The organism is Hydrogeniiclostridium mannosilyticum (assembly GCF_003268275.1).
GTDB lineage: Bacteria > Bacillota > Clostridia > Oscillospirales > Acutalibacteraceae > Hydrogeniiclostridium > Hydrogeniiclostridium mannosilyticum.
Genome location: NZ_QLYR01000006.1, coordinates 57,672 through 114,041, shown reverse-complemented (window position 1 = coordinate 114,041; position 56,370 = coordinate 57,672). Strand labels below are relative to the sequence as shown.

General features: G+C 57.7%; 54 protein-coding genes (1 of these 54 cut by a window edge). 26 read left to right on the top strand and 28 right to left on the bottom strand.

The window, feature by feature from the left end:
* The first annotated feature begins 39 nt into the window (after positions 1–39).
* On the top strand, positions 40–837 hold the full coding sequence (locus DPQ25_RS09990) for a nucleotidyltransferase domain-containing protein (RefSeq protein WP_112333035.1): 798 nt from the start codon (positions 40–42) through the stop codon (positions 835–837).
* Positions 838–931: 94 nt separating this feature from the next.
* Here DPQ25_RS09990 and rsmI read toward each other — a convergent pair whose 3' ends face one another.
* The 9 genes from rsmI to yfbR all read right to left on the bottom strand — a co-directional run bounded on the left by rsmI (position 932) and on the right by yfbR (position 9,371).
* Positions 932–1,807, bottom strand: a complete 876-nt coding sequence (rsmI, locus tag DPQ25_RS09985; RefSeq protein WP_112333034.1) for a 16S rRNA (cytidine(1402)-2'-O)-methyltransferase — start codon at positions 1,805–1,807, stop codon at positions 932–934.
* A complete protein-coding gene (locus DPQ25_RS09980) occupies positions 1,804–2,580 on the bottom strand; it encodes a tRNA1(Val) (adenine(37)-N6)-methyltransferase (RefSeq protein WP_112333033.1) in 777 nt (258 codons plus the stop codon). Before DPQ25_RS09980 ends, rsmI begins: the two co-directional genes overlap by 4 nt.
* 230 nt (positions 2,581–2,810) lie before the next feature.
* Positions 2,811–2,981: a DUF362 domain-containing protein gene (locus DPQ25_RS09975; RefSeq protein WP_112333032.1), complete on the bottom strand. Its 171-nt coding sequence runs from the start codon at positions 2,979–2,981 to the stop codon at positions 2,811–2,813.
* 136 nt (positions 2,982–3,117) lie between these two features.
* On the bottom strand, positions 3,118–3,984 hold the full coding sequence (locus DPQ25_RS09970; protein WP_112333063.1) for a PSP1 domain-containing protein: 867 nt from the start codon (positions 3,982–3,984) through the stop codon (positions 3,118–3,120).
* Between the two features lie 95 nt (positions 3,985–4,079).
* Complete coding sequence (locus DPQ25_RS09965; protein ID WP_112333031.1) at positions 4,080–4,943, bottom strand: ATP-binding protein; 864 nt, start codon at positions 4,941–4,943, stop codon at positions 4,080–4,082.
* A gap of 42 nt (positions 4,944–4,985) precedes the next feature.
* Positions 4,986–5,309: a cyclic-di-AMP receptor gene (locus DPQ25_RS09960; protein ID WP_112333030.1), complete on the bottom strand. Its 324-nt coding sequence runs from the start codon at positions 5,307–5,309 to the stop codon at positions 4,986–4,988.
* Positions 5,310–5,380: 71 nt separating this feature from the next.
* Positions 5,381–6,718 carry an aminotransferase class I/II-fold pyridoxal phosphate-dependent enzyme gene (locus tag DPQ25_RS09955; RefSeq protein WP_242978292.1) on the bottom strand — a complete coding sequence of 446 codons (1,338 nt, stop codon included), beginning with the start codon at positions 6,716–6,718 and terminating at the stop codon, positions 5,381–5,383.
* 724 nt (positions 6,719–7,442) lie between these two features.
* The gene (locus DPQ25_RS09950) at positions 7,443–8,498 is read right to left on the bottom strand and encodes an LCP family protein (protein ID WP_177576989.1); all 1,056 of its coding nucleotides are present in this window, start codon (positions 8,496–8,498) and stop codon (positions 7,443–7,445) included.
* Between the two features lie 270 nt (positions 8,499–8,768).
* Complete coding sequence (gene yfbR / locus DPQ25_RS09945) at positions 8,769–9,371, bottom strand: 5'-deoxynucleotidase (protein WP_242978291.1); 603 nt, start codon at positions 9,369–9,371, stop codon at positions 8,769–8,771.
* Between the two features lie 294 nt (positions 9,372–9,665).
* Between yfbR and DPQ25_RS09935 the strand changes: the two genes are divergently transcribed.
* The 3 genes from DPQ25_RS09935 (at position 9,666) to DPQ25_RS09925 (ending at position 14,587) form a co-directional block, all read left to right on the top strand.
* On the top strand, positions 9,666–12,293 hold the full coding sequence (locus tag DPQ25_RS09935) for a YfhO family protein (protein WP_242978290.1): 2,628 nt from the start codon (positions 9,666–9,668) through the stop codon (positions 12,291–12,293).
* A complete protein-coding gene (locus DPQ25_RS09930; protein ID WP_112333025.1) occupies positions 12,294–13,292 on the top strand; it encodes a glycosyltransferase family 2 protein in 999 nt (332 codons plus the stop codon).
* 89 nt (positions 13,293–13,381) lie between these two features.
* Positions 13,382–14,587, top strand: a complete 1,206-nt coding sequence (locus DPQ25_RS09925; protein ID WP_112333024.1) for a hypothetical protein — start codon at positions 13,382–13,384, stop codon at positions 14,585–14,587.
* Between the two features lie 214 nt (positions 14,588–14,801).
* Here the strand turns inward: DPQ25_RS09925 and eno are convergent, their stop codons facing one another.
* The 5 genes from eno to DPQ25_RS09900 all read right to left on the bottom strand — a co-directional run bounded on the left by eno (position 14,802) and on the right by DPQ25_RS09900 (position 19,535).
* On the bottom strand, positions 14,802–16,106 hold the full coding sequence (gene eno / locus DPQ25_RS09920; RefSeq protein ID WP_112333023.1) for a phosphopyruvate hydratase: 1,305 nt from the start codon (positions 16,104–16,106) through the stop codon (positions 14,802–14,804).
* Between the two features lie 194 nt (positions 16,107–16,300).
* The gene (locus DPQ25_RS09915; RefSeq protein WP_112333022.1) at positions 16,301–17,338 is read right to left on the bottom strand and encodes an NAD(P)H-dependent amine dehydrogenase family protein; all 1,038 of its coding nucleotides are present in this window, start codon (positions 17,336–17,338) and stop codon (positions 16,301–16,303) included.
* 261 nt (positions 17,339–17,599) lie between these two features.
* Positions 17,600–18,379 (bottom strand): YdcF family protein, encoded by a 780-nt coding sequence (locus DPQ25_RS09910; RefSeq protein WP_177576987.1) that lies wholly within the window; start codon positions 18,377–18,379, stop codon positions 17,600–17,602.
* Positions 18,380–18,536: 157 nt separating this feature from the next.
* A complete protein-coding gene (locus DPQ25_RS09905; protein WP_146740546.1) occupies positions 18,537–18,998 on the bottom strand; it encodes a hypothetical protein in 462 nt (153 codons plus the stop codon).
* A gap of 219 nt (positions 18,999–19,217) precedes the next feature.
* Positions 19,218–19,535 carry an L-rhamnose mutarotase gene (locus DPQ25_RS09900; RefSeq protein ID WP_112333019.1) on the bottom strand — a complete coding sequence of 106 codons (318 nt, stop codon included), beginning with the start codon at positions 19,533–19,535 and terminating at the stop codon, positions 19,218–19,220.
* Positions 19,536–19,744: 209 nt separating this feature from the next.
* Between DPQ25_RS09900 and DPQ25_RS09895 the strand changes: the two genes are divergently transcribed.
* Together DPQ25_RS09895 and DPQ25_RS09890 are read left to right on the top strand one after the other, a co-directional pair.
* A complete protein-coding gene (locus DPQ25_RS09895) occupies positions 19,745–20,485 on the top strand; it encodes an SGNH/GDSL hydrolase family protein (protein WP_177576985.1) in 741 nt (246 codons plus the stop codon).
* Positions 20,486–20,512: 27 nt separating this feature from the next.
* Positions 20,513–22,180 (top strand): DUF4091 domain-containing protein, encoded by a 1,668-nt coding sequence (locus DPQ25_RS09890; protein ID WP_112333017.1) that lies wholly within the window; start codon positions 20,513–20,515, stop codon positions 22,178–22,180.
* Positions 22,181–22,301: 121 nt separating this feature from the next.
* Here DPQ25_RS09890 and DPQ25_RS09885 read toward each other — a convergent pair whose 3' ends face one another.
* The 3 genes from DPQ25_RS09885 to serC form a co-directional block, all read right to left on the bottom strand.
* A complete protein-coding gene (locus tag DPQ25_RS09885) occupies positions 22,302–23,708 on the bottom strand; it encodes an amidophosphoribosyltransferase (RefSeq protein WP_112333016.1) in 1,407 nt (468 codons plus the stop codon).
* A gap of 127 nt (positions 23,709–23,835) precedes the next feature.
* Positions 23,836–24,996, bottom strand: coding sequence for a 3-phosphoglycerate dehydrogenase family protein (locus tag DPQ25_RS09880; RefSeq protein ID WP_112333015.1), 1,161 nt, complete (start codon positions 24,994–24,996; stop codon positions 23,836–23,838).
* A 56-nt stretch (positions 24,997–25,052) separates the two neighbouring features.
* Entirely contained in the window at positions 25,053–26,138 is a 1,086-nt protein-coding gene (gene serC, locus DPQ25_RS09875; RefSeq protein ID WP_112333014.1) for a 3-phosphoserine/phosphohydroxythreonine transaminase, read from the bottom strand.
* A 463-nt stretch (positions 26,139–26,601) separates the two neighbouring features.
* Between serC and DPQ25_RS09870 the strand changes: the two genes are divergently transcribed.
* The 11 genes from DPQ25_RS09870 to rbr all read left to right on the top strand — a co-directional run bounded on the left by DPQ25_RS09870 (position 26,602) and on the right by rbr (position 35,358).
* A complete protein-coding gene (locus DPQ25_RS09870) occupies positions 26,602–27,099 on the top strand; it encodes an NADH-quinone oxidoreductase subunit NuoE family protein (protein WP_112333013.1) in 498 nt (165 codons plus the stop codon).
* Positions 27,100–27,126: 27 nt separating this feature from the next.
* On the top strand, positions 27,127–27,492 hold the full coding sequence (locus tag DPQ25_RS09865) for a (2Fe-2S) ferredoxin domain-containing protein (protein WP_112333012.1): 366 nt from the start codon (positions 27,127–27,129) through the stop codon (positions 27,490–27,492).
* Between the two features lie 20 nt (positions 27,493–27,512).
* Entirely contained in the window at positions 27,513–29,303 is a 1,791-nt protein-coding gene (gene nuoF, locus DPQ25_RS09860) for an NADH-quinone oxidoreductase subunit NuoF (RefSeq protein ID WP_112333011.1), read from the top strand.
* A gap of 18 nt (positions 29,304–29,321) precedes the next feature.
* On the top strand, positions 29,322–31,067 hold the full coding sequence (locus DPQ25_RS09855; protein ID WP_112333010.1) for an NADH-dependent [FeFe] hydrogenase, group A6: 1,746 nt from the start codon (positions 29,322–29,324) through the stop codon (positions 31,065–31,067).
* A gap of 263 nt (positions 31,068–31,330) precedes the next feature.
* Positions 31,331–31,480 (top strand): hypothetical protein, encoded by a 150-nt coding sequence (locus tag DPQ25_RS14685; RefSeq protein ID WP_177576983.1) that lies wholly within the window; start codon positions 31,331–31,333, stop codon positions 31,478–31,480.
* 34 nt (positions 31,481–31,514) lie between these two features.
* Positions 31,515–31,670: a hypothetical protein gene (locus DPQ25_RS14680; protein ID WP_177576982.1), complete on the top strand. Its 156-nt coding sequence runs from the start codon at positions 31,515–31,517 to the stop codon at positions 31,668–31,670.
* Between the two features lie 172 nt (positions 31,671–31,842).
* Positions 31,843–31,995 (top strand): hypothetical protein, encoded by a 153-nt coding sequence (locus DPQ25_RS14675; RefSeq protein ID WP_177576980.1) that lies wholly within the window; start codon positions 31,843–31,845, stop codon positions 31,993–31,995.
* A gap of 90 nt (positions 31,996–32,085) precedes the next feature.
* Entirely contained in the window at positions 32,086–32,310 is a 225-nt protein-coding gene (locus tag DPQ25_RS09850) for a hypothetical protein (RefSeq protein ID WP_112333009.1), read from the top strand.
* A complete protein-coding gene (locus DPQ25_RS14670; protein WP_177576978.1) occupies positions 32,307–32,456 on the top strand; it encodes a hypothetical protein in 150 nt (49 codons plus the stop codon). The genes DPQ25_RS09850 and DPQ25_RS14670 overlap by 4 nt, the downstream gene beginning before the upstream one ends.
* 284 nt (positions 32,457–32,740) lie before the next feature.
* Positions 32,741–34,681 (top strand): fructose-1,6-bisphosphatase, encoded by a 1,941-nt coding sequence (locus tag DPQ25_RS09845; protein WP_112333008.1) that lies wholly within the window; start codon positions 32,741–32,743, stop codon positions 34,679–34,681.
* 137 nt (positions 34,682–34,818) lie between these two features.
* Positions 34,819–35,358, top strand: a complete 540-nt coding sequence (rbr, locus tag DPQ25_RS09840; RefSeq protein ID WP_112333007.1) for a rubrerythrin — start codon at positions 34,819–34,821, stop codon at positions 35,356–35,358.
* A 71-nt stretch (positions 35,359–35,429) separates the two neighbouring features.
* On the opposite strand, the gene DPQ25_RS09835 is transcribed toward rbr, so the two are convergent.
* Positions 35,430–35,831 (bottom strand): ACT domain-containing protein, encoded by a 402-nt coding sequence (locus tag DPQ25_RS09835; RefSeq protein WP_112333006.1) that lies wholly within the window; start codon positions 35,829–35,831, stop codon positions 35,430–35,432.
* A 249-nt stretch (positions 35,832–36,080) separates the two neighbouring features.
* Between DPQ25_RS09835 and DPQ25_RS09825 the strand changes: the two genes are divergently transcribed.
* Entirely contained in the window at positions 36,081–38,393 is a 2,313-nt protein-coding gene (locus tag DPQ25_RS09825) for a hypothetical protein (protein WP_112333004.1), read from the top strand.
* A gap of 258 nt (positions 38,394–38,651) precedes the next feature.
* On the opposite strand, the gene DPQ25_RS09820 is transcribed toward DPQ25_RS09825, so the two are convergent.
* The 5 genes from DPQ25_RS09820 to pyrB form a co-directional block, all read right to left on the bottom strand.
* Complete coding sequence (locus DPQ25_RS09820; RefSeq protein WP_112333003.1) at positions 38,652–38,828, bottom strand: Arc family DNA-binding protein; 177 nt, start codon at positions 38,826–38,828, stop codon at positions 38,652–38,654.
* Positions 38,829–39,033: 205 nt separating this feature from the next.
* Complete coding sequence (locus tag DPQ25_RS09815) at positions 39,034–39,336, bottom strand: DUF6171 family protein (protein WP_112333002.1); 303 nt, start codon at positions 39,334–39,336, stop codon at positions 39,034–39,036.
* Positions 39,337–39,437: 101 nt separating this feature from the next.
* A complete protein-coding gene (locus DPQ25_RS09810) occupies positions 39,438–40,523 on the bottom strand; it encodes an LCP family protein (protein WP_112333001.1) in 1,086 nt (361 codons plus the stop codon).
* Positions 40,524–40,962: 439 nt separating this feature from the next.
* Positions 40,963–41,391, bottom strand: coding sequence for an aspartate carbamoyltransferase regulatory subunit (locus tag DPQ25_RS09805; protein ID WP_112333000.1), 429 nt, complete (start codon positions 41,389–41,391; stop codon positions 40,963–40,965).
* Entirely contained in the window at positions 41,384–42,322 is a 939-nt protein-coding gene (pyrB, locus tag DPQ25_RS09800; protein WP_112332999.1) for an aspartate carbamoyltransferase, read from the bottom strand. The genes DPQ25_RS09805 and pyrB overlap by 8 nt, the downstream gene beginning before the upstream one ends.
* Before the next feature lie 450 nt (positions 42,323–42,772).
* On the opposite strand from pyrB, the gene DPQ25_RS09795 reads away from it, so the two are divergent.
* From DPQ25_RS09795 to DPQ25_RS09780, 4 genes are all read left to right on the top strand, one after another.
* Positions 42,773–43,021, top strand: a complete 249-nt coding sequence (locus DPQ25_RS09795; protein WP_112332998.1) for a Smr/MutS family protein — start codon at positions 42,773–42,775, stop codon at positions 43,019–43,021.
* An 87-nt stretch (positions 43,022–43,108) separates the two neighbouring features.
* On the top strand, positions 43,109–43,768 hold the full coding sequence (locus DPQ25_RS09790; RefSeq protein WP_216084014.1) for an ABC transporter ATP-binding protein: 660 nt from the start codon (positions 43,109–43,111) through the stop codon (positions 43,766–43,768).
* A 60-nt stretch (positions 43,769–43,828) separates the two neighbouring features.
* Positions 43,829–47,203, top strand: a complete 3,375-nt coding sequence (locus DPQ25_RS09785) for an FtsX-like permease family protein (protein WP_177576976.1) — start codon at positions 43,829–43,831, stop codon at positions 47,201–47,203.
* Between the two features lie 59 nt (positions 47,204–47,262).
* Positions 47,263–48,408 carry a hypothetical protein gene (locus tag DPQ25_RS09780; protein WP_112332995.1) on the top strand — a complete coding sequence of 382 codons (1,146 nt, stop codon included), beginning with the start codon at positions 47,263–47,265 and terminating at the stop codon, positions 48,406–48,408.
* Between the two features lie 96 nt (positions 48,409–48,504).
* Here DPQ25_RS09780 and DPQ25_RS09775 read toward each other — a convergent pair whose 3' ends face one another.
* Together DPQ25_RS09775 and DPQ25_RS09770 are read right to left on the bottom strand one after the other, a co-directional pair.
* A complete protein-coding gene (locus DPQ25_RS09775; RefSeq protein WP_112332994.1) occupies positions 48,505–48,756 on the bottom strand; it encodes a helix-turn-helix domain-containing protein in 252 nt (83 codons plus the stop codon).
* A 140-nt stretch (positions 48,757–48,896) separates the two neighbouring features.
* Positions 48,897–49,136, bottom strand: a complete 240-nt coding sequence (locus DPQ25_RS09770; RefSeq protein ID WP_112332993.1) for a helix-turn-helix domain-containing protein — start codon at positions 49,134–49,136, stop codon at positions 48,897–48,899.
* A 361-nt stretch (positions 49,137–49,497) separates the two neighbouring features.
* Here DPQ25_RS09770 and DPQ25_RS09760 point away from each other — a divergent pair, with 361 nt between their 5' ends.
* Positions 49,498–49,926, top strand: coding sequence for a Fur family transcriptional regulator (locus tag DPQ25_RS09760; RefSeq protein WP_112332991.1), 429 nt, complete (start codon positions 49,498–49,500; stop codon positions 49,924–49,926).
* A 123-nt stretch (positions 49,927–50,049) separates the two neighbouring features.
* A complete protein-coding gene (locus DPQ25_RS09755; protein WP_112332990.1) occupies positions 50,050–50,370 on the top strand; it encodes a hypothetical protein in 321 nt (106 codons plus the stop codon).
* A 230-nt stretch (positions 50,371–50,600) separates the two neighbouring features.
* Here DPQ25_RS09755 and DPQ25_RS09750 read toward each other — a convergent pair whose 3' ends face one another.
* Positions 50,601–52,277, bottom strand: a complete 1,677-nt coding sequence (locus DPQ25_RS09750) for a S1C family serine protease (protein WP_242978289.1) — start codon at positions 52,275–52,277, stop codon at positions 50,601–50,603.
* Positions 52,278–52,607: 330 nt separating this feature from the next.
* Here DPQ25_RS09750 and DPQ25_RS09745 point away from each other — a divergent pair, with 330 nt between their 5' ends.
* On the top strand, positions 52,608–53,342 hold the full coding sequence (locus DPQ25_RS09745; RefSeq protein ID WP_112332989.1) for a 16S rRNA (uracil(1498)-N(3))-methyltransferase: 735 nt from the start codon (positions 52,608–52,610) through the stop codon (positions 53,340–53,342).
* A gap of 111 nt (positions 53,343–53,453) precedes the next feature.
* Complete coding sequence (locus DPQ25_RS09740; RefSeq protein WP_112332988.1) at positions 53,454–53,780, top strand: hypothetical protein; 327 nt, start codon at positions 53,454–53,456, stop codon at positions 53,778–53,780.
* A 343-nt stretch (positions 53,781–54,123) separates the two neighbouring features.
* Here the strand turns inward: DPQ25_RS09740 and DPQ25_RS09735 are convergent, their stop codons facing one another.
* Positions 54,124–55,365 (bottom strand): L-rhamnose isomerase, encoded by a 1,242-nt coding sequence (locus DPQ25_RS09735; protein WP_112332987.1) that lies wholly within the window; start codon positions 55,363–55,365, stop codon positions 54,124–54,126.
* A gap of 301 nt (positions 55,366–55,666) precedes the next feature.
* Positions 55,667–56,370, bottom strand: partial view of a helix-turn-helix domain-containing protein gene (locus tag DPQ25_RS09730; protein WP_112332986.1) — the 3' portion only. Its footprint extends 280 nt past the window's final position; the window shows 704 of its 984 coding nt (coding positions 281–984); the start codon falls outside the window, past its right edge; the stop codon is at positions 55,667–55,669.

Here is a 56,370-nt window from a genome sequence, read left to right as displayed (position 1 = left end):
GGGGCCACGGGGAAAATAAGGAAAGAGGAGGACGCTGTTATGTACCCACAGCATGAGCGGGCTACGCAAAATCTGGTCGCCCTGTTCAAAGAAGACCCGGAGGTTTTGGCGGTGATTCTTGCCGGTTCCCTGGCTAAGGGGCTGGAACGGCCGGATTCGGACGTCGATGCAATTATCGCTGTTACAGAGGAAAAATACCGCCGCCTGCAAATGGAGGGGCGGACCTCGGAATGTATTGAGGAAGGCTGCGGTTACGAGGGCGGCTATTTTGACCTGAAATATTATACAAAGGATTACCTGCTAGCCGCCGCAGCGCACGGCAGCGAGCCTACCCGCTACGCGTTTACCGGCTCGTACTGCCTGTTTTCCCGAGACGCGGAGCTGCCGGAGATTGTCGCGCGTATCCCGGTTTTTCAGAAAGCGGAGAAGGAGGAGAAGATGCTGTCGTTTTACGCGGCGCTCCTCCTCTACAGCGGTTATTTCTGGGATTGCTCCAAGCGGGAAAACCGCTATCTGCAAGTGAAATCGGCGGCTATGACCGTATTGTACGGGCTGCGCCTGGTGCTGGAGGATGCCGGCGCGCTGTTTCCGTGCCAGAAAAACCTGATGAAGGCTGTCGATGCCCTGCCGGCGGAAAAGAAGCCGGCGGGAATTGTAGAAAAGGCGAACCGTTTTCTGGAGCTGATGACCGACGAGGCCAAGGAGGATTTCGTCCGGAGCGTGCTGGGCTTTATTGCCTACAAGCCGCCCCAAAACCTGAATACCCCGCTTTCGCGCTTTATCCGCGACCATGAGGAGTGGTGGTATGACCCGCGCCCGTTTATTGAGGAATGGTAAGAGGAACGCGCATTCCGCACGGGGCCGGGCAGGCCCTCGGTGCAGTGCGGCGGCGCTTTCTTGTTTTTTTATCCGCCCCGTGGGGCGGGGAACATCATTTTGCGGTGAGGACGCGGTAAATATCGCCCTTTTTCAGCCCGGTCAGGGCCGCCGCCTGCTTGGCGGCCTCGCTGGCGGATAAGCCCTCGGCCAAAAATCCGCGCGCAAGCTCCTGGGCCTGATCCGGCGTATATTCCGACTGCCTACCCTCGGCGCCTGCAAGAACAAGGACGAACTCTCCGCGCGGCGGCGTCTCGGAAAAATGCCGGACCGCGCCGGAAAGCGTGGTGCGCAGTGCCTCCTCGTGAACTTTGGTCAGCTCGCGCACAATGGCGATGCGGCGGTCGCCGAAGACCTCCAGCATATCCGCGAGCGTCGCCAGCAGCTTATGCGGCGCCTCATAAAACACCATGGTCCGCGGTTCCTCCCGGAGCCCGGACAGGTGTTCCCGCCGGTTTTTCTTGTTTACGCTTAAAAAACCCTCAAAGCTAAAGCGGCCCGTCGGCAGCCCGGACACCGCCAGCGCCGAGACAGCCGCGCTGGGGCCCGGCACCACGAAGATGGGCAGGCCCCGCTCGGCCGCCTGCGCCACCAGCAGCTCGCCCGGGTCGGAGATGGCGGGCATGCCCGCGTCCGTTACCAGGGCGCAGGTTTCTCCGGCCTCGATGCGGCTGCAAATCAGGCCGCCCCGTTCCAGCTTGTTATGTTCAAAATAGCTCACCATAGGCTTGTGAATGCCAAAGTGGTTTAAAAGCTTGAGCGTTACCCGGGTATCCTCCGCGGCGATAAAATCGCATTGCTGCAGCGCCTCCAGCGCGCGGGGGGAAAAATCGCCCAGGTTCCCAATCGGCGTGCCGACTACCAGCAGGCAGCCGGTGCGCTTTGCCGGATGTGCATCGGGAGCGCGGCCCCCGTTTTCGAGATTGCTCATGCTTCATGCCCCTCCTTATAATCTCCGTAAATGGCCCGCATCTCTGCGGAAAGCCGCCCCGTTTTTTCACCCGGCTCCTCGACAAAGAGCACGGGCTCCACCGTCAGGCCCGGCCTGCCGCCGCGAACCGCCTGCAGCAGAAAGAGAAAGGGGGGCTTTCCCGGGCGCTGCTGTACCAGCCGCAGGCGTTTGGGCTCCATGCCGTGGCGCTGTACGGTTGCACAGGCCTCTGCCAGGCGTTCCGGGCGCAGGCAAAAGCAGAAACGCCCGCCCCAGCGCAGCAGGCGTTCAGCCGCAGCGGCTACATCGTCAAAGGCACACAGGCATTCATGGCGGGCGGCGGCCTGGGCTTGCGCGCTGCTGGTTGAGCCGTTTCCCAGCACGGAATAGGGCGGGTTGCACGACACCAGGTGGAAGGCGCCGGCCTCATCAGGCCGCAGCTTTTCACGCAGGCCGGGCCAATCCGTCAGGTCCTGCTGCAGGATGGTTACCAGCCCGTCAAGCCGGTTGTGCAGCACGCTTGCCCTCGCCAGCTCCACGGCCTCCGGCTGAACCTCCACACCGTAAATGCGGCCCGGCTTGCCCCGTGTGGCCCACAGCAGGGGGATGGCGCCGCAGCCGGTGCCGAGGTCGGCGCAGAGCGCGCCCGGCCCAGGCAGGGAAAAATGCGCCAGCAGCACCGTGTCGGTGCAGAAGCGATGCGCTGCCGAGACCTGGATCTCCACCCCGCCGCCCAGGGGCTCCCAGGCCTGTTTTTTTTCGCTGTTCTGCATGGCGTCCGCCGCCTCCTTTTCCGCTCTTGCCGCCGGAGCGGCCGGCGGCCCAATGATACTTTTATTAATATATCAGGTTCCGCTGTTTCTGTAAAGCGCCAATCCGCCCAGCATATGGGCTTGATTCGCGGGCCTGGCCGCATGTGGAAAATAAGCCCGCGGCCTCTGGCTGCCGCCGGAAAGAAAAAGAGCGGAGCGTCCAGCGACGCCCCGCTCTTTCTGGTTATGAATTAGTCCTGCTGAGGAGCGCCTACCGGGCAGGTAGCCGCGCAAGAGCCGCACTCCGTGCAGAGGCCCTCGTCGATTACGTACTTGCCGTCGCCCTCAGAGATTGCGTTGACCGGGCACTCTGCCGCGCATGCGCCGCAGGAAATGCAGTCGTCAGAAATTACATATGCCATGAGAAAACACCTCCAAATAAAATCTCTAAAAGAACTGTACATATTTATTCTACCATAAAACGCGTAAAATGCAAGGTGTAAGAGGCGGATTCCCATTATTTTTTCATTAAAAATAGGAATTTCCGGCAGTGGACAATCAATTTTTTTCCAGTTCCTTGAGCTGCTCCAGCTCGTTTTTATCCACGGCAACACGGCCCTGGCGCAGCACCTTTACCTGCCGGGCCTGGTAATTCTTTATTAGGCCGTCCGGGCCGTCCAGGCGTACCTGCAGCACGCCGGTCAGCAGGTTTTGAGAGATAACGGTGCCCCTGCCGTCCGGTGTTTGTACCAGTGAGTTGACGGACGGCGTGCTGCGCAGCAGGTCGGCGTAGGCCTCCTGTTCATATTTCAGGCAGCACATCAAACGCCCGCAGGTGCCCGAGATTTTTACCGGGTTGAGCGAGAGGTTTTGCTCCTTTGCCATTTTGATGGAGACGGGCTGGAACCCGCCTAAAAAGGTGGAGCAGCAGAACGGCCGCCCGCAGATGCCCAGGCCGCCCAGCATCTTGGCTTCATCGCGCACGCCGATCTGGCGCAGCTCAATGCGGGTGCGGAACACAGAGGCCAGGTCCTTGACAAGCTCACGAAAGTCCACCCGACCGTCTGCGGTGAAGTAAAACAGGATTTTGGAATTGTCAAAGGTATATTCCACCTCGACCAACTTCATGTCCAGCTTGTGGGCCTCAATTTTTTTGCAGCAGATGTCGAAGGCGGTTTTTTCCTTCTCCGCGTTTTCGCGCATCCTATCGAGATCCTCCGGCTTGGCAACACGAATCAGTTTTTTCAGCGGCTGCGCGATCTCCTCGGCAGGAACATCGCGGTTGACCACGGCGACCTCGCCGCATTCAACCCCGCGGGCGGTTTCGACAATAACTCGGTCGCCCTGTTGAAGCGTTTTACCGTCCGGATCAAAATAATAGATTTTACCAACGTTTTTAAAACGAACACCAATAATTTCGGCCATCAGTACCTCCTCGCACCCGGCCCGCCGGGGGCTGGGCTCATCTCTATTTATAGAAACCGGCGCCGGGCGCTGCCCGGGCGGCTTGATTTTCAAATTTATTTTCCCGCTGCCGCCCGCAGCTTGGAGCAAAGCGCCGTTACCAGCAGGGCCGCGTTGGCGTTCTGGCTCTGCCAGCGGACGGCCGCCTGGGCGGTTTCCAGCAGGGCCATAAGCCTGTCCCTGGAAAAGGACGAGGCCAGCCGGGCGGCGGCCTCCGGCTGGCCGGAAAGGCAGCCCGGCCCACCCGCGCGGCGGATGCCGGCGTCGCGGAAAAGCAGAATTAAATCGGCCAGCAGCAGGCGCAGGGTTTCCTTGTCGCGGACCAGCGGGGCCGTGCTAAACAGCAGCTCGCATTCACCCGGGGCGCACAGGCCGTCCACAACGGCATTGACCAGGGCGGCATCCGCATGAGCCTGCTGCGGGGCCTCCAGGGCCAGCAGCTGGGAGCGTGAACGGACGGTTGCCAGCAGGGCCGAGGCAGAGGGAACCGTAAGCAGGAAAAGCACGTTTTCCGGCGGTTCCTCCAGAATTTTCAGCAGGGCGTTCTGCGCCTGTTCCGACATGGTTTGCGCCTCCAGCAGCACATAGACCTTGCGGGGCGCTTCATTGGGCTTAATATAGGCATCGCTGCGGATAAAGCGAATGGCCTCCACATGAAAGGAGCGCGCGGCTGTGCCTCCGCCAGCGACATAAATATCGGGGTGGGAGGAGGCCAGCGCCTTCCGGCAGCCCGGGCAGCGCCCGCAGGGCTTCGGTTCCCCCGTGCAGACGGCGGCGCGGGCCAAAAAGAGGGCGGCCTCTGTTTTCTCCTGCCCGGCGCCGCCCTCCAGAATCAGCGCATGCGGAAACCGCCCTCCCTGCAAAAGCTGGGAAAGACGGTTTAGAACCTCTTTATTGATTGAGCTTTCCGCTTGATTCATAGATGCATCCAAAATATAGGTTCAGTCACCGGCGCGAAGCCGTCAGACCTTCTCGAAGCGGTCCACGCTGAGCACAAACACAGTTGCGCCGCCAACGGTAACCTCTACCGGGAAGGAGGTGTACATGCCCACGTCCATGGAGGTGGCGCTCGGCACCATCTGGGAACGGCGGCTGCTCTGCTTGGCGATGATGTCGATGACCTTGTCGACATTTTCATCCTCCGTACCGACAATAAAGGTGGTGTTGCCCGCCATGAGGAACCCGCCCGTGGTCGCCAGCTTGGTTACGGAAAACCCGCCCTTGGTCAAGGCCGCGGAAACCATCCCGCTGTCATCGTTACTCACAATCGCAAAAATCAGTTTCATAATATACCTCCCATTTTTTATTTACTTTACCGGCAAAGCATGGGTTATTCCATACTTACTCTTCCATGCCCTTATTTTAACACTTTTATTGTAAAAAAGCCATAGGATTTCAAAAACTCTGCCGCTTCCGGGGTAATTATTTCACCGGGCATTACCACGGGAATACCCGGCGGGCAAGGGCAGGCGGCCTCAGCGGCAATGCGGCCGGCTGCAAACGCAAGCGGAATTTCCTCGTGCGGCGCGAAGACCGCCGCCCGCAGGCGGAGCTTTGCGGGGGCAATCGCCGGGAAAGGTCCGCGCGCCGTGCCGCCTGTACGGCCCTGGGGTTCTCCGCGTTTTGCCGCAACCCTGGGCAGCGCTCGGGCTAGGCGGTCAAAGTCGGCGTCCGAGTTGAACGGGGTGGCAATAAAGACCACATAGGCGCCGTCCGCCATTTCGCACTCCACCCCCTCCGCGCGGAAGCGCTTGGCGGCCTCTTCCCCGGTAAAGCCGAGGGGGGAGGCATCCAGGGTCAGCCGGGTGGGGTCGCAGCGGCCCTGGGGAAAGCCGAAGCCCAGGGCCGCCGCCTGCTCACGCAGGGCCGCGACGCGGGCCTGAAGCACGGGATAGGCAAGGGCTGCATGCTCTTCCAGCCAGGCGCGCGCCCAGTCGAGCGAGGCCATGACCATGTAATTGGGGCTGGTGGAGGCAAACAGGCTCATGGCCTGCTTAGCGCCGCCGCAGTAGCGCTCGTCCGCAATGTTAAGCCAGGCCCCGCCGGTGAGCACCCCCAGTGTTTTATGGGCGCTGCAGGCGGTCATGGATGCCCCGAGCTGCAAGGGGTGCAGGCGCGGCTCCGTAAAGGCCAGATGGGCCCCGTGCGCGTTGTCAACCAGCAGGGGGATGCCGCGCCTTTTACATGCCTCAGCCAGGGCGGGAATATCCATCAGCTGCCCGTAATAGCTTGGGCTGGTCACATAGACAGCTCCCGCCTGCGGGGTTTGCTCCAGCTTTTTCAGTATGCCGGCGGTGGAGTTGGGGGCCCATACGGGCTCCAGGTCCAGCAGGGCCATGGCGTTGACCGCGCTCCGGTGGACGACGCGCCCGCAGACGGCCTGTCCGCCCTGCGGCAGCGCCAGCCGCAGCATAGCCTGAATACAGAGGCTGCAGCCGCCCGCGGAAATCAGGGTCCGCCGCGCGCCGAACAGCCGTGCAGCGGCAAGCTCCGCCTCCCGGATTGCACCCGAGGCCTCAAAGAGGCTGTCGGTGTCCGGCAGCTCGGTGAAGTCCAGGGCGTAGAGGCCGTCTGGCAGGGCAAGGGGGCTGTTTTTATGCCCCGGGGTGTGGAAGGAGGCGCGCTGTTTGGCGCGGTGCTCCTGCAGGGCTTGGTAAAGAGGGGCGTACATGGCGGCAGACTCCTTTCTGTTCAACCGGCGGCAGCCGAAGCCGCGGGGCAAGGCTGTATAAAGGGCGCCAATATAAACCGAACCCCGGTTTATATCTGGTTTCCGGTTTCTCTGAAGGTAAAGATACCGTCTCATAGCCGCAGTTTAGCGTGCCGGCGCTTGCGCGGCGTTCTTCGTCGGTTAACTTTATCGCGATTGAGTTTGTTCTATAGGTAAGCTGCGGTATATCCCATTTTTTGATTATACGGTTATTTGCGAAGAATATCAATTGAAATACGAATCCAATTCGTGTACCGGCAAATATTTTAGGAGAAAAATTAATCATATAAACTACATCGAGCTATTCATGAGGATCGGTATTCAGCAAATCCGGGCGTTTTTTATACGGCTGGAGGGGGAGAAGCGGCCCGCGATCTCACCAGGAACGACTCGGAAGCGCCCGGCCGCATAGAGGGGGTATCCGGATGAAAAGGATTTTGAAGCAATAGCCCTGCCTATTTATGGGTACAGCAGCGCAACCGAAGAGGTTTACATGGAAACCGGCTTGCAGGAGTGGATCCGCGGGAGGCGGCCTGCCGGATTACGGTGTAAGCGTTCCCTGTTCCGGATAGATTAAAACGGGCATATCGTCAAGATATGCCCGTTGCCGTTATTAAATGCCGTTGTTAAACGCCGTTATGAACGCTGTTGTCCGCTCTATCCTTCAGATGCGGCCTTTTTGCAGCGGTTTTGCAAAGCCCGGTTCCGGTTAATTGTCCCCGTAAATAAAATCGCGTATATTTTTAGAGCAGGCATCGAGGTCTGGAACCAGCACCGCCGCCGCCGAACCGCCGATCTGCACCCGCGCGGGCGTGTATTCCCCATCGGCGGGGATTCGGTTTTGCAGCAGCTCGTAGTTCATATAGGTTAGGGAGTTTGCCGCCAGGCTGAGAATCTCATTTTTATCCATGTTGGTATGGACGAGGTTGAGTGTGTTATATAAGACATTGTTGATGGTGCCGATGTCGGAATCCTTAAATTTATTGATGATGCTGCTGAATACGTTGCGCTGGCGCTCAGTCCGCTCAAAGTCATCGCCGATGGCCCGGATTCGGCTGTAATAACGGGCCTGCGCGCCGCTAAGGACATAGGTGCCCTCCGAAAGGTTCCGGCGCGGGTCGCCGGAATTTTCATTGACAAGCTGAGCCTCGGCCTGCGTCAGGGTGATTTCTACGCCGCCCATAGCGTCGATGATCTGGTTGAAGGCGTCAAAGTCGATGACCACCCAGCGGTCTACATCGATGCCGAAATTGGCCTCAACCGTGCGGACCAGCAGCGGAGCGCCGCCGGAGGAGTAAGCAGTATTCAGGCGGTTGGACTGGGTCTTCCCTGGAATGGCTACATACAGGTCGCGCATCAGGGAGGTGACCTTGAGCTCCTGGTTGCGTGTGTCAATAGAAACCAGCATCATGCTGTCGGTACGGCCCGGATCGTTGGGCTGGTAGTCGTCGACACCCATAATCAGCACATTGACGACCATGTCGTCGTGGTAAAGGCCGTTGACCAGCTTTACGCCGCTGCCCGACGGCATGGAGACGCCAGAGGCGCCGTCTGTACCGGAGTCGGCTGCGGTGCTGGCAAAAAGCTGGTTGCGGGAGGCGCCGTCGTCCACATATTGCACCCGCTGGAGCAGGACCTCCCCATAAATCAGGGTGATGCCGGCAACCAGCATCACCAGGCTGAGAAGAAGCACCGTGATATTAACAGCTAGTTTTTTGCGGCTTTTTCGCCGGTTGGGCGCGCCGCCTTTTCTTTGAACCTGCATGATTTTATCAACCCTTTTTTTATCGTCTTGGCCCGTTCGGCGAGCGCCTCCGGGCCCTGCCGCCGGTTTCATGAAAGCCCGGGGGCCTGCGCTCCGGGGCCTCAAAATTCTTTAAGATCCGCGCGCTTTCGCCAAAAACGCACTTGTACGAATAACTATACTACGGAAGAGGAATTGTAAAATTCCATATGAGAAATATAAGCCCTTCTACGCGATTTTTTACAAAACGTTCAAGCTTCCGCTAAAAACCGCCGGCGTTCGGGGCGGGCCTTACTCCTGCTCGTCGAGCGAGAGGCTGTAGGAGGGCAGGAACTCCGAGAGAAAGCACGCGACCTCCGGCAGCGCCATTTGCCGAAGGGACTCCCGCATCGCTGCTTCCGCTTGGACAAATTCGGTGTTGCCCATGCGGCGTTCCTCCACGCACTTGATCAGGGCCGAGAGCTTGTCGGCGGCCTTGACCAAGGGGATAAGCGCCTGGTCCTCCGGGGAGCCGGTCCGCCCCTCAGAGAGCAGCGGATCGTAAACCGGCTGAAGGTCCGCGGGCAGCAGCGCCAGCAGGCGGCCCCGGGCGACTGCCTCCACCTCGGCATAGGCCTTGCGCAGCGCGCCGTTGTAATATTTGACCGGCGTGGGCATATCCCCGGTGATGATCTCGGTCGCATCGTGGAACAGCGCCAGCAGCGCTGCCCGCTCCGGCGAAACGCCGCCGCCGAAGCGCTCGTTGCGCAGCACCGCGAGCGCGTGTGCCAGCACGGCCGACTCAAAGCTGTGCTCTGAAAGATTTTCCTTTCTGGTATTATGCATAAGGCCCCAGCGGTCTATGTACTTCATGCGTGAGAGCTTGGCAAAAAAGTGAAACATCCAGGTTGTCATTCCTTTTCATTTTATTTCAGCGGGACTTGCCCGGCCGGACTCTATCATAATGCAAAAAAGGAGGATTTGCAAGCGTTCCCGTCCGTTCCCGCGGCACATAAGCGCGCTTTTTGGCGCAGGCCGGCCGGAACTGTCAAACAAAATGGACCAAATCCTCCGGTTTTTTCTTCCTCTTTTTCACACAATGTGCTATAATGGCAACAAAGCAGCCGTGTCCGTACTGCCCGTAAGCGGGAGGGGGCGCTGCTTTTCGCCTGTTTTGCCATTCGGGCCGCCGCTAGGCAATGTTAAGCGATGAAGGCCAACCAGATTGATGATAGAGAGGTGTCGCCCATGCCGTTTATCCCGAACCAGACAAGCCCCGGGGCGCCTGTGGCGCAGGCCCCCGCCGGCGCGGGGCTTATGCCGCCGGGCCGGAAGGAACGCTATTGCCTGCGGGCTTTTCTTTATGGCTTAGGGATTTCCCTGATTTTTTTCCTGCCCTTTATCATTTTTGATAACGGCTATTTTTTATTCTACGGCGATTTTAATGTTCAGCAGGTGCCGTTTTACCAGATGTGCCACGATGCAGTCCGCAGCGGTAATATCGGTTGGAGCTGGACAACCGACCTGGGCGCCAATTTTATTGGCTCCTATTCGTTCTACCTGTTGGGGAGCCCGTTTTTCTGGCTGACGCTGCCCTTTCCCAGCGAAGCGGTTCCCTACCTGATGGGCCCGTTGCTCATGCTGAAATTCGGCTTTGCCTCCATGACCGGCTACCTTTACCTGCGGCGCTACGTCAAAACGCCGGATTTTGCCGTGATCGGCGGGATGCTTTACGCATTTTCCGGCTTTTCCGTGTACAATATCTTTTTTAACCACTTTCACGAGGCGATTGTCTTTTTCCCGCTCATGCTCTGGGGGCTGGACGAGTTTATGTATAAGCGCCGCAGGGGCGTTTTTGCCGTGACGGTGTTCGCCTGCTGCTTTGTTAATTATTATTTCTTCGCCGGGCAAGTGGTGTTTACCCTGATTTACTTTTTCCTGCGCCTGTTTACCAGGAGCTGGCGCATCGGCCTGCGGGATTTCCTCTGCCTGTTTTTTGAAGCGGTGGCGGGCGTGCTTTGCAGCTGTGTGCTGCTGGTGCCCACCGTACTTGCGGTGCTTCAGAACCCGCGGGTGGACAATCCTCCCCAGGGCTGGAGCGCGCTTCTCTATGGCTGGGAGCAGCGCTACGTGCATATATTGGAGTGTTTCTTCTTCCCGCCCGATATTCCCGCCCGGCCTAATTTTACCCCGGAATCCGAGGCCAAGTGGGCTTCACTGGGCGCATGGCTGCCCCTGTTCAGCATGACCGGGGTCATCGCCTTTTTACAGCGCCGCCGCCCGCACTGGCTGCGCAAGTTCCTGCCGGTTTTGTTCACTATGGCGCTGGTGCCGGTGCTCAACGCCGCGTTCCAGCTCTTTAACGTCAGCTATTATGCGCGTTGGTTCTATATGCTGACCCTGATGATGAGCTTGGCTACCATTCTGTCGCTGGAGGATTGGCGGGTGGACTGGGCGCGGGCTATCAAGTGGACCCTGGCCATTACCCTGGCCATCTGCCTGCCGATTGGGCTGATGCCCAAGGTAACGGTTACCGACGATGTCGAGACCACGACGCTGGGACTGGAGCAATACCCCACCCGCTTTTGGAGTTATGTGGCCATCGCGCTGCTGAGCCTGCTGCTGCTTGCCGTTGTGCTGAAATTTCTTCGCCGGGATAAGCAGAAATTCATCCGCTTTGCGATGCTTGGCGCCGGCGGCATCACCGTGCTGTACGCGGCCTTTTTCATCGCCCTGGGCAAGACCCAGAGCGAGGACCCGCATCTTTCCATCATTCCGTACTCACTCAACGGCGGCAGCGACATCGACCTGCCGGATACGGAAAATTGCCGCATCGACGTCTACGACGGGATGGACAACCAGGCTATGTTTTGGCAGATTCCCACCATACAGGCCTTTCACAGCATTGTGCCGGGCTCCATTATGGAGTTTTACCCCACCATTGGCGTCCAGCGGGACGTGGGCTCCAGGCCCGACGTTTCCACCTATGGCCTGCGGGGCCTGACTTCCTGCCGCTGGCTGTTCGACCCCGTGACCTCCGGGGGGACCTTCGGCAAGGACGGCGATATGCTGGACCCGCAGATGCCGGGGTGGACGTATTACGACACGCAGAACGGCTTTGATATTTGGGAAAACCAATATTATATCCCCCTGGGCTTCAGCTATGATTATTACATCACCCGCACGGAATACGAACAGTCCGTCAGCGAGAGCCTTCGCCACCTGCTGCTGCTGAAGGCGGTGGTGGTTGAGGACGAGGATGCCGGGAACTGGGAGGGGGTTCTCCAGCATTTGAACCTGGATGGGGTCTCTTATACCGAGACCGCCTATTATAAGGATTGCCTGGACCGCAGGGCCGTGTCCTGCGGCTCCTTCTCACGCGACAACAGCGGCTTTACCGCGCAGATTACCACCGGCGAGGAACGCCTTGTGTTCTTCAGCGTTCCCTGGGAATCCGGCTGGAGCGCAGAGGTCAACGGGCAGCCCGCAGAGGTGGAGAAGGTCAACGTGGGCTTTATGGCTGTGCGTGTACCCGCGGGCGATAGCACCATACGCTTTACTTACAGCACGCCGGGCTTGGCGCTGGGTGCGCTGGCATCCGGTATAGGCGTGGTGCTGCTGGCGCTTTACCTGCTGCTGGCAAAACGGTTCGGCAAAGCGCCTCCGGCCCGCAGGGTGTACCGGGTCGCGGCCCGGGCGCAGGCAGGGCCCGCCCCAGAGGGGCCGGCGGATCTGGCGGAATACGCCGGGCAGGCCGCGCTGAAGAGCACGTCAGCCAGCTCGCCGGGCAGCCCGGCGGGCCGCCCGCCGGAGCAGGAAAATAAAGGAGGAAATTAGATGCCGGTTTTATATTTAGTAATTCCCTGTTATAATGAAGAGGCTGTTTTACCCGAGACGGTGAAGCAGCTGACGGAGAAGCTGCGCGCCATGCAGGCGGACGGGCTAATCGGCCCCGCCAGCCGGATGCTGTTGGTCGACGACGGCAGTAAGGATAAGACCTGGACGCTGATTGAGCGGTTCTCGGCGGAAAACACCTTTGTCAGCGGCCTGAAGCTGGCCCACAATAGGGGCCACCAGAATGCCCTGATGGCGGGCCTGATGACCGCGAAAGACAAGGCCGACTGCGTCATCAGCTTGGACGCCGACCTTCAGGACGATATTGGCGTATTGGATGATTTTATGGTAAAATTTAACGAGGGCTGCGACGTGGTGTATGGCGTGCGCAACAAGCGGGAGACGGACACCTTCTTTAAGCGCACCACGGCCCAGGGTTTCTACCGGTTTATGAAGGCGCTGGGCGTGGATGTGGTTTACAACCACGCGGACTACCGCCTGATGAGCCGCCGGGCCCTGGAGGCCCTCTCCGAGTACCGCGAGGTCAACCTTTTTCTGCGCGGAATAGTGCCGCTGATCGGCTACCGCAGCGACTATGTCTATTATGACCGGCATGAGAGGTTTGCGGGCGAATCCAAATACCCGCTGAAAAAGATGATCTCCTTTGCGCTGGACGGTATCACCTCGTTCAGTGTGAAACCGCTGAAGATGATTTCCAGCCTCGGCATCCTGGTGTCGTTGCTGAGCGTCATTGGACTGCTGTACGCGCTGGTCTCCCATTTTTGCGGTTTTACCGTGGTGGGGTGGACGGCCATTGTTTCCTCTATCTGGCTGCTGGGCGGCATTCAGCTGCTGTGTATTGGGGTGGTGGGCGGCTATATCGGAAAAATCTACAGCGAGGTCAAAGCCCGCCCGCGCTACCGCATAGAAGCCTTGGTTAAGCATGGCAATCCGGCGGCGGATCAGGAAAACCTACAGTCTGGCGAGAAAACAGAGCCCTGAAATCAACGGGGCTTTGCCATAGATGAAAACCGGGGGAAGGCGCAAGCCCTCTGCCGGGAGAATTAACAGAAATCGATGGAGTGTGAAAAATGAACAGATTGAAAAAAATAGCGGCGGCGGCCCTGGCCGCCGTCGTACTGGCAGGAACAACGGCCTGCTCGGGCGATGTTTCCTGGGCGGCAAAAAAGGGCGACGTCACCGTGGCGCCGGGCGTGTATATTTTCAGCATCTTCAACGCCTATAGCTCGGCGGCCTATCAGGATGGCATTGACCTCAGCAAGAGTATTTTGGAGCAGCAAATTGACGGCAAGGACGCCAACGAGTGGATGCTTGAGGAAGCTGCCAACAGCATCAAGCGCATCTTTTTAATCAACGACAAAATGAACGAGCTGGGCCTGACCATGACCGACGAGGAGCTGGAGGCCGCCAGTAAGGCCGGGGATAACGTCTGGAGCAGCTACTCCTCGCTTTTCAGCAGCCATGGCATATCAAGGGCTTCGTTCGACCTGCTCTATGGAGAGATCCCGGCGAAAAACCGGAAGATCTTTAAGGCTCTTTACGGCAAGGGCGGCAGCAAGGAAGTCCCAGAGGCCGATATGAAGAAATACATAGAGGAAAATTATACGGACTTCAGCATGATCGGCGCCAGTACCTACAAGACCAATTCCGACAGCTCCACCTCCTCCGGCACACCGGACACCACCAACCTGACCGACGAGGAGAAAAAGGAGCTTCAGCAAACCCTGCAGGGCTACGTTGACAAGGTGAAGGACGGATCCATGACCATGCAGGAGGCGGCGGATGCCTACAAGGAATATGCGGAGCTCGACACAGAGCAGCTGATTTCAAACACGGTAAACCTGGAGACGGCGGGCTTCCCGGATGAGCTCAATGAGGAGCTCGGCGATATGGAGGCCGGTGAGGTCCGTTTTGTGGACCTGTCCGACAGCGTCGGCTTGTACCTGGTACTGAGAAAGGGCGACATTGCGGAAAAAAGTGCGGAATATCTTGAGGACGAGGATCGTTACTTTGAGATCCTCAGCAATATCAAGGGAGAGGAATATGATAACGCGATGAAGGAGGAGGTTGCCGCCTATACCGGCGTGACCTTTAACCAGGCGGTCATCGACAAATATCAGCCCTCCATCTTCAACGATGCCTTCCAGCCGGTTTCCAGCACAGCGGCTTCATCCAGTGCAGGCAGCACGGCTTCTTCGTCGGGCGATGCCTCTTCGCAGGCATCCTCCGCGGCGTCCTCCGCCCCGGAAGAGTCCTCAGCGTCCTCCGGCGAATAAAATAAAGGCCCTGTCCTTTCAGGCGCGCGGCAGAACCGTTCTGCTGTGCGCCTTTTCTATATCCCAGCATAGGGGCGGTGGGCGTAAAAAGCCGGCCCGGGCGGTAAACGCCATGGGCCGGATAAAATAAGAGGGGCTGATTTTAGTATTTACCCAGTGCCTTGGGGCCGAGGCCCTGGAAACCGGCGGACGGAAATTGCTTGCGGACAGCCGCTTACCGGCGCATCCCGGCGATGCCAAAGGCGGAAAAGCCGGGATAAACGGCAGCGCTGCCCAGCTCCTCCTCAATGCGCAGCAGCTGGTTGTACTTGGCGGCCCGTTCGCTGCGGCTGGGAGCCCCGGCCTTAATTTGGCAGGTGTTGAGCGCCACCGCCAGGTCGGCGATGGTGGTGTCCTCGGTTTCGCCGGAGCGATGGGAGGAAATAGCGGTATAACCGGCCTTGTGCGCCAGCTTGATAGCCTCCAGGGTCTCGGAGACAGAGCCGATTTGATTGAGCTTAATAAGGATGGAATTACCGCAGCCGAGCTGGATCCCTTTCGCCAGGCGCTCCGTATTGGTTACGAACAAATCGTCCCCAACCAGCTGAACCCTGCCGCCGAGCTCCTTCGTCATCAGCTGCCAGCCTTCCCAGTCCTCTTCATCGAGGCCGTCCTCAATGGAATAAACGGGGTATTGGCTGCACAGATTCTTCCAATGCGCCGTCAGCTCTGCGGAGGTAAAGCGCTTGCCGCATTTGGGCAGTACATATTCGCCCGTTTTGCCGCTTTTCCATTCGCTGGCGGCCGCGTCTATTGCCAATACAAAGTCCTTGCCCGGCTCATAGCCGGCCTTGTGGACAGCCTCCAAAATATAGCGGATGGCCTCCTCGTCGCTGGCGAGGTCGGGCGCAAAGCCGCCCTCGTCCCCAACGGCAGTGGCGAGCCCCTTGGATTTCAACAGGGCGGCTAGGGCGTGAAAGACCTCCGTGCACCAGCGCAGCCCCTCGTGGAAGCTCCCGGCCCCGGCGGGCATAATCATGAATTCCTGTACATCCACGGTGTTGGATGCGTGTGCCCCGCCATTGAGAATATTCATCATCGGCACCGGCAGACGGTTGCCGTTGATGCCGCCAAGAAAACGGTAGAGCGGAAGATGCAGGGCGGCCGCCGCGGCACGTGCGCAGGCAATGGAAACGGCCAGAATGGCGTTGGCCCCCAGACTGGATTTATCCCTGGAGCCGTCCGCGTTTATCATGGCCCGATCCACGCCGTAGATGTCTGTGGCGTCCATTCCGTGCAGCGCATCTTGGATGGCGGTGCCGATGTTCCCAACGGCCTTAGCCACGCCTTTTCCACCGAACCGGCTCTTGTCTCCGTCGCGCAGCTCCAGGGCCTCGAACTCGCCGGTGGACGCCCCGCTGGGGGCCGCGCCCCTGCCCCGCGTGCCGCCGGCCAGCAGAACCTCGGCCTCCACGGTGGGATTGCCGCGGGAATCAATGATTTCCCGGCCGGTTACACGTTCAATATGGAATGCATTCATAAACAGGTCCATCCTTTCTGTTGGTTGGGTGCATGGCGCCAATATAGTAATTCGCCCAGATAAATTAATACTATTATAAATTTTTCACGGGCAAAAACAAACGCGGCCCGTGGAGGCTTCGGCCTTGCTGGGAAAATAAAGAGTATGGCGGCCTGTGCCTTGAAACCCGGCCGCCAATTGGAAATTCAGCCTTCTCAGTCTATATACAGATGCATGGGCCAGGTGAGGTACCCGGCATCGTCCAGCTTTTCAGCGGTAATATAGCCGGGAGGAGCGTTGAGAACGGTGGGGATACGGTTGACCAGGGTTGCACAGGTGTGCGCGGGCGTGTCGGGTTTTACGATATGGAGCTCGGTGTCGGGCTCGCCGATGATTTTCCAGTCGCACAGATCTCCGTCGCCGGGGCCATAAACCTTACCGATGCACTGTGTTTCAAGGATCGGACCCTGGAAGGTCTCGGTGGTGACCACGGCGCTCATGCCGATGCAATTGCCCTTGGGAATGGTTTCGCCCGTGGTGCCGCACCATAGGTCCGCATCATAGAAATAAGGGACGCATTTCTGGTGATTAGCCTTGATGGTAAGCCCCAGCTTGTTGGCCAGCGCTTCGTTGGAATTCCAGACATAGGCGGGCTCCAACGTTTCCGGGTGGGCAATCTGCGCCTCAAACGCCTCGGGAGTAAGGCCCACGCCGTGCGCTTTTGCCAGCGCCAGGCCGTAATCCTCCACATTATAGCTGACGGCTCCCTCGATTTTCGCGATGCGGTGCACGCCGCCGGCAACCGCGCCGATCATGTTTATCCAAAAAATATCCTGCATGCCGGTACCGGTGATGGTACAGCCGTTTTCTTTCGCCAGCCGGTCCAACCGGTTGGTCACAGCCGCGGCGGTGGTCCAGGGGTAGATGGCCTCTTCGCAGGTGGTTACCACATTGATGCCGCGTGAGAGGCAGCGCTCCAGGTGCGGCAACATGTCGGTCATGAAGCTGAACAGCGTGACCACGGCGATATCCGGATCGCATTCATCCAGCACGGCGTCGGCATCGGCGCGAATGGGGACATTCAGCTTTACGCCGAGCCCGGCGTAGTCGCCTGCGTCCTGGCCGGCAATCTCGGGGTTAACGTCGATGGCGCCGACGATCTCCGCGCCCTTTTCATATAAATAGCGCAGGGTGTATTTGCTCATCTTGCCGCAGCCGTACTGGACGACGCGGATTTTTTCCAGGTTTATCATTACGGGTTCCCGTCCTTTCAACCAATTCAAATTTTGCGCAAGACCCTGGTCCGGCGGCGAAAAAAGGCCGCCGCGGCTAGGAGCTCGGGTGCGTGCCTGGTTGCATGTCTATAGATTCTCCCGGTTTTGGTAAATCATACACGCGGGCAAAGGCCGAAAGGGAAAAAATAGCCGCACATCCGGCGGAGACCGCGGTACCGGATGTACGGCCAAAGGAGGGAAACTTATAAACAAACTACTTGCAGGCGCAGGCGCGCGCTGCTATAAAATCAAAAAATTTGTCAGAGCCAAAAGCTCCCGGGCGTAACAGGCGGAAAAAATATACCAGGGCGTATGTGCAGGGACGGCGTAGGCTTCGGAGCCGTAGCCTTCCGCTACCCGTCCAGCGCGAAACTGGTGGTACTCGTCCGTGACAATCGCCAGCTTAGGAGGCAATTTATGCTCCCGGATGATCTTCTGGGAAAAGGCGATGTTCTCGAGGGTACTGGTGGATTGGTCTTCCAGCAGTACCCGGTTTTCATCGATTCCCAGACGGACCAGGCCGCGCCGGATGGCCTCGGCCTCGGAGATGGCTTCCCCGACGCCTTTTCCGCCGCTTGCAATGGCCTTGCAGGTGGGATTTTGTACTAGAAAGGCATAGGCGGCGTTAATCCGTGCCTGCAGGTCGGCGCTGGGCTCCGTACCGTTGACCTTGCTGCCCAGCACAACGACGGTGACGGGCTCGCCCGGCGGCACGCTGTCCGCAGCGCCCTGAATCATACAGCCGGTGAGAACGGCGCTCCAAAGGATGCCCAGCGCCAGAGCCAGCTGTAAAATCCGCAGCGCGGCCCTTTTTCCCTTGCGCAGGCGCTCGGCCTCGAACCACCTGCGCAGCTGCGGGAACAGTGCCCCCACCGCCAGTACCGCCGCGCTGAACAGCAGTCCGGCGGCATTGCCGGCGTTCAGCACGCCCCAGCCCAGCGGCACAGAAAACCAGGCCAGTCCCGCCAGCCCCAGAGTAATCAGGACAGCCGCCCAAACGGCAGTGCTTTTTCGCTTCATTTTGTTTTCCCCCTGTTCTCTCATATCCGGCCCTCCGCCGGGCGGCACAAAGCTTGCTCTATTGTTAAGACGGGCGGGCCTGCCCGAAGGTTACAGGCCTGAAAATAATAGTTCAGGCGCCCCTTTAGCCGCTGCCATGAAAAGCGCCGCGGCAGCTTCAGCTTTTTTTCTGTGCTGCGGCGGTATAAAAGAGCAGCCCGGCTGCCGCCAGCAGCAGGGCTGAAACCGTATAGCTGGCCCAGGACATATAAACAGGGCCAAAGCTCAGCGGCAGCAGGGAGCAGGCCAACGCGGCGATGCAGCAGGCCGGCGCCGCCGTGCGCAGCCCGGGAATGCCGGCAGAAATTTGCTTGCGCACTGCCGGAAGCAGGCCGAACAGGACCAGCAGGCTGAGCAACAGAGAGGCCGCCGTGAGGATCCCCGCAGGCAGGGGGAAAAAGTTGGCATACCCAAAGGGCGCCAGGCTGAAATAAGAAAATGCCTGGATCAGCTGCTCGCCCGGCCCCGGCGCAAATACCAGCACGGCGCCATAGGGCAAAATTTCCAGAACCAGGGCTGCAGCCAGCAAACCGGCAGCGCCTATTGCTGCCGGCAACGGCCTTTTTGTGGACGGTTTCATGGGCTCAACCTCCTGCTTCTTTTTGGCGCTCGAAGCGCCTGTAAAAGCCATATCAAGGCTGCCAACGGCAAAAAAGGGGAACCCGCCGCGCTGAATTGAGACTGAGCTCCGTTTTCTAAGCAAGCAGCCTGCTTGCTTAATCAGTAGGGGTACAGCTCACAGCACGGTCCGGGTTCCCTTTGTCTTACTTCAGGGGCCTGTCTGCTCCGGGTGGGCTGTTCACTCCATCAGGAACATCTGCTTCATTTTAGGCTGCGCACCGGTGACGGGGTCCATCGCCATGGTCATGACATCCTTCATATATTCATTCCATTTGTCAACGACCGGGCTTTCTGCCTGGACCTTGGCGGCAAAATCCGCGCCCTTTTCGCACTCATAATAGCCGAACAGCTCGTTGCCAACGTTCCAAATGGTGTAGTTTTTGATCCCGGCGGCCTTGAGCACCTCCAGCATCTCCGGCCAGATTTCGTCGTGGCGGCGCTTATATTCCTCCAGACAGCCGTCGTGGACAATTCCCTTCCATGCATAGCGTTCCATCTTCACAACTCATCCTTTCAATGTCAGAACCCGGCAGCGCCGGGCGGTTTTTTACTTTGCTTCTATCATAGCACGGGCGTTGAAAAAAAGCTAGGCTCAAATGAAAAAAGGGGGATGCAAATTACCGCGAAGCTGTTATAATTAAAATTGCCTTTGCGCAAAACCTGATGGGGTTCGCAGGGCGTATGGATTTAAAGGGAGGATTTGTTATGGAAATCAAGCTTGCGGAGGAATTTGCCGCCAAGGCCGCCGACGGCTTTAGCCGCCCGCCGCTCAAGCTCGCCTTTTTGGGGGACAGCGTCACCCAGGGCTGTTTTGAGAGCGAGGGCGTTCTCGGCGTGTCGCACGGCTGCGACTTCGAGCAGGTCTACCATGCCCAGCTGAAGCGCCTGCTGGGGGCTATGTATCCCACCGTGCCGGTCACCGTCATCAATGCGGGCATCGGCGGCGACAACAGCGCCGGCTGTGCCGCCCGCCTGGAACGCGATGTCCTCGGCGCCCGCCCGGACCTGACGGTCGTATGCGTGGGGTTGAACGACGCCTGCGGCGGCCGGGAGAAAATCAGCGTGTATGAGGACGCGCTCGCCGGTATTTTTGAGCGCATGAACGCGGAGCGGCTGCCCTGCATGTTTATGACGCCGAATATGATGTGTACCCGTGTGTCCGGCTTGCTTGTGGAGAAATGGCTGCGCGACACGGCGGCCGCTGTGAGCGAGCTGCAAAACGACGGCACCATGGATCTTTACATGGATGCGGCGCGCCGCACCGCGGCGGCATACCGCATTCCGGTGTGCGACTGCTACGCGCGCTGGAAAAAGCTGGCGGAGGCCGGTACCGACACGACCAATCTGCTCTCCAATTTTATCAACCATCCAACGCCGGGGATGCACGGCCTGTTTGCCATGTCCCTGCTGCAAAATATTTTCTTTAGGGCTGACATTCCCGCCTGAGGGGGATGCTATTGGGAGGAATAAGACATGAAAAGCGTTTATACCTATGAATTTAAGCTGCTGAGCGCACTGTATAAGGTCTTTCCGGAGGAGGAGCCGCAGGAGGATTTTTCGGTGCCTCTGACGGCCCTGCAGAATGAAACGGTCTCCTTTCAGGCGGCCTATAAAATTCCCTCGCCGGGGGAGGGTTGCCTCCGGGTTGCCGTGGAGTCGCCGATCAGCGGCCGGGTCCGGCTGCGCACTGTGGAGCTGGCGCCCTCCCGTTTTCCCGGCGATCCGTCCTGGAACGACGGCAACTATTCCCACCTGCGGCCCGGCCTTTTTCCGGATATTCTGCGCGAGGTGGGCGAAAATGGGGTGTTGGGCGGCACGCCGGGCCAGTGGCGCGCGCTCTGGGTGGATGTAGAGCCGGGTGGGCTCCCGGCGGGCGAGTACCCGGTCTGCCTGTGCTTTTCCAACCCGGCGGGAGAGGTGGGCTGCCTGACGGCAACGGTTTCGGTTTTAGCCGCCAGCCTGCCGGAGCAGGAGCTGATGCACACCGAGTGGTTCCACACCGACTGCCTTGCCGATTATTACGGCCTGCAGCCCTGGAGCGAGGAGCACTGGGAGGTTGTGGGCAACTATGTCGCGCTGATGGTGAAGCGCGGGATCAATATGGTTCTGACCCCAATCTTCACGCCGCCGCTCGACACGGAGATCGGCGGCGAGCGCACCACGGTACAGCTGGCGGATGTTTATACGCAGCCGGACGGTGGGTACCGCTTTGGGTTTGACCGCCTCAGGCGCTGGTTTGACCTCTGCCTTGAAAAGGGCATAAAATGGTTTGAGTTCTCTCACCTCTTTACCCAGTGGGGCGCCAAGGCGGCCCCCAAGGTAATGGCAACGCTGCCGGACGGTACCCAGAAACGTATTTTCGGCTGGGACACCCCGGCGGTGGGCGGCGCTTATACGGTGTTCCTGCGCGCGTTTCTTCCCGCACTCACCGCGCAGCTGAACGCATGGGGCCTGGCCGGGCGCTGCCGTTTCCATATCTCCGACGAGCCCTCTGAGGAGCAGGTGGAGGCTTACCGGGCGGCCAAGCAGTCTATTGCCGACCTGCTGGAGGGCTTTGTCTGCATGGATGCCCTCTCGAACTACGAGTTTTATGCCCGCGGCATTGTCACCGACCCGGTGCCCTCCACCGACCATATTGAGCATTTTCTGGAGAATAAGGTGGAAAACCTGTGGACCTACTACTGCGTGGGGCAGCAGAAGGACGTGTGTAACCGCTTTTTTGCCATGCCGCTGGCCCGCTGCCGCGCCATTGGGCTGCAGCTTTATAAATTCAATATTGCGGGCTTTTTGCAATGGGGCTTTAATTTCTACAATACCACCGGTTCGGCCCGCCACATCAACCCCTATGAGGTGACGGACGCGGGCGGCCTGCTGCCCTCCGGCGATCCGTTTGTCGTCTACCCGGGCCCGGACGGTGTGCCGGAGGAATCCATCCGGCTGATGGCGATGTACCAGGCGCTGTGCGACCTGCGCGCCCTGAAAAAGCTGGAGGCCCTTGCGGGCCGGGCCCATGTCCTGGCCCTGATGGAGGATGGCCTGGAGCAGCCCATCACGTTCGCCTGCTACCCCAAGGAGGCCGCCTACTACCTATCGCTGCGTGAGCGTGTGAACCGGGAGATCGCAGCCCGCGAGAACGCCTGACGGAGCAATGCCGATGCCGCTTAGGGCACGCCTCCCCGGCGGTGCGGGAATAATTTGCTTATGAATGCGGGAACAGCCCGGCTGTGTACTACAGCCGGGCTGTTCCCTGTATCTGCGCCGCTTATTCCTTGCCGTTCCAGCAATAGGTGCACAGCTTGCATTTGTCAATGCCCACCGAGGCAATCATGTCATCCAGGCGGTGGTAACGCAGGGAGGTAAAATTGAGCTTGGTGTTGATGCCGTGGATCATCGCCTCGTACTCGGGGGACTCCGGGTCGGCGTAGGGCAGCAGGTCAACGTCCTTTTTGCCGCCCTCCAGCTCCTGGATCACCCGGCGGGTGATCAGGTCCATCTCCGAGGAGGAGCGGGAAAAGTTGAGGTACTTGCAGCCGTAGAGCAAGGGCGGGCAGGCGGGGCGCACGTGAACCTCCTTGGCGCCGCTCTGGTAGAGGAACTCGGTGGTTTCGCGCATCTGCGTGCCGCGGACAATAGAGTCGTCAATGAGCAGCAGGCTGCGGCCCTGAATCAGGTCGTGAACGGGAATCAGCTTCATCTTGGCAATCAGGTTGCGCTTGCTCTGAATGGTGGGCATGAAGGAGCGCGGCCAGGTGGGGGTATATTTGATGAACGGGCGGGAGAAGGGGATGCCGGACTCATTGGCGTAGCCGATGGCATGCGCCGTGCCGGAGTCCGGCACACCGGCGACAATGTCGGGGCGGGCGTCGTCCCGGCGGGCCAGCAGGCGGCCGCAGTTGTAGCGCATCTTCTCAACGCTGATGCCCTCGTAGGAGGAGGACGGGTAGCCGTAATATACCCAGAGAAAGGTGCAGATTTTCATCTCCTTGCCGGGCTGGACCAGGGTGGCGGCCCCCTCCGGCGTGATGACGGCGACCTCTCCCGGGCCGAGCTCTCGTTCCTCGGTGTAGCCCAGGTTCAAATAGGCAAAGCTCTCAAAGGAGACACAGTAGGCATCCTCCTTGCGCCCAATGGAAACCGGGGTGCGCCCGTAACGGTCACGGGCGGCGTAAATGCCCTTGGGGGTCATGACCAGCAGGGTAAGCGAGCCGTCCACCAATTGCTGGGCGTACTGGATGCCCTCAATCAGGTTGCTCTTCTGGTCGATGATAGCCGCCACCAGCTCCGTGGCGTTGATGTCGCCGCCGCTCATCTCCAGAAAGTGCATATGCCCTGTTTTGAAGATATCCTTGATAATCTGGTCCGCGTTATTAATCTTGCCGACCGTGGCGATGGCATAGGTGCCGAAGTGGGAGCGCACCAGCAGCGGCTGCGGCTCATAGTCCGAAATACAGCCAATGCCCATAAACCCGCTCATCTCGCTGACATCCTTGTCAAATTTCGTCCGGAACGGCGCGTTTTCAATGTTATGTATCGCGCGGTCAAAGCCCTTTTTCAGGTCGTACACCGCCAGCCCGGCCCGGCGCGTACCCAGGTGGGAGTGGTAATCCGTCCCGAAAAACAAATCAAAAACACAATCTTCCTTTGCTGCTACGCCAAAAAATCCGCCCATATCGCTTTGTATCCTCCGTTTTCATCTCTCTGGCCAAATCCGTTCGTTTGCTGCTTGAAAAAGGAAAGACGGCACAGATCCGTCAGTCCCCGTGCCGTCTAATCGTTCACAACTAAAAGCCGTGCGCTTATTTAATAACGCGTACCCGGGTGACATCCCCCAAGGAGGAGATGGCCGCCACGGTCTGCTCCGTGACGTCGCCGGTAACGTCTAAAATGGTGTAAGCATAGTCTTTTTTGGACTTGCTGGACATATTCTCTATATTGAGCCCTTCCTTTGCTGCCGCGCCGGAGAAAAGGCTGATGGTGTTGGGTACATTCTTGTGCAGGATGCAGATGCGGGTCCCTTCGCGGGGCATGGAAACCGCCGGCATGTTCACCGAGTTGCGGATGTTGCCGTTCTCCAGGTAGTCCATCAGTTCGCGGGCCGCCATGCGTGCGCAGTTGTCCTCGCTTTCAGGGGTGGAGGCGCCCAGGTGCGGGGTGACGAGCACGCCCTTGGCGCCAATAAGCTCCTTAGAGGCAAAATCCGTGGCGTAGGCGGCAACCTTGCCGCTCTCCAGCGCCGCCAGCACATCGGCGGTATTCATCAGCTCTCCGCGGGCAAAGTTCAGCAGGCGGACGCCGTCCTTCATTTTGGCAATGCTCTCGGCGTTGACCATCTCCCGGGTGTCGGGCGTCAGCGGCACGTGGACGGTGATGTAGTCGCTGACGGCATAGATTTCGTCCAGCGTGCGTGCATGGTGAATGGAGCGGGAGAGGCCCCAGGCGGCATCGACGGAGAGGTACGGGTCATAGCCGTAGACCTCCATGCCCAGGCTCTTGGCAGCGTTGGCGACGAGGATGCCGATGGCCCCAAGGCCGATTACGCCCAGCTTCTTGCCGCTGATCTCCGGGCCGGAAAACGCGCTCTTGCCCTTTTCCACCAGCTTGGCGGGGTCGCCCTCTTCCCCCTTGAGCGTCTGGACCCACTCGATGCCGTCCACGATTTTACGGGAGGTCATGAGCAGGGCCGCCAGTACAAGCTCCTTCACCGCGTTGGCGTTGGCGCCCGGTGTGTTGAACACCACGATGCCCTCCTCGCTGCAGCGGTCCAGCGGAATATTGTTGACGCCGGCGCCGGCCCGCGCAATGGCGAGCAGCTCCGGGTTGAAATCCATCTCGTGCATGGAGGCGGAGCGGACCATAACGGCATCCGGGTTCTGCACCTCGGCGCCGACCTCGTAATTCTCATTAAAGCAGTCGGTCCCCGCCTTGGAGATCTTATTTAAGCAATGAACATGAAACATGGGTTTTCATTCCTTCCCCTCTATAAAAATTAGCGAAACCGGGCCGGACGTGCCGGTCAGGCGTTCTCCTTTTCAAATTTCTCCATGAAGGCGACCAGCTTTTCGACGCCCTCCGTCGGCATGGCGTTGTAAATGGAGGCGCGCATGCCGCCCACGGAGCGGTGGCCCTTCAGGTTGACAAAGCCCTCGGCCTCTGCGGCCTTGACAAATTTCTTGTCAAGCTCCTCGTCGCCGGTGACAAACGGGACGTTCATCAGGGAGCGGTCCTGCGGCTCCACCGTGCCGCGGAACAGCTTGGAGGCATCGAGGAAGCCGTACAGCATGCCGGCCTTTTTCTCATTGATCTTTTTCATCTCGTCCAGGCCGCCGATGGTGTTCTTCAGCCAATCCAGCACCAGCATTGCCATATAGATGGTGTAGCAGGGCGGGGTGTTGTACATGGAGCCGTTGTCCGCATGGATCTGGTAGTCGAACATGGTGGGGGTAATGTCCATCGCGTGGCCGATGAGATCCTCACGGATAATCACCACCGTCAGGCCGGCAGGCGCCATGTTTTTTTGTGCGCCGGCGTAAAGCAGGCCGAATTTGCTGACGTCGATGGGCTCGCTCAGGATGCAGGAGGAGATGTCCGCGACCAGCGGCACGCTGCCGGTGTCGGGCAGGGTATGGAATTTCGTGCCGTAGATGGTGTTGTTCATGCAGATGTGGAAATAGTCCGCCTCCTTGTCAAAGGCAGCGGGGTCCAGCTCCGGGATGTAGCTGAAGGTTTTGTCCTTGGAGGAGGCCACCACATTGGCGGCGCCGTAGCGGGCGGCTTCCTTATAGGCCTTGGTGGCCCACTGGCCGGTAATGACAAAGTCGGCCTTGTTGTTTTTGGTCATCAGGTTCATGGGGACCATGGCGAACTGGGAGGAAGCGCCGCCCTGCAGGAACAGTACCTTGTAATTGTCAGGGATGTTCATGACCTCCCGTAAAAGGCTCTCCGCGGAGTTGATGATGCCTTCATAGACCTTTGAGCGGTGGGACATCTCCATAACGGACTGGCCGCTGCCCTGGTAATCCAGCATTTCGCCTGCTGCGCGGCGGAGCACCGCCTCCGGCAGCATGGAAGGCCCGGCAGAAAAATTGTAAACTCGGTTCATTTGAGCGCTACCTCCAATTTTTTAATCGCCCGCGGGCGGAATCCGGCAAAATCCACCTGGCTTCGGGGAATCCGGACAAGGCTCAGCCGCCTCGGCGGCGCGGGCAGTGAATTTTTATGATACATTTTATTATATCGCTTTCACGGCCTAAAAGCAACGTGGCGGAGCTACAAAATATTGACGGAATCCATCGGGCTTTCCCGGAAAATTTTAGTGCGTTTTTAGTTAGATATATTTTTAACGATGGTTGCATTTTTGTTTATTGCACAATTTTCAAAAAGAAATATGGATAAAGGAGAAAATTTAGTCAATCTATCAGAAACCGTCTGGATTTAAAAAAAGACTTATGCTATAATGAAGCAACAGCTCGCCGGGGATCCCGGTTTATTTCACTATCTACATAGAATGACCATATACATGCAAGGTTTATGGCAGTATGTACGAAAAAAGGGAGGACCATTCCATGCAAAAACGTATCAGCAATTTGCCGTTTCAGGGGACGGCGGAACAGGAAGCAAAGCTGAAGGAGATCATTGCCAGGCACAAGGACCAGCCCGGCGCGATTATGCCTTGCCTTCAGGAGGCGCAGGAGGTTTACGGCTACCTGCCCGTGGAGGTGCAGACCATGATTGCGGAAGGGCTGGGCGTCTCGCTTGAAGAGGTGTTCGGCGTCTCTACCTTTTACTCGCAGTTTTCGCTGACCCCCAAGGGAAAATACAATGTCTCCATCTGCCTGGGCACCGCCTGCTATGTCAAGGGCGCGGCCGCCGTGCTGGATAAGCTGACCTCGGCGCTGGGCATTCAGCCCGAGGAATGCACCCCGGACGGCAAGTTTTCGCTCACTGCGTGCCGCTGCATCGGCGCCTGCGGCCTGGCCCCGGTTATGACCATCAATGATGAAGTGTACGGGCGCCTGACGCCGGACGAGGTGGACAGCATCCTCGCCAAGTACGCGGATTGACCGGCGCTGAGCCAAAGGAGGATCGACATGATGACAATTGAACAATTGGAAGCCGAGCGCAGAGAAAGCCGGGGAAAGGTTATGCTGCGCCGCATTGGCGAGCCATCCGTGCGGGTGCTCGTCTCCATGGACGACTGCGGGATCCGGGCCGGCGCGCGGCCGGTGCTTTCCGCGCTGGCAGCAGAGGCGGAGAAGCTGGAGCTGCCGGGTGTGCTGGTTGCGGCCACGGGCTGTGTGGGCCTGTGCCCAATGGAGCCGGTCGTCGAGGTCTTTGAGGAAGGGCGGAAGACTACCTATGTCCACATGACGGCTGAAAAGGCCGCCCGCGTTGCCAAGGAGCATCTTGCCGGCGGCCGGGTTGTCGCCGAATACACGATCGATTCGAATTCTTGAGACTAAAGGGAGACAGAGTAATGTATCGCACTGACGTACTGGTTTGCGGGGGTACCGGGTGTACCTCCTCCAACAGCGAAAAAATTATTGAAAAGCTACAGGAAGAAATCGCGCGGCACGGCCTGGAGGATGAGGTCAACGTTGTGCGCACCGGCTGCTTTGGCCTGTGCGCGCTCGGCCCGATCATGATCGTCTATCCGGAAGGTTCCTTCTACAGCATGGTTCAGGTGGAGGACATCCCCGAGATTGTCGAGGAGCACCTGCTCAAGGGCAAGGCCGTCAAGCGCCTGCTGTATAAAGAGACGGTGTCTGAGGACGGTTCGATCCGTTCCCTGAGCGAGACCCCGTTCTACGCCAAGCAGCGCCGCATCGCGCTGCGCAACTGCGGCGTCATCAACCCCGAGGATATTAGCGAGTATATTGCGGTTGACGGCTACACCGCCCTGGCAAAGGTTCTGAAGGAGATGACCCCGCAGGAGGTCATTGGCGTGATGAAGGCCTCCGGCCTGCGCGGCCGCGGCGGCGCGGGCTTTCCCACCGGCCTGAAGTGGAGCTTTGCGGCTGCCAACCAGGCCGACCAGAAGTATGTGTGCTGCAACGCCGACGAGGGCGACCCGGGCGCGTTCATGGACCGCTCTATCCTGGAGGGCGACCCCCACACCGTGCTGGAGGCCATGACCATCGCCGGTTATGCCATCGGCTCCACCCAGGGCTACATCTACATACGCGCCGAGTACCCCATCGCCGTCAAGCGCCTGCAGATTGCGCTGCGGCAGTCCCGCGAAAAGGGCTTCCTCGGCAAGAATATCTTCGGCTCCGGCTTTGACTTCGACATTGAGCTCCGGCTCGGCGCGGGCGCGTTTGTCTGCGGCGAAGAGACGGCGCTGATGACCTCCATTGAGGGCAAGCGCGGAGAGCCGCGGCCCCGTCCGCCGTTCCCGGCGCTCAAGGGCCTGTTTCAAAAGCCCACCATCCTCAACAATGTGGAGACCTGGGCCAATATTACCCAGATCATCCTCAACGGCGCGGAGTGGTTCCACTCCATCGGCACGGAAAAATCCGCCGGCACCAAGGTGTTTGCTTTGGGCGGCAAGATCAACCACACCGGCCTGGTGGAGGTACCCATGGGCACCACGCTGCGTGAAATTGTCGAAGAGATCGGCGGCGGCGTGCCGAACGGCCACGCCTTCAAGGCGGCCCAGACGGGCGGCCCCTCCGGCGGCTGCATTCCGGCCTCGGAGCTCGACATTAAGATTGATTACGACAACCTGACCGCCATCGGCGCCATGATGGGCTCCGGCGGCATGATCGTCATGGACGACACCACCTGCATGGTGGACATCGCCAAATTCTTCCTCGAGTTCACCGTCGACGAATCCTGCGGAAAGTGCACCCCCTGCCGCGTCGGCACCCGCCGCCTGCTGGAGCTGCTGACGAAGATCACCGACGGCAAGGGCACGCTGGAGGATATTGACCGCATGGAGGAGCTGTGCTACTACCTCAAGGAGAACTCCCTCTGCGCGCTGGGCCAGACCGCGCCCAACCCCGTGCTTTCGACCCTGAAATATTTCCGCGATGAGTACATTGCCCATGTCACCGAGCATCGCTGCCCGGCAGGCGTGTGCAAGGCGCTCACCAACTACCATATTGAGGCGGATAAGTGCCGCGGCTGTACGCTGTGCGCGCGCAATTGCCCGGTTGGGGCCATTACCGGCACGGTCAAGCAGCCTCACGTCATTGACACGTCCAAATGCATCAAGTGCGGCGCCTGTATGGAAAAATGCAGGTTCGGCGCCATTGTGAAAAGATAACGAAAGGGGAGAAGGATAATGGATATGGTCAATATTAAAATCAACAACATCCCCCTTTCTGTACCGGCGGGATATACGGTCCTTGAGGCGGCGAGAGAAGCGGGCATCAATATTCCGACGCTCTGCTACCTGAAGGATATCAACGAAATCGGTGCGTGCCGCATGTGCGTGGTCGAGATCAAGGGTGCGCGCAGCCTGATGGCCGCCTGCGTCTACCCGGTCAACGAGGGGATGGAGGTGTTCACCAACACCCCGAAGGTGCTCGAGTCCCGCAAAACGACGCTGGAGCTCCTGCTCTCCGTACATAACCGCAAGTGCCTGACCTGCTCGCGCAGCGGCGCGTGCGAGCTGCAGCAGCTGTGCAATGAGCTGGGGGTGGAAAGCGCGGACCGCTTTGACGGCGCTATGCCGGACACCCGCCGCGATGAGTCCACCGCCTACCTGGTGCGCGACAACTCCAAGTGCATTCTCTGCCGCCGCTGTGTGGCTGCCTGCGCGGATCAGCACGTAGCGGTTATCGGCCCCAACAGCCGTGGCTTTGACACGCATATCGGCTGCATGTTTGAGCGCGATTTGGCCGATGTGGCCTGCGTGGCCTGCGGCCAGTGCATTGTGGCCTGCCCGACCGGCGCGCTGACCGAACGCGACCAGTGCGACGAGGTGCTGGACGCCATCAACGACCCGAGCAAGTACGTTGTCGTGCAGACGGCCCCCTCCATCCGCGCAACGCTGGGCGAATGCTTCGGCATGCCGGTGGGCTCCAACGTGGAGGGCAAAATGGTCGCCGCCCTGCGCCGCATCGGCTTTGACAAGGTGTTTGACACCGATTTCGGCGCGGACCTGACCATTATGGAGGAGGCGCACGAGTTCCTGGGCCGTGTGCAGAACGGCGGCGTGCTGCCGATGATTACCTCCTGCTCCCCCGGCTGGGTCAAATTCTGCGAGCACTATTACCCGGATCTGCTGCCGCACCTTTCCACCTGCAAGTCCCCGCAGTCCATGACCGGCGCTATGATTAAATCTTGGTTTGCGGAGAAGGAGGGCATCGACCCGAAGAATATTGTTTCCGTCAGCATCATGCCCTGTACCGCGAAAAAGTTCGAGACCGGGCGCGACGGTATGTCCGGCGCAGGCGAAGGCCTGCAGGATACCGACATCAGCCTGACCACCCGTGAACTGGCGCGGCTCATCCGCCGCTGCCGCATCGACTTCAACCGCCTGCCCGACGAGAAATTCGACGAGGCCATGGGCGAGGCCACCGGTGCCGCCGTCATCTTCGGCGCGACCGGCGGCGTGATGGAGGCAGCCCTGCGGACCGCGGCCGACGTGCTGGAAAACCGCAGCGTTGAAAACGTAGACTATCATGAGATCCGCGGCACCGAGGGCATCAAAGAGGCTGTCTACCACATTGCCGGTATGGATGTGAAGGTGGCGGCGGTCAGCGGCCTGAAAAACGCGGATGCCGTGCTGAAGAAGATTCAAAGCGGCGAGGCGGATTACCAGTTCGTCGAGATCATGTGCTGCCCGGGCGGCTGTGTCAACGGCGGCGGCCAGCCGGTTCAGCCCGCCGATGTGCGCAATTTCACCGACCTGAAGGCCGAGCGCGCCAAGGCCCTTTATGACGAGGACAAAAACCTGCCGCTGCGTAAGAGCCATGAAAGCCCATTGATTAAAAAGGTTTACGCGGAGTACCTGGGCGAGCCCGGCAGCCATAAGGCGCACGAGCTGCTGCACACCCATTACGTGCCCCGCAAGCGCTTCTAAGCCGGTTCCCGCTCCTATAGGATGCCGGAAGCCGTCCGGTGACCGATTTGGTTTGCCGTGAAAACGATTATAAAAACGGCCCCTCCCGTTCATTGGCCTGGACGGGAGGGGTTTTTGTGTGTATTTTTAATAAGGCTTTATGAGAAAATCGACGGATCTCTTATTCTATATACACGAATGTCATCTATATATCATAATTATATTTACAAATATAAAAAAATATGGTATTTTTTAATAAAGAAAATAAAAATGGGAGAATTACGATGGAGCCAAAACATAATAATACCGGAAAATATATTTGTGCCGCCATTATCGGGGTCTCCATTATTATTGGAACCGTTGTTATTGGCACCGCCATAAAGAATGGCTTTGTCTACCTTGCGGATATGCTTGGACAAATTGCATTTAACTAATGGTTATATAAAAAGCAGTGATGGGAGGGCTTTTATGAACCCTAAAAATGAACGTCCCGCGGGCTGGTACTTGTTTTGGGGCCTGATTATTGCGGGAGCTATTGTTGGGGCCTCTGTTTTAATTGGATTTCTTTGGCTGGGGCATATTGTTGATGTTAAAGCATTCGATACGATTCTTTACAGACAATAAAGGCCGCTCGACCGCCGGATAACAGCAGGCCGGTCCCCTGCCGCCGATAAAGCGGCGGGGGATTTTGTGTTTGTTTTTCTTTCTATATACACGAATATTATCTATCATAATTATATTTACAGGTGTTAAAAATATAGTATTTTTATTTAAAAGCAGTGATAGGAGGGCTTTTATGAACCCTAAAAATGAACATCCCGCAGGCTGGTACTTGTTTTGGGGCCTGATTATTGCGGGAGCTATTGTTGGGGCGTCTGCTCTAATCGGATTTCTTTGGCTGGGGCATATCATTGATGTTAAAGCATTTAATACCATTCTTTATAGCTAATAAGGGCCGTTCAACCGCTGGGTAACAGCAGGCCGGTTCCCTGCCGCCGATAAAACGGCGGGGAATTTTGAACGAGAGGGGTGAAAGGGGATGATCTCGGAAAAGAAAAATTTTTTTCGGCGGTTAAACCTCAGAAAAGGCGTTTGCTTTTTCAACGGAACCGTTTATCTGTTTATAACGGTTAGTTGGTTGTTTGAACAAAGAGTCGGCTGGCCTGCGATTGCGTTTACCGCTGCGGTCAGCGCCCTCTCCCTTGCGCTTGGTATTGTTCAGGCAGTGATAGAAAAAAGAGATAGAAAAGAAGCATCAAGATGACAAAAAAGATTATTAGTTTGTTGCTCGTTATCTCTATATTTTCGCTCTTTATTATTAATGTATCGGCTGCGGAACCTACTTTGTCCAGCGGCTTAGCAGCAGAGCCGTTCTCTTTTGTTGCGGGGAATGGGGCTATCGTAGAGTAAATATTGTGTAAGGACTTAGGTTTATCATAGACGAGGCGCCAGTTTCTACCGGCGCCTCGCTTCATATCGTCCGAAATTCGGCATTTTTGCTCCGAAACATGGGATGGGGAGGGGCTTCGCCAGGACCATGGGCGTTATAGAAAAATATTGCTTTTTTAGGAAAAATTATCTATGATTAAATTATCGGCCCACAGGTCGGGCTTAAAACAGGCCGGCCGATTTTTAAAAGGTATGCCCCGGGGCGGACAAGCGCGCGGGGCTATTTCAATAACAGGAGGTTTACTATGACGGACCGGCATTATCTGGAGCTGCTTGCAAAGGATTATCCCACCATTGCGGCGGCATCCTCCGAAATCATCAACCTGAACGCGATCTGCTGCCTGCCGAAGGGGACGGAGTATTTTTTCAGCGACCTGCATGGGGAGAGCGAGGCCTTCCGCTATTTGCTCAACAGCGCCTCCGGCGTGGTGCGGGATAAAATTGAAACCCTGTTTCAAAACTCCGTCGGCGAGGCGGACCGCGCGCTGCTTTCCGCGTTGATTTACCAGCCGGAGGAGACGCTGCAGGCGCAGCAGGACAGGGCCGGCTTTGAGGACTGGTGCCGCATTACCATCTACCGGCTGGTTCAGGTCTGCCGGGCGGTGTCCTCCAAATATACGCGCTCTAAGGTGCGTAAAAAAATCCCCGGCCAGTTCGCCTATATCATCGACGAGCTGCTGCATGCGGACACGGAGGAGAACAAGGAGGATTATTACACCGAGATCATCTGCTCCATTGTCAACACCGGTGTGGCGGAGCCCTTCATTACGGTGCTCTGCCGCCTGATCCGCCAGTGCTGCATCGACCGCCTCCATATCATCGGCGACATCTTTGACCGCGGCCCGCGCGCGGACCAGATCATGGAGGAGCTGATGGGCTTTCAGGCTGTGGACATCCAGTGGGGCAACCACGATATTGGCTGGATCGGCGCCCAGGCGGGCAACACCGCCTGTATGGCGAACGTGGTGCGCCAGGGCATCAGCTACAATAATTTTGACCTGCTGGAGGATGGCTATGGCATCAACCTGCGCGCGCTCTCTACCTTTGCCGCACAGGTCTACAGCGACGACCCCTGCGCGCTCTTCGCGCCGCATTTGCTGGACCAGAACACCTACGACCCTGTGGACGCGGGCCTGGCGGCTAAGATGCATAAAGCCATTGCAGTCATTCAGTTTAAGCTGGAGGGGCAGCTGATTAAGCGCCACCCCGAATACCAAATGGAGGACCGCATTCTGCTGGATAAGGTCGATTTTCAGGCGGGTACGGTTCGGCTGGACGGGGAGGCCTACCCGCTGCGCGACACGCTCTTTCCCACGGTGGACCCCGCCGACCCGCTCGCCCTGACCGTTCAGGAGGAGGAGCTGGTGCATACGCTGGCGCTCTCCTTCTCCCATAGCGCGCTGCTGCAAAAGCACCTGCGTTTTCTGTACTCCAATGGTGGCATGTACAAGTGCTTTAACGCCAACCTCCTCTACCACGGGTGTATCCCAATGACGGAGGACGGGGCGTTTGAGCATGTCTCCTTCGGCGGCAAGGAGCTCTGGGGTAAAAACTACCTCGACTACATCCGCGGGCGCGTTCACGACGCCTGCTTTGCCCCGGCGGATTCCGCGGCGAAGCAGGACGCGGTGGACTTTATCTGGTACCTCTGGTGCGGGCCTAAGTCCCCGTTGTTCGGCAAGAGCAAGCTCGCTGCCTTTGAGCGCTATTTTATCGCCGACCCGAAGACGCACACAGAAACGCTCAACCCCTATTACAGGTTGGTGGAGGAGCGTCCGGCCTGCGAGAAGATCCTGCACGAGTTCGGCCTGGACCCGGCGCAGTCGCACATTGTCAACGGGCATGTGCCGGTAAAGCCGCGCAAGGGCGAAAGCCCCATTAAGGGGGGCGGCCTGCTGTTCATGATTGACGGCGGCATCTCCAAGGCCTACCATGGGCAGACGGGCATTGGCGGCTACACGCTGATTTCCAATTCCCACCACCTGGCCCTGGCGGAGCATAAGCCCTTTGAGGAGGTGCGCCGGAACCTGTCGCAGAATGCGCCCCGGGTGCAGATTGTCCAGCTGATGCCTAAGCGTGTGACTGTGCGCGACACGGATACCGGCAAAAAGCTGATCCGCCAGATTGAGGAGCTGCAGGACCTGCTGGCGGCCTACCGGACCGGCAGCCTGAAGGAGTGCTTATAAAAATAGGAATTATTTTTATTTTCATAGCAGATTCCCTTGTTTTTTCCAGCGCCCGCCTGTATAATAAAGGAAGCAACTGGAAATCCTGAAAAGAGGAATCCAGGCAAAAAAATCAGTATGATTAGGAGGATGTCGCAATGGAACTCAAGGGTAGTAAAACAGAAGCAAACCTGCTGGCTGCGTTTGCAGGGGAGTCTCAGGCACGTACGAAGTACACATATTATGCATCCCGCGCCAAGAAGGATGGCTATGAGCAAATCGCGGCCATCTTTGAGGAGACGGCTAATAATGAGAAGGAGCACGCCAAGCTGTGGTTTAAGCTGCTGCATGACGGCGGGGTTCCGGCAACAGAGGCAAACCTGCTGGACGCGGCAAACGGCGAAAACTATGAGTGGACCGAAATGTACAAGGAGTTTGCCGATGTTGCCGACGAGGAGGGCTTCCACGACATTGCCACCACCATGCGTTTGGTGGCCGGCATTGAGAAATCCCATGAGGAGCGCTACCGCAAGCTGCTGCAGAACCTGAAGGAGGATGTCGTCTTTAAGTGCGGCGAGGAAACCGTTTGGGTTTGCCGTAACTGCGGCTATATCCACATTGGCAAAAACGCGCCGGCGCTCTGCCCCGCGTGCAAGCACCCGCAGGCATACTTTGAGCGCCGCTGTGAAAATTATTGAGCCTTTTGCTCATTTTTCCGGCAGCAATCACATCTGAATATTTTGGCGGTACGGCGTCTGGCCGTACCGCTTTATTTTTTGCTCTTGCCGCCGCCCAGGTCCGTCGGGGCTTCCTCCAGGCGGTAGCCCGCCTGCCGCAGAGCGGACAGCGCCGCCGCGAGGCACTGCTCCCGTACAAAAAGATAATCGGTATTATAGGTGGACACGGCAAAGATGCTGACCTGCGCTGCGGCAAGCACGCCGGAAAGCTTTGCCAGCACGCCTACCAAGGAAAAGTCGAGCACGCCGGCTACGCGGAAAGCGCGCCAGCCGTCCTCCCGATCCGTCACAGACGGGGGAACGTCCGCGGTGGGAAGTACCAGCGAGCATTCGTCGTTTGTGCGGGCCGTAAAATAAAAATTCCCCTGAGGCAGCACGGCGTCCGGCGCAAGCCTGCAAACCGAGAACCGTTGGGGCAGTATTTGTATATTCAATGGGTAAGCTCCTTTCTCTGCCGCCCGGGGGCGGCGGGACACCTTTCCGGCCTGCGCGCGCCGCCGGAAAGAAAAACATTTTTTATGGCATAGATCCCGTTTATTCAATTGTACCGGGTCCGGCGGGGCTTGTAAAGCGCCGCGCGGCAAAAACGGCTGAAAATTGGCTCTTGAAAAATGAAAAATAACCCGTATAATGAAGGAAAGAATCAAGCCGCTGGAGGCTTGACGGAGAGAGGAGCTTTTGAAATGACAGCATTGTTTGAACTGCTTCCGCATGGCGGGCAGACGGTGGAGAAGGAGGCTTTCGGCATCCCTTTTTCCCTGGCCTATGACGGCGCGCGCATCCTGCCGTTTGACCCGGGCGCAACCCTGGAGCCCGGTGAAAACGAGGGCTTTACATATGCGTATCTGGCCGGCATGGTCAACCGCAGCGGCTGGTGCAGCGAGTGGTGGGGCCAAAATGAGGTGCGCGGCTGCTATAATAAGCGGATTTTTATCGGCGACCAGCTCGGATCGGCCCTTTTTATCTACAAGGATTGGACCCAGGAGATTGTGCCGCTGGTCTTTGGCCTGAATGTGTGGAATTACGACCTGTACCACACCAAAAAGAGCTATGAAACTTATCTGAACACCTTTGAGTCGCCCTATAACGAGCCCTTTGCCTCGGACCCGGCGGCTAAACGGCTGCTGGACGAAGCGCTGCTGCTCAACGAAAGCGACGGCGACAAGGGCCTGCATTACATGATGTGCGTTCCCTTGAAGAAAAAGCCGCTGATGAAGATTATTCTTGCGCCGGCGGAGGCCAAGGCCGACGATGTGTTTATCTCCGGCGTTACGCTGGCCCGCGAGGGCCATGTGCCCGCCGCCGGGACGAAAATTGTAGATCCGAAGATTTTCCTCAACCGCAGCTATACCGACCGTTTAGACCGTCTTTCCCGGCGGCTGTACCAATACCTCGACGAAATTCCCAGCCATGTGGAGCCGGTTGCCGTGGAGGCGCCCGTCTGCCCGTCCGTCACCTTTAGGGGCAGTAATATTGCGGAGCTTTACACCAATGTGTACAACCTCAACATGGATGATATGGCTAAACATAAGGTGGACAGCGACGGCATGACGCATACCTCCACGCCGGGGACGGCGAATTTCGGCTTGTACATCGGCCTCGGGACCTTCCGCAGGGGGTCCTCCTCCTACGCAAGCCACATCTGGACCCGGGACATCGGCCGGGTGCTCACCGAGCTGGCCTTCTGCGGCGCGACAGAAAAGCTTCTTGCCGCCGCCAGCTGCCTGCACGGCTACCTGGATTGTTCAAGCTGGCGGTTTCCCAGGCCCAACTGGAAGCGCATCGGCAATTACCGTGAACTGCCCGAGGAGATGCAGCAGCTGACAGCCGGTAAGGAAAACGACGGGCATGCCTCGATTATGATTTTTATGGCCCGCCTCTTCTTCAGCGGCATCACCGGCAGGGACTGGGTACACGCGCATCTGGATAAACTCACCGGCGCGGCGGAGTGGTTTTGCTGGCAGATGGACTGCCCGGAGGAATCCAATTTTGACAAGGTGCTGTATTCGGACAGCGAGGCCTCCGCGCAGACCTACGGCGGCTATGATTTATACTCCAATATCATTGCCTGCTACGCGCTGCGCGCCTACGCGAAGATGGCGGCGGAGTGCGGCCTTGACGAACAGGCGCGGCGCTGGAAGGCTTACGGGGACCGCCTGTATGACGGTATTATGGAGGTCTTTACCCTGGACAGCGAGCGCTACGGGCGCATCTTTACCGACAACACCTATGATTGCTGGACGCACGAGTACAAGCGCTTCGGCCCGCTGTTTTTGCTCTCCGACCTGGAGACCTACGACCCAGCTTTTGCGGGCGGCGAGCTGTATGAGATTGCCCGGCGCACGCTAAAGGCGCAGACGGACGATTATCTCCACCCTTGGTCCGGGCGCCAGATGGGCTACGGACAGGGCTATTTGGCCCACCTGCTCGCTATGCTGGACGACTACGGCCGCTTTACCGAGAGCGTGAAAGCGGCGGCATGCTACAGCTACCACCACACCGATGTCAACTATATTGTGCCGGAAGGGGTCATCGTACACCCGAGCCGCCGCTACTGGTTCCGCAACTGCGACCAGGGCAACGCCGTGCAGCAGGCGGAAACCTGTAAGATCGGCCGCATGATCCTGGGCCTGGACGATCTGAGCCCGGAGAGCGGCCTCTGCCTGGTGCCGCGCCTGCCGGACGACTTCACTGCCGTGGAGACAAAGGCCTACCCGGTCGTCACCTTCAAGGACGGCAAGCGTGCACAGGTGAAGGTGGATTATGCCTATGAACGCACCGAAAACGGCTACCGGGTCCTGCTGAGCGCGCATGAGCCCCTTGCTGTGAACCGGGTGCGCTTCGGCCCGTTCCCCGCGGGCACGGCCCGCTTTGAGGGCTGCGGCGAGGGCGCGGAGGTACGCGCCATTGGCGATCGCGTTTTTGTCTATGTTCCTGTAAAACGCACGCTGGATAAGCTCAATTTGTCCGTTGCCGCCGCCGGGCCCAAAGCCTGACCCCGCGCAGCGCGCCGGGTAAAAAAGAATCAACAAGCCGCCCCCATGCCCAGCCTGGGCGTGGGGGCGACTTGTTTCTGTCTGTCGGGTGCAGGCTATTCAGGCCATTTAGGCTACTTAGGGGATTGAAGGAATTCCGTTCGCTCCGGAACATACGCGGCGATGTTCTCCAGGCGGCAGTCCAGAGTGCGGCAGAGCCTGTTCAGCATGGCCGTGCTGCCGGGCAGGTTGCGTTGCAAACGCTGAATAGTAGCGTGTTCATTTTGTACTTTTGCCGATTTCGCCGTTCTCCTTCTCATATTCTGAGACATACTGTTTAATGGCGGTCTCGAGCTCACGATTTGCTGAACGAGCATGAGCATCTGCAATGAAACGGAATTTTTCAAATAGCTCCGATTCTATTCTCAGCGTGAATTTTACATAATCAGGCTTCATGTGATAGCCTCCTTAAAATGATGATGCTATCATTATAGCGGAAAAATGCCGTTAAAATATGTATTGACGGCATGATATAATGATATTTGTTAAAAACATAAAAAGGAGACTCGTTTTTATGAAGCCGGTTAAGCAAAAATACAGCCTTTCCCAGGATGAAGAAACCGTCGGGGAGATCCGGGGCCTGGCGGCGGGATATGAGGTGTTACCAACGCGGCGCGGCTGCTGGACAGCGGCTGCCGGTTTTGGCCGCCCGGGCCTCGACAAAGCAGCCGCATAGGCCGCACAGGCCGTTGATAAGATTTTTGCAGGATGTGCATGCCGCCAGCCGCTCACGGTAAAGCGCATCCGGGACGCGCAGCTCGGGGGAAAGGCTGTCAATGTAAGCCCGCACCGTTTCATAGAGCGTATGATCCGTTTCACTGAGCAGGCAGCGAAAACAACGGGGGCCGCGGGGAGCCTCCTCATTGGGCACGGGGGTGGGGGAGGGTTCATATTTTGGCTGCATGGGCGTTCTCCTTTTAAGGCGGCAGGAAAGACGGGCGGGTGAGTACCACAAAAGGGCACAGCCATTCGGCTATGCCCTTTTATCTTTTATCTGCCGCCGGTTTATTGGCCGGAGGCGCTGTTCTCCGTCGGGTAGAGGAAATTGCGCAGTAAGGTGCAGTTTTCCGTCAGGTCCTCCATGTACAGAACCTGTCCGGCACCGTCAATCCTGCGGTCCTCAAACGTATTGTCGTTGGGGATGTGCATGGTCTGCTGTTCATAATCCGGAATCTGGCCCATCAGGGAAATCAGGTACAAAATTTCGGAGTTGCTCAGATTGGTGGTGACATGCGGCAGGTAGTCATAGGCAATATTGTTCATCTCAATGGGGTTCAGCCCCTTGAAGCGCTCCAGCATGGCGAGAATAACCTGGCGCTGGCGGCCCGTGCGGCCGAAGTCGCTGTCAATGTCGCGTATACGCGCATAGTAAAGGGCAAGCCGCCCGTCCAGGTGGTTGACGCCCTCGTGCAGATTGCTGCCCATGACCTCGTTTTCATAGGCGGCGCTCTTGGCGCTCATGTCAATATCGATGCCGCCCATCTTGTCAATAACCTGTTCAAAGTTTTCAAAGTCGATTTCCACATATTTGTCAATTTGAATACGGAAGTTGTTCTCCAGGGTCTGCATGGTCAGGGCCGCGCCGCCATTGGCATAGGCGGCGTTAAATTTATGCTTGCCCTCAAGGGTGGGAATCTCCAGGTACATATCCCGCAGAAAGGAGACCAGGCGCAGGGACTTTGTGCGGTTGTCTATAGAGACCAGCATGGTGGTGTCCGAGCGGCTGGAAAGGCCGTCGTCCCCCTTATCCGTGCCAATCAGCAGAATGTTGGTGACCTTGTTGTCATTGATGACGTCCCAGGTTGGGGCCGCGCTGGGCTGCTCGGTATATTTGGACAGGTCCTCTTCAATGCCCGGCGTGCGGTTGACCCGGTTGAGCATGACCGTGGCATATACGCCCACCGCCGCCGCGAGTACCAACACCAGCGACACCAGCACCACGGCCACGCGCTTGCCGGCGCTTTTCTTTTTCCTGCGGTAACGGTTGCCGGTGGGCCGCCGCCCGCCGGAGCTGCTGTAGATGTCGCGGTCTACATAGTTATAGCGGTCAATCGGTTGGCTTTGCCTGCTGTTTTTTCGATTATTAGCCATGATACACTCTCCATATTATTTCACATTCCGTCAGCGGCTGCCGCATATTCACCGCAAAATTCTTCACGCATTCCGAGCCTTGGCCTGGCTGCTCAAGTATTTATATTTTATTGCCTGGCGCGGAATAAGTCAATATTTAGGCCGTTATTAAAATAATAAACTTTTGTAACCGCCCGGCCGGGCGTCCGCTGCAAACAAAATGCCGTGCCGGCGCGTCTAAACTTAATTTAGGCACGTAAGGCGGGCGTAATGCCCGGTGCGGCGCGGATAGGGCTCGATGCTATTTTTGGCCTCCGGCAGCGGATTTATACGCCGCTGGGCTTGGCGCCGCCGGGAGCGTTTGCGGGTTCCCGGCAGAAATAACAGCCCGGCTTCACACCGGAGAAGCCGGGCCGCCGCCCTGAAAATTAAAATTGCGCCAAGCGGTTCAGCGCTTTAATCAGCGGCTGGGGCCGGGGTGAAACTCCTGCTCACAGTAGGCGCAGCGGTATTTTTTATCGCCGCCCAGCAGGAAGATGTGGTCTACCTCCTCCTCGATGCTGGTAATACAGCGGGGGTTCTTACACTGAATGACGTTTTTCAGCTTTTTGGGCAGCTCCAGCTCCTTCTTTTCGGCGATGACGCCGCGGCGGATGATGTTGACGGTGATGCTGCTGTCGATAAACCCGAGAATTTCCAAGTCGATATCGATATCGCCGTCAATCTTAATAATGTCCTTTTTGCCGAACTTTTCACTGCGGGCATTTTTAATAATGGCGACGCAGCAATCCAGCTCGCCCAGGTCGAGCAGGTCGTAGATCATCATACTGGTGCCGGCCTTGATGTGGTCAATAACGATGCCGTTTTGCAGGCTGTCAATGTTAAGCATGGGAGGCCTCTCCTTTCTCTGCCAGCCTCAGCAGGGTAAGAATCAGCGCCATGCGCACATAGACGCCGTTTTGCACCTGCTCAAAATAAGCGGCGCGGGGGTCGCTGTCCACGTCCAGGGCAATCTCGTTAACCCGGGGAAGCGGATGCAGCACCGCCATGCCCGGCTGCGCCAGACGCATTTTATGCCCGGTCAGGATATAGCTGTCCTTTAAACGGACGTAGTCCTCCTCGTTGAAAAAGCGCTCCCGCTGGACGCGCGTCATATAGAGAATGTCGAGACGGGGCAGGGCTTCCTCCAGGGAGGTGGTCTCCTCATAGGGGATGCCGCGCGGGCGGACGGCCTCGTTGAGGACATACTCCGGTACCTTGAGCTCCTCCGGCGAAATCAGCACAAAGCGGATGCCGGCGTAGCGCGAGAGCGCCCGGATGAGGGAATGCACCGTGCGGCCGAACTTGAGGTCGCCGCACAGGCCAATGGTCAAGCCGTCGAGCGTACCCTTGCGCTTGCGTATGGTCATTAGGTCCGCGAGCGTTTGGGTGGGATGCTGGTGGCCGCCGTCGCCGGCGTTGATGACGGGGATGCGGGAGTAGTGCGCGGCGCGCAGGGGCGCGCCCTCCTTCGGGTGGCGCATGGCGCAGATGTCCGCATAGCAGGAGATAACGCGGATGGTGTCCGCCACGCTTTCCCCTTTGGAGGCGGAGCTGGAATCTGCCGAGGAAAAGCCGAGAATGCTGCCGCCCATGTTGAGCATGGCGGCCTCAAAGCTCAGGCGGGTGCGGGTGCTGGGTTCATAAAACAGGGTGGCGAGCTTTTTGCCCGCGCAGGCCTGCGCGTAAGCCTTGGGCTCTGCTTCAATCCGGCCGGCCAAATCCAGCAGGGCGCCGACTTCCTCCACGGAAAAGTCAAGAGGGTCAATCATATGAACCATAACTTATATCACGCCTTTCTTTTCGGCGAATGCCGTTCAAACATCGATCTTGTTGTATGGCTTCACTTGCTCTAACCATATAATATACTATAAAATTGCACGCTTGTCCAGCCTGCGGGAAAAAGCTTCCTGCCGCAAATTCGTGCGTAAGGGGAAAAACTGCGCCCGTTTCACCAAACGGTCTTGAGCAGGACAAGCCGGTATGATAGTATATAGAAAATGGGAGGCGCGCCGCGTGAGAAAAGGGCATTTGACAAATTAAAGTAGAGGCGGTAAAGATGATTATTAATTATTTATAGTTTCTTCTTCATTTCGCGCATTTTCTATAGTATACTAGTTATAAATATATCCGCAGCGGCTTTCCTGCGGGAAAGCCCTTCCCGGTGCGGCCCGGCGCGTTCGTCGCCTTTCCGCCCTCCGGCAGAGAATAAAAGAAAAGAGAATCGGACTATGGTAACACAACGGCGGGGCAATGTCATGGAGGTCAATCTGCACGGCCTGACGGCGCCCGATGCCAAACGGCAGCTTGAACAGCTTTTAAGCCGGATCGATGCAGGTGTAACGGAGCTCGTCGTTATACACGGCTACAACAACGGCCAGGTTTTGCGCGACATGGTGCGCAAACAGCTCAAGCATCCGCGCATCCAGGCAAAGCTGCTCAGCCTCAATCCCGGACAGACGCGGATTTTACTGAAATAAGCAATTGAAAATATACGGCGGTAAGGCCGGCAAGGGGGAGTACAAGTGGCCTTCGTAGAATTCAAGGACGTTACGAAGTACTATCAGATGGGCGAGGTGCGCATCGCGGCGGCAGACGGCGTGACCTTCTCCATTGAAAAGGGTGAATTTGTTATTATTGTGGGCCCCAGCGGCGCGGGTAAAACCACCGTGCTGAATATGCTGGGCGGCATGGATACCTGCTCCGGCGGCTCCATTGAGCTCGACGGCGCGCTGATCAGCGGCTACAACAGCCGCCAGCTGACTGCCTACCGCCGTTATGACGTGGGCTTTGTCTTTCAGTTCTACAACCTGGTGCAGAACCTGACAGCGCTGGAAAATGTGGAGCTGGCCTCGGAAATCTGCCGGGAGCCGCTGCCGGCGGAGGAGGTGCTGCGCGAGGTAGGCCTGACCGAGCGCATGAACAATTTTCCTGCGCAGCTTTCCGGCGGCGAACAACAGCGCGTCGCCATTGCGCGGGCGCTGGCGAAAAACCCCAAGCTGCTGCTCTGCGATGAGCCGACCGGCGCGCTTGATTATAAAACGGGCAAGAACATCCTCCAGCTTTTGCAGGACACCTGCCGCAACACCGGACGCACCGTGGTGGTCATTACGCATAACCAGGCGTTTTCCGCCATTGCAGACCGGGTCATCCGCATCAACAGCGGCAAGGTGGTCGATATGCGCTGCAACCCGAGCCCGGCGTCCGCGCAGACCATTGAATGGTAGCCGCACGGCCGCTGATTGCCGAAACGAAGGATTACACGGATTAAGAAGATGGGGAAGCTTATGAAGAGAAAAGCTTTTAAAAAAGAGGTTTTACGGTCCATTACCCATTCGCTCAGCCGGTTTGGCGCGATTCTCGTCATTGTTGCGCTTGGGGCGGGGTTTTACGCAGGGCTGCGCTCCACCGCGCCCGACATGCGCCTGACGGTGGATCAATATTACGACAGCACACATTTTATGGATCTGCACCTCATCTCGACCCTTGGCTTTACCGATGAGGATGTGGAGAAAATCAAGGAGACGCCCGGCGTTGCCGGCGTGATGGACGGCTACACCGCCGATGTGTTTTTTGAGGTGGACGGCAAGGAAAAGGTTGCCCGCATACATAGCCTGCCCACGGATCAACGAGCGGACAACACGGATTACCTCAACCGGCCGGTGCTGGTTGAGGGCCGCCTGCCCGAAAAAAGCGGCGAGTGCGTCATGGACAAGGGCAAGGGCGACCTGGGCGGGATCCAGGTGGGCGACACAATCTCGCTTTATACCGCGTCCGGCGACCTGGCGGACACCCTGCGCTGTCAGGAATACACGGTCGTCGGGCTGGTAAATTCCTCGTACTATATTTCCTTTTCCCTGGGCTCCACCACCATTGGCAACGGCACGCTGAGCCGTTACATCTATGTGCCGGAATCCGACTTTCTCACCGAATTTAAAACGGACCTGCATGTTTCTGTCGCGGGCGCGCAGGAGCTTTCCACCTTTGATGATGCCTACTGGAGCACGGTGGCGCCGGTCAAGACGGCGCTGGAGGAATTGGGCAGGGACCGGGCCAGCATCCGCTATGACGATATTTTCAGCGAGGCGGAGCAGCAGCTCGATGATGCCCAGGCCGCTTATGATGAAAACAAGCAGAAGGCCCAGGCGGAGCTTGACAGCGCCAAGCGGCAGCTCGACGATGCCGGGCGGCAGATCGCCGAAAACGAGCAGAAGCTCGCGGAAAGCCGCCGCCAGCTCCAGTCTGGCCGCAGCAGCCTGGCGGACGCGGAAAAGAAGCTAAAGCAGTCCGAGGAGGAATATAACGCGGGCGTGGAGGAGCTTGAGGCGCAAAAGAAAAAGCTTCAGGATCCCACCGCCCAGCTGGATGAAAAGGCAGCGGAGCTGGAAAAGCAGGCGCAAGCGCTTGCACAGCAAAGGGAACAGCTGGAGGCTGCCCTGCCAGCAGTGGAGCAATGCCGCGAAAACCTGCCTCTTCTGACCGAAACCGTAAGGGCCTGTCAGGAGGAGCTGGACAAACTGCCGGAGGACGACCCCTTGCGGCCCACCCTGGAAAGCCAGCTGCAAGCCGCGCAGGAGAACCTGAAGGCCTGCCAGGACACCGTCGCCGCCTATGAGGAGGGCATGGCCCGGGTTGCGGCGGGCGAGCAGCAGCTGGCGGCGGCCCGCCTTCAGCTGGAGGAGGCACGGAAAAAGGCGGAGCAGCAGCTGGCAGCCGCGCAGGCGCAAATCGATGCGGCGCAGCAGCAGCTCGACGGCGCCAGGGCGCAGCTGGACAGCGGCCTGGCGGCCCTGGAGCAAAACCGCAGCCGGATCGAAAGCGGCGAGCGGGAGCTGAAAATCGGCACGGCAAAACTCGAAACCGCTAAAACGGAGCTGGCCTCCGGCCGTACGGAGTACGAGGAAAGCAAGGCCAAGGCGGAGCAGGAGCTTGCGGATGCCGCCCAGAAAATCGCCGACGGGCGCGAAGACCTGGAGAAGCTTTCAGAACCGGAATGGTATGTGCTGGACCGTAAGACCAATGTGGGCTTTGCCAGCATCGATGCCGACACAGACCGCATGGAGTCCCTCTCCACCATCTTTCCGCTCCTGTTCTTCCTGGTCGCGGCACTGGTGGCGCTGACGACCATGACGCGCATGGTCGAAGAGGACCGCGTCATCATCGGCACCTATAAGGCCCTGGGCTACAGCAAGGGCAAAATCATCTTCAAATATGTATTCTACGCGGCTTCTGCCAGCATTGTGGGCAGCGTCGCCGGGGTTGCGCTCGGCTCCTGGGGCCTGCCGAATATCTGCTGGAACTCCTACCGCATCCTCTACATTGCGCCCTCTCTGGTACCGAATTTTGATTTCAAATATGCCCTGATCGGCACCCTGGCCGCCGTTGCCTGTACGCTCGCGGCGACGCTGTGGGCCTGCTGGTCCACGCTGGCGGAATCCCCCGCGGCACTGATGCTGCCCCGCGCGCCGAAAGCGGGCAAGCGCATTTTGCTTGAGCGTGCGGGCTTTATTTGGAAACGGCTCAAATTTACCCACAAGGTCACCTGCCGCAACCTCTTCCGCTACAAAAAGCGGTTGATTATGACCATTGTCGGTATTGCGGGCTGCACGGCGCTGCTGCTGACCGGCTTTGGCATCAAGGATTCGGTCTCCGACATTATGTCCAAGCAGTATGACGGCATCTACCGCTATGACACCGTCGTGGAAACGGATAAAAAGCAGCTTACCGCCGACCTGACGGATCTGCTCGACGACCCCGAAAATTTCAGCGGCTGGCAGCGGGCGTACCAGCGGTCCGCCGAGCTCAAAAACGGCGGCAATACCATAACCGCGTATCTGTTTGTCCCCGAGGATACCGGGGCGCTGAAGAGCTTCATCAACCTGCGTACGCGGGGCTCAGGGGCGGATGTCCCCTTCGATGAGGGTTCCGCCGTACTCAGCGAAAAGACCGCGCGCCTGCTCGGTGTGGATGTGGGCGGCGCCGTCACGCTTGAAAACGACGATGGGGAGGACGTGTCCTTTACCGTGACCGGCATCACGGAAAACTATATCTACCACTACCTGTATATCGCCCCGGAGGTATACGCGGAAAAGATGGGCAAGGAACCGGAGTACAACGAAATTCAGGCAATTTGCAGCATTCCGGCGGATCAGGCCGATGCGCGCCAGAGCCTGCTGGACAGCCTGCTGGAAAAGAGGGGGGTCTCCACCGCCGCCTTCACCACCGATGCCCGCTCTAGCTTTGACGATATGATCGCCAGCCTAAACTATGTCATTCTGGTCATTATCCTGTGCGCCGGCGCGCTGGCCTTCGTTGTGCTCTACAACCTGACCAACATCAATATTACCGAGCGGCAGCGCGAAATTGCCACCATCAAGGTGCTGGGCTTCTTCGACCGGGAGGTCAGCGCCTACATCTACCGCGAGACCGCCCTGCTGACGCTCATGGGCTGTGCGTTGGGGCTGGTGCTGGGCATTTTCATGCACCTGTTTGTCATTCAGACCGTGGAGGTGGAGCTGGTCATGTTCGGGCGCGACATCCACGCGCTCAGCTTTGTCTGGAGCGCCGCCCTGACCCTGGCGTTCTCTCTGGTTGTCAACCTGGTCATGTACCATAAGCTGAAAAAGATCGACATGGTGGAGAGCCTTAAATCCGTGGATTGACGGGGCACACAAAACGAAAGAACGAAAAACCAACAGGGCGGCCGTAGGAGGAAATAGGCTTGAGGATCGAGGATCTGAGAAATTTTTTTACCAACTGCAACGACCGGCTGATCGAGGTCAGCGGGGATTTCATCTACTACGCGGAGGAAAAAGTGGAGGAGGGCCTCAACAGCCTTTTTCTGCTGGAGTATAACCGCATGACAAAACGGGAACGCATCATCGCCAATTACATTCTAAATGACCCCTCGTTTGTCTGCCACTATTTCAGCTTTTCCAGCGATATGATCATTATCATGGAAAACGGCGGCAGCGATGCCTGGATTCTGCGCGTTGACAAAGCCAGCGGGCAGGAACGCAATTTCGTGCAGCTGTGCCTGATAGAAGACGTACGCGGCTGCATAGCGCTGGATGCCGGGCACATCCTGTTTTTCACAGCCGCCGGGACGAAAGGCGAGGGCCACGCGGCCTACTTATATGACCTGGAGGAGCAATGCTACTACTATATTCACGACCCGCGCATCTGCGCGCTGGATGCACATTGCTTCGTGCCCTTTGACCCCGACGGGCAGGTGCGCCTGCTGGTGCTTCAGCCCTACGGTGATGAAGCCGACAAGGAAAAGGCGTACCGTGACCGGCGCTGGCTGGGCGACCATGTCAACGACAATGTTTGGATCTGCCCGCTGCTGGACTTCATTGTCTCGGTAAAAGCCGGTGAGGCGCAGACGCCGCTGGAGCTGATTATGCGCGCGGGCACCGCGGGCCTGCTTCGCTATGTGGGCATGGACGGCGGCAGCCTTTACTTTCGCGCCAAATATTACCCGGATAACGACCAGCGCATCTGTGCCTATAACAAGCTCACCGGCAAAAAAACAGTGGTCGCGCCCCTAAACGCCAGTGAAAGCGGCGCTCCCTCTTCTTTTTTAATCTCCGCCGGAGAGGCGCCGCTGTGTGCCTACCGGGTGACAAAGGGCGATGATTACAGCCAGGTGGACGGCGTTATCCATTCCTCCCTGCACACCTACGTTAAGGCGGAGGTCGGCGACATTGTCGCCTGCGTGGAGGACCGCTACCTGGTTGGGCGCTATATCCTTGCAGACGAAGAAAACTCCTACGAATTTCACACCATCTTTGACAGCAAAACCGGGCGGCAGCAGAGCTTTGAGTGCCGGGCCGCTGTAAAGGGCGACACGGTTGTCCTTTATTAAACCGCCCGCCGCAGCGCCCCGCCAACCGGCTTCTCCTCCGGAGGGGCGCCAGAAGCAAAAGAACGGGGGTGTGCTGTTTCTGCACATCCCCGTTCTTTATCTGTTTTTATAAGCTGGGTTCAGCCGCGCCGGCGGGTACGGAACCGCCTGGCTGGTCCGCCCCAATATATAATCCGTACTTGTCTTGTAAAAATCGGCGAGCTTCATCACAAGCCGGGTGGGGATCTCCCGTTTGCCCGTCTCGTAATTACTGTAAACCCGCTGGTCAATATCCAGCACCAGAGCAATCTGCCTTTGCTTCATATCCCGGTCTTTACGCAAGCGCCTCAGCCTTGGATAATAATACATTGCCGTCACCTCAATGTATAATACTAGCCCGGTCCCCCTAAAAACTATTGACCTTACTATTTTATGGTAGTAAAATAAAAAGTACGGATGCCTTAAAGCTATGCTTTCAGCACCGGGCTGAGAGAGGGGGTCACCGGCTGCTATAGGCTCAGCGATTTTCGCCGTTTTTCATAAGGGACGGGATTGTCTGTGCGCCCAAGGATGTAATCGGTGCTGGTGCCGTAGTAGTCTGCAAGCTGTAAAAGGTAGCGAACGGGCAAGGTCTGCTTTCCTGTCTCATAGTTGCTGTAAACCCGCTGGTCAATATCCAGCAGCTGCGCAACCTCCTTCTGCTTCAGGTCGTGGTCTTCCCGTAAATCTCTTAGCCTTCGGTAATACATTGAATCACCTCAATGTATACTCTACATACTACCGTATGATAGTATGCCGTTCTACTATATTTTGATAGTAAATTTATTGTGAATATACGCCTCTTTCCCTTTTATAGATTGTGCGCACATTTACCTACAAATATACGCCCGCATAAAGAAAAAGCACAAAACGTCCTGTTTTTATGCTTGCCCCGGCAGAGCCTGTGCCGCCGCCCTGCTTTTATTTTCAGAAGTTTATTTTCTTAGCCTTGACTTTTCCGGCGCCTCCTGCCTATAATTTAATCACATCTATTCCGCCGGGAGCCCGCGGCCCCCGGCAGTATATTGATGCGACAGTAGGCTTTATTTTTTTGAAAGGAGGTACTACGGCTTGGCGAATCTTACCCTGAAGGAAAAAGACCTGAAAACCACCGCCCGGCGGGAGGCGATTCTCGCGGTAATCGTGGAATTTGACCGCCCGGTCACTGCGGAGGATATTTTTATGGCGGTGCTGCAGCGCGAGCACATGAGCCTGTCAACCATATACCGGGCGCTGGGCGCGCTCACCGAAAAGGAAATCCTCCTCAAAAATGCCGGGCAGGACGGTAAAACCTACTATCAAATGAACACACGCAGGCATAAGCATTACCTGCGATGCACCGGCTGTAATGAAATTGTGCCCCTGAACGATTGCCCCCTGCACGCGCTGGAAAAGGAATTGAGCGAAAAAACAGGGTACCTGATCACCGGCCACAGCCTGGAGCTGACCGGGCTTTGCCCAAAATGCGCAGGCAAAAAAAACAGCCCGCCCAACCTGTGAGCCCCAGCGGCTTTTTGTTTTGAACCGCCGCTGTGCACCTCTTGCGCGGAAACACCGCCATGGGCCATAACCTATCATTTGGTTGACCGAACTCTCATATAAATAATAAAGGAAGCTAAAAATATGGATGATTTACTGAAAATACTGTATGAAAACCGTGAGGACAGCCCGTTTTGGACTCCGGCCTCGGAGAGCACGGAGGTCGACCTGTACAGCCGCCGCCTTCAGGCGCTGGAGGACCTGAAGGGCTGCCTTACACGGGAGCAGCTGGCACTGCTGGAGCAATACATGAAGGCCAATGAAAGCATGGATGAATTATTTTATAAAAAAGATTTTGTGAGCGGTTTTTACATGGGCCTGACTTATCCTGACGAGCAGCAGGCACAGCGCAGCCGCCCGAACCGGGAGAACTCCAAGCGCAAGGGCGCGCGGGGCAAAAAATAATGCAGGCCTTTGCTTCCAGCTGATTAATTTTAAACCCATTGAAAACAAAAAAACAACAGGCCAGGCCCGGGATCACGGACGATCCCGGGCCTGGTTTTGTATAAACGCATAAAAACAGCTTTTATCCTGGCAGCCCAAAAGGGGGGACGCCGTCCGGCGCCCCCCCTCTCGGGTTGTTGAGGAAGAATTTATGAAAAAGGTCTTGTAAGCGTTTCAATGGGGAACATCTTTCAGTCCCCGGAGGATTCGGACAGGGTTACGGTAGCCGTAAAGGTCTTGCCTGTCAGGCCGTTGTACACCTCCAGCGTAACCTCATCACCCGGTTTTTTGGTACTCACATAGTTGGTGATGGTCGCTTGGCTGGTGACCTCTGTGTCGTCGATTTTCGTGATGACACAGCCCTGGGAAATCCCCGCCTTTCTGACGGACTCATTGGTGACCTCCGCCACATACATGCCTTGTGTCAGGCCGTACATCCTGGCGGACATGGCGTCCAGATACTGGCCGGAAATACCCAGCATGGCGCGGTCCTTGACATAGCCGTACTGCTTCAGGGAGTTGATGACCGGCTCCGCTTCATCAATCGGAATGGAGAAGCCGAGGCCCTCATAGCCGGTGGCGACAATCTTCGAGGAGTTGATGCCCACAACCTGTCCCCTGGAATTGACCAGCGCGCCGCCGGAATTGCCCGGGTTAATGGCTGCATCCGTCTGGATGCAGTTCATGGTGTAGCCGGAAGAGGTAGTAATAGGCCGGTTCAGCGCAGAGATATAACCGATGGTTACACTGGAGTTCAGCTCCAGGCCGCCGGGGTTGCCGACCGCCATAACCTGGTCGGCAATCTGCAGCTCCTCAGAGGAGCCGAACTCAGCCGCCGTCAGGCCCGTGGCATTGATCTTGATGACCGCCAGGTCCGTGACCTCGTCGCTGCCAATCAGCTCCGCCTCGTAGGTCGTGCCGTCCGAGGTGATGACCTTAATTGCATCCGCACCGGACACCACGTGCGCGTTGGTAATAATATACCCGTCACTGGTTGCAATAATACCGGAGCCCTCGCTGCTTGGCGAAACCTCAGAGTCCTGCCGGGTCTGCTGAGTCCCTGCACCGATATAATTCGTTGTATTTTGGTAATTCTGAATACACACCACGCTCGGGATCACCTTTGCGGCAACCTCCTGCATAGTCAGGCCGGAGCCCTGCGTGTTGGCGGAGTGGTTGACAATATTGCCGCTGCTGCCGGAGTCCTCCTTGCCGTCCCCGGCAGCGGAGCTGTCGGCCTTGCCGTTGATATCCATACCGGAGGAAGCTCCGCCGATGGTGATATAGCCCGCGTTCGCCAGGGCAAGCACCCCGCCGACGGAGGCGCCGGAAACCACCAGGCACGCCAGCACACAGGCCACAATTTTCAAGGCCAGCTTCCCGCCGCGGCCTTTTTTGCGCGGCGGCTTGGGCGGCTTTTGCTGTTGGTTCTGGGGGCCCGGCGCTTGAGCTGGCCTGGCATAATGATAGGCGCTGCCGCTCCACTGGTACTGCGAGGAGGGCTGGCCCGCCTGCTGGTTCGTCTGCTGGTTTACCGTGTAAGCATTGCCGTTATAGGCCGTGCCCCCGTTGGTGTAGTAGCTGCCGCCATAGGCGGGCTGGGCCGCAGGCCCGGCCGGCGGCCAGGACTGTGCGTCCGCCGTGCCTTGCGGCTCTTGTGCGGCGGCCTGTTCGCCGGTTCCCGGGGCTTCCGGTTCAAAAGCGGCCGTGTTCTCCGCCGCGCCCTGCTCGTTCATGCTCCGGTAATCCTGCTGGAAGCTTTCGGTTTCACCGAGAGCATTGTTTACGGCCTCATTGTTTTTTTCGTTCTTCAGCGGCTCCGTGCTTCCATTCGTTTCATTTATATTGCTATTTAATGGATCATACATAGCGACCCCGTCCTTTCACACTGTTCTTGGCCTCTTAACCTTGTGATTCTATTATCGGGCCCGAATGTGATAGATATGTGATGATAATTCAACGGTTTGATGATAGATTCACGAATATTTTGTAAACGGAACGCCGCTTTGTGAACAAATCTTTACGAACCGGCTTTTGTTATTTGTTATTAGTATGGACCGGTCCGCAGGCTTTCAATCAATTCAATTCGCCCGCCGCAAATTTTTTGCGGTTCCTGCCCGCCCTAGGGAAAATCCGGTGGCTATTTTCCGTTTGATGTGGTACACTGAATAAAACGAAGCGAACAGGAGGGGTGGGCCTTGCCCAGGTTCTTTATTGATTATGTACCGGACGGCGCCGCCGTTATTACCGGCGGCGATGCACAGCACATCGCCCATGCGCTGCGGATGCGCCGGGGCGAAAAATTGGTGCTTTGCGACTGCCTCGGCATGGATTACGACGGGGAGATTGAACGGATCGAGCCCGGCGGGACAAGCGTGCTGGTGCGTATTTTGGGCTGCTGTCAAAGCGTGAGCGAGCCCAGCCTGCGCGTTACCCTGTACCAGGCCCTTCCTAAGCAGGATAAATTTGACACCGTGGTGCAGAAGGCGGTGGAGCTGGGCGTCTACCGGATTGTCCCCGTGCTTTCGGCCCGCTGTGTTTCCCGCCCGGACGAAAAGGCGTTTGTCAAAAAGCGCCAGCGCTGGCAAAAAATTGCCGATGAGGCAGCCAAGCAGAGTGGGCGGGGGATTTTACCGCAAATCGGGGGCCTGAAAAAATTTCCAGAGGCCATTGAGGAGGCCGCCGCAGAGGAGGGCTGCAAAACCTTACTCTTTTATGAGGGCGGCGGCGAGCGCATTCTGAGCCTGCTGCGGGAGGATACCCCTTCCGCGGCGGTGTTTATCGGCCCTGAGGGGGGCTTTGAGCCCGGCGAGGTGGCGCTTGCCCGGCACGCGGGCGCGGCCTGCGCTACCCTGGGCCCGCGCATCCTGCGTACAGAGACAGCCCCCATCGCCGCGCTCGCGGCGATTATGCAGGCCACAGGCAACCTTTAAGCGCACGTTCATTATTAGAATTGATGTCCCGGTGGGCCGCCCCTTACTTAAAATCCTCGCTTTTGCCGTCTACGGCGGCTTACCACTTTGTTTACAGCAGGAGGAAAACGAATGAAGATTGACATTCAGGCCGGCGGTATTTGGTACCATGGCTCCAACGCCCTGTTTACAGAGCTGCGGGCAGGCAGCACCATTACGCAGTGGAAGGCGCTGGCAGAGGCCTTTTCGCATAAACCGACGCTGCTGGGCTATGACGACGACGGCAGTATTTTTCACAATGGGAAGGAAAAGGGGTATTTATACATGATAGATGAGCCCATTGAAGCCGGTAAGGACATCTACCAGCACCCGAGAAGCACGATGGATGAAAACGCTGAATTTTTAACCAACCGTCCGCTGTCTGTACGTCTGGTGGGCGAAGTAGGCAATCCGGATTAAAAACTGCGCGGGCCTGCTTGGGTGGGCAGCGCGTTTATTTCATCCTTCACCTACATCGCGTTGCCGCTTCACCGCCGCCGTCCTGCCGCCCGTACCCTGTCTGGGCGCAGGCAAGCGCAAAGGGGCCCGGGCAGTTCTGAAACCAGAACCGCCCGGGCCCCTTCGACGGAATAAGCTTCCGATACGCTCCGGCCGCAACGGAGCGCCTATGTTTTCAAAAACAGAACGGCGCGAGGCTCTGCCCTTAAGAAGCAATTCCCCTTAAGAGGAACCCATCCGGAAGGGTTCCTCCCCGGCTTCCCTACATCAACGGATGTGGCGTTCTGCCCGGATAAAGTCAAAATTAGTCTCTGGCGGAGAGGACGTTTTTCTCATAGTCCTTGACGTCCTTAAACCATTCCTGCTTCTGCGGGACATTGTTGCGTGCGCAGAACTCATCCCACACGTCGCCGAACGGATAGGTCTTCATGCCCTCGCTGACGACCATCAGCTCGGTGAAGTTGGCCTCGTCCTGCATCTTCTTCATGTCGGCGGACGGCATCAGCAGGGCGTAGAGCAGGCCCTTCATCATGCTGCGCATGCCGACAACCCAAGCGGAGATGCGGTTGATGCTGGCATCGAAGAAGTCCAGGCCGATGACAACGCGGTCCAGCGCGTCGCAGCGAACAATTTCCTTGGAAATTTCTCTGAGCTCGTCGTCAAAAATGACTACGTGGTCGCTGTCCCAGCGAACCGGGCGGCTGACGTGCAGCGCAACCTTGTCAAAGAACACCAGCATGGTGGGGATCTTGTCGGAGATCATCTCCGTCGGATGGAAGTGGCCGCTGTCAAGCAGGCACATGAGGTCGTTTCTTGCCGCGTAGTTCATGTAGAACTCGTGAGAACCGACGGTGCAGGATTCTACGCCGATGCCAAACACTTTGGACTCAACCGCATCCAGCACATATTTTTTGTCGTAATGAACGGAATAAATTTCATCCAGGGATTTCTTCAGCAGCTCACGGGGGCCCTTGCGGTCAGCCGGGATGTCCTTGAAGCCGTCGGGAATCCAGATGTTGACCAGGCAGGGGGTGCCCAGCTCCTTGGCGAAGTACTCGGCAATTTTACGGCAGGCCTTGCAATGCTCTACCCAGAACTGGCGAACCTCCTCCTTCGGGCTGGAGAGCGTCAGGTTATCAACCACCATCGGGTCGGAGAACAGCGTGGGGTTAAAGTCCAGGCCCAGGCCGCGCTCTTTGGCAAACTCGACCCACTTGGCAAAGTGCTTGGGCTCCAGCTTGTTTTTCGGCACGCTCTCGCCGTCGGTGATGGCGTAGCAGGCATGCAGGTTAATGCGGTGCTTGCCGGGGATCAGGCTTAGCGCCTTGTCGATGTCGGCCATCAGCTCCTCAGGGGTTCTGGCGCGGCCCGGATAGTTACCGGTTGCCTGGATGCCGCCGCTGAGCTCAACATCCTCAAAGCCCCTTACGTCGTCGCCCTGCCAGCAGTGCATGGAAACGCTGACATTCTGCAGCTTTTTCAGCGCGGCTTCAGTGTCCACGCCAATAGCGGCATAGGTTTCTTTTGCAGATTCATACCTTGTCATATTCGATAATCTCCTTTTCATGATATTCCGCGGGGGAACCGCGATTTTTACTGTTATAGAGCAGGGACGGGGCGCAGGCGCGCCCTGCCCTGTATACGAAGCGGAGACACACGCCCAGGCAATGTGCCCGGGCCGTTTTCTGCTTCTGCCTGCCGCCCGGCGGGCACCAAGGCGCAACAGGCTTCAGTCTAAGTATAAAAGGAGCCGCCCCGGAAAAGAAGAACGCTGTTTGAAAAAAATTACGTCCTTATTTGCAGTGCTGCCGGCCGGCCCGGCGGTAGAAAAAACTTCCGCCGGGCCCCTATGGCGACGGGCTGGCCCCGCTGTGCGCCGCCCGGTATTTCTTGGGGCTCATGCCATATTTTTGTGAAAAACGGCGGTAAAAATAGCTGGTGTTGTCGTAGCCCACCGCCTCGATAATGTCCGTCACCGGCAGGCGGGTCTCCGCAAGCAGAGAGGCCGCCTTATTAAAGCGCTTCAGCTGTAGCAGCTCCTTAAAAGTAAACCCTGTTTGCGCCTTAATCAGGCGGCTCAGCTCATAGACGGACTGGTTTTCCCGGCGGGCCAGCTCGGTGAGGCTGGCCTCCTTGTAGTTTTCTTCAATATAACGCAGCGCCGCCATTGCCAGCCGGCTGGCGTAGCGGTCGGCCTTGCCCTGCTCAATGCGGTCCGTGTAATTCAGCAGCTGCAAAAACAGCAGGCCCATCGTGGTTTGGGCAATTTTCTGCCCGTTGAGCTGGCGGTTTTCCAGCGACCAAACCATATTTTCCACCAGGTTCTGCACCGGCAGCACATCCGACACATGAAAGTGCAGGTATTGCGACTGGCTGGAGTCCCGCATCAGCGTGCTGATGATAAAATTACTCAGCACGTTTTCTTCCTCCATCATATCGAACGCCACGTCAAAAAATTCCGGCAGAATGATGAAATTGATGCCGATGTCGTCCTTGCCCGCGGGGAGAACCTCATGGCTGCAGTGCTGGTTCATAAACAGCAGATCGCCGG

Excerpts from the sequence above, each read along its gene's own strand:
- DPQ25_RS09990 (WP_112333035.1), top strand. The coding sequence starts at position 40 with ATGTACCCACAGCATGAGCGGGCTACGCAAAATCTGGTCGCCCTGTTC.
- rsmI (WP_112333034.1), bottom strand. The coding sequence starts at position 1,807 with ATGAGCAATCTCGAAAACGGGGGCCGCGCTCCCGATGCACATCCGGCA.
- DPQ25_RS09980 (WP_112333033.1), bottom strand. The coding sequence starts at position 2,580 with ATGCAGAACAGCGAAAAAAAACAGGCCTGGGAGCCCCTGGGCGGCGGG.
- DPQ25_RS09975 (WP_112333032.1), bottom strand. The coding sequence starts at position 2,981 with ATGGCATATGTAATTTCTGACGACTGCATTTCCTGCGGCGCATGCGCG.
- DPQ25_RS09970 (WP_112333063.1), bottom strand. The coding sequence starts at position 3,984 with ATGGCCGAAATTATTGGTGTTCGTTTTAAAAACGTTGGTAAAATCTAT.
- DPQ25_RS09965 (WP_112333031.1), bottom strand. The coding sequence starts at position 4,943 with ATGAATCAAGCGGAAAGCTCAATCAATAAAGAGGTTCTAAACCGTCTT.
- DPQ25_RS09960 (WP_112333030.1), bottom strand. The coding sequence starts at position 5,309 with ATGAAACTGATTTTTGCGATTGTGAGTAACGATGACAGCGGGATGGTT.
- DPQ25_RS09950 (WP_177576989.1), bottom strand. The coding sequence starts at position 8,498 with ATGCAGGTTCAAAGAAAAGGCGGCGCGCCCAACCGGCGAAAAAGCCGC.
- yfbR (WP_242978291.1), bottom strand. The coding sequence starts at position 9,371 with ATGACAACCTGGATGTTTCACTTTTTTGCCAAGCTCTCACGCATGAAG.
- DPQ25_RS09935 (WP_242978290.1), top strand. The coding sequence starts at position 9,666 with ATGAAGGCCAACCAGATTGATGATAGAGAGGTGTCGCCCATGCCGTTT.
- DPQ25_RS09930 (WP_112333025.1), top strand. The coding sequence starts at position 12,294 with ATGCCGGTTTTATATTTAGTAATTCCCTGTTATAATGAAGAGGCTGTT.
- DPQ25_RS09925 (WP_112333024.1), top strand. The coding sequence starts at position 13,382 with ATGAACAGATTGAAAAAAATAGCGGCGGCGGCCCTGGCCGCCGTCGTA.
- eno (WP_112333023.1), bottom strand. The coding sequence starts at position 16,106 with ATGAATGCATTCCATATTGAACGTGTAACCGGCCGGGAAATCATTGAT.
- DPQ25_RS09915 (WP_112333022.1), bottom strand. The coding sequence starts at position 17,338 with ATGATAAACCTGGAAAAAATCCGCGTCGTCCAGTACGGCTGCGGCAAG.
- DPQ25_RS09910 (WP_177576987.1), bottom strand. The coding sequence starts at position 18,379 with ATGAAGCGAAAAAGCACTGCCGTTTGGGCGGCTGTCCTGATTACTCTG.
- DPQ25_RS09905 (WP_146740546.1), bottom strand. The coding sequence starts at position 18,998 with ATGAAACCGTCCACAAAAAGGCCGTTGCCGGCAGCAATAGGCGCTGCC.
- DPQ25_RS09900 (WP_112333019.1), bottom strand. The coding sequence starts at position 19,535 with ATGGAACGCTATGCATGGAAGGGAATTGTCCACGACGGCTGTCTGGAG.
- DPQ25_RS09895 (WP_177576985.1), top strand. The coding sequence starts at position 19,745 with ATGGAAATCAAGCTTGCGGAGGAATTTGCCGCCAAGGCCGCCGACGGC.
- DPQ25_RS09890 (WP_112333017.1), top strand. The coding sequence starts at position 20,513 with ATGAAAAGCGTTTATACCTATGAATTTAAGCTGCTGAGCGCACTGTAT.
- DPQ25_RS09885 (WP_112333016.1), bottom strand. The coding sequence starts at position 23,708 with ATGGGCGGATTTTTTGGCGTAGCAGCAAAGGAAGATTGTGTTTTTGAT.
- DPQ25_RS09880 (WP_112333015.1), bottom strand. The coding sequence starts at position 24,996 with ATGTTTCATGTTCATTGCTTAAATAAGATCTCCAAGGCGGGGACCGAC.
- serC (WP_112333014.1), bottom strand. The coding sequence starts at position 26,138 with ATGAACCGAGTTTACAATTTTTCTGCCGGGCCTTCCATGCTGCCGGAG.
- DPQ25_RS09870 (WP_112333013.1), top strand. The coding sequence starts at position 26,602 with ATGCAAAAACGTATCAGCAATTTGCCGTTTCAGGGGACGGCGGAACAG.
- DPQ25_RS09865 (WP_112333012.1), top strand. The coding sequence starts at position 27,127 with ATGATGACAATTGAACAATTGGAAGCCGAGCGCAGAGAAAGCCGGGGA.
- nuoF (WP_112333011.1), top strand. The coding sequence starts at position 27,513 with ATGTATCGCACTGACGTACTGGTTTGCGGGGGTACCGGGTGTACCTCC.
- DPQ25_RS09855 (WP_112333010.1), top strand. The coding sequence starts at position 29,322 with ATGGATATGGTCAATATTAAAATCAACAACATCCCCCTTTCTGTACCG.
- DPQ25_RS14685 (WP_177576983.1), top strand. The coding sequence starts at position 31,331 with ATGGAGCCAAAACATAATAATACCGGAAAATATATTTGTGCCGCCATT.
- DPQ25_RS14680 (WP_177576982.1), top strand. The coding sequence starts at position 31,515 with ATGAACCCTAAAAATGAACGTCCCGCGGGCTGGTACTTGTTTTGGGGC.
- DPQ25_RS14675 (WP_177576980.1), top strand. The coding sequence starts at position 31,843 with ATGAACCCTAAAAATGAACATCCCGCAGGCTGGTACTTGTTTTGGGGC.
- DPQ25_RS09850 (WP_112333009.1), top strand. The coding sequence starts at position 32,086 with ATGATCTCGGAAAAGAAAAATTTTTTTCGGCGGTTAAACCTCAGAAAA.
- DPQ25_RS14670 (WP_177576978.1), top strand. The coding sequence starts at position 32,307 with ATGACAAAAAAGATTATTAGTTTGTTGCTCGTTATCTCTATATTTTCG.
- DPQ25_RS09845 (WP_112333008.1), top strand. The coding sequence starts at position 32,741 with ATGACGGACCGGCATTATCTGGAGCTGCTTGCAAAGGATTATCCCACC.
- rbr (WP_112333007.1), top strand. The coding sequence starts at position 34,819 with ATGGAACTCAAGGGTAGTAAAACAGAAGCAAACCTGCTGGCTGCGTTT.
- DPQ25_RS09825 (WP_112333004.1), top strand. The coding sequence starts at position 36,081 with ATGACAGCATTGTTTGAACTGCTTCCGCATGGCGGGCAGACGGTGGAG.
- DPQ25_RS09820 (WP_112333003.1), bottom strand. The coding sequence starts at position 38,828 with ATGAAGCCTGATTATGTAAAATTCACGCTGAGAATAGAATCGGAGCTA.
- DPQ25_RS09815 (WP_112333002.1), bottom strand. The coding sequence starts at position 39,336 with ATGCAGCCAAAATATGAACCCTCCCCCACCCCCGTGCCCAATGAGGAG.
- DPQ25_RS09810 (WP_112333001.1), bottom strand. The coding sequence starts at position 40,523 with ATGGCTAATAATCGAAAAAACAGCAGGCAAAGCCAACCGATTGACCGC.
- DPQ25_RS09805 (WP_112333000.1), bottom strand. The coding sequence starts at position 41,391 with ATGCTTAACATTGACAGCCTGCAAAACGGCATCGTTATTGACCACATC.
- pyrB (WP_112332999.1), bottom strand. The coding sequence starts at position 42,322 with ATGGTTCATATGATTGACCCTCTTGACTTTTCCGTGGAGGAAGTCGGC.
- DPQ25_RS09795 (WP_112332998.1), top strand. The coding sequence starts at position 42,773 with ATGGTAACACAACGGCGGGGCAATGTCATGGAGGTCAATCTGCACGGC.
- DPQ25_RS09790 (WP_216084014.1), top strand. The coding sequence starts at position 43,109 with ATGGGCGAGGTGCGCATCGCGGCGGCAGACGGCGTGACCTTCTCCATT.
- DPQ25_RS09785 (WP_177576976.1), top strand. The coding sequence starts at position 43,829 with ATGAAGAGAAAAGCTTTTAAAAAAGAGGTTTTACGGTCCATTACCCAT.
- DPQ25_RS09775 (WP_112332994.1), bottom strand. The coding sequence starts at position 48,756 with ATGTATTATTATCCAAGGCTGAGGCGCTTGCGTAAAGACCGGGATATG.
- DPQ25_RS09770 (WP_112332993.1), bottom strand. The coding sequence starts at position 49,136 with ATGTATTACCGAAGGCTAAGAGATTTACGGGAAGACCACGACCTGAAG.
- DPQ25_RS09755 (WP_112332990.1), top strand. The coding sequence starts at position 50,050 with ATGGATGATTTACTGAAAATACTGTATGAAAACCGTGAGGACAGCCCG.
- DPQ25_RS09750 (WP_242978289.1), bottom strand. The coding sequence starts at position 52,277 with ATGTATGATCCATTAAATAGCAATATAAATGAAACGAATGGAAGCACG.
- DPQ25_RS09740 (WP_112332988.1), top strand. The coding sequence starts at position 53,454 with ATGAAGATTGACATTCAGGCCGGCGGTATTTGGTACCATGGCTCCAAC.
- DPQ25_RS09735 (WP_112332987.1), bottom strand. The coding sequence starts at position 55,365 with ATGACAAGGTATGAATCTGCAAAAGAAACCTATGCCGCTATTGGCGTG.